The following is a 55,889-nucleotide window of genomic DNA, read 5'->3' on the forward strand; positions in this document are numbered from 1 at the left end:
AAACCTATCCCGAGATCGACATCGCCCTGCAGGTCTCCATCCCGCTGCTGGACGTGGTGGCCGAGGATGCCGACCTGATGGTGCGCTTCGGCCCCGGCCACTACGCCGACGTGGAGCACATCGAACTGGCGCGCGACGTGGTCACTCCGCTGGCCTCGCCGGCCTTCATCCGCGAGCACGGCCCCTTCGAGCAGCCCCAGGACCTGGAAGGCATGCCCCTGCTGCGCAGCCCGCTGGAGCCCTGGCGCACCTGGTTCGGCGCCACCGGCCTGGACTGGCCCGAGCCGCACGAGGGCTCGCAGTTCAACGACATCGGCCTGATGTGCGATGCGGCCTCGGCCGGCATGGGCATTGCCCTGGTGCGCCACAAGCTGGGCGCACCCTGGATGGACAACGGCACCCTGGTGCGCCTGTTCGACATGGACACGGCCAGCCCCCATGCCCACTACCTGTGCTGGCGCACCGGCACCATGGACCGCTGGGAATGCGCGGCCTTTGCTGAATGGTTGAAGAGGGCGATGGCCTGCTGAGGCGCCCACAACGGAATTCACGGATTTCGCGGATTTCACGCGCCGTTGCAATAAACATCAGCGCAGTCCCGCTGCACAAAGACGGCGGCATCGCCTAAAGTCAGGCCCCATGACTTCCGCCAGCTCCCCAGCCAGCCTCGCTCCCGGCGCCATGGCGTCGGCCGCCGCCGATGCCGCCCACCAGCAGCCCACGGCCTCCGAACGCGCACGGCGCCAGGCCGAGGTCGTGGCCGCGCTGGCCCGCCATGTGCCCGCGCATGCCCTGCTGTGGAACGCCGAGGACACCACCCCCTATGAATGCGACGGACTCACGGCCTACCGCCAGCGCCCCCTGGTGGTCTGCCTGCCCGAGACCGAGGCCCAGGTCCAGGCCGTGCTGCGCGCCTGCCACGCCATCCAGGTGCCCGTGATCGCACGCGGCGCAGGCACCGGGCTGTCGGGCGGCGCCCTGCCCCATCCCATGGGCGTGACGCTGTCGCTGGCCAAGTTCAACAAGATCCTCCAGGTCGATGCCGCCAGCCGCACGGCCGTGGTGCAGTGCGGCGTGCGCAACCTGGCCATCAGCGAGGCCGCCGCGCCCCTGGGCCTGTACTACGCGCCCGATCCCAGCAGCCAGATCGCCTGCACCATCGGCGGCAACGTGGCCGAGAACTCGGGCGGCGTGCACTGCCTCAAGTACGGGCTGACCGTGCACAACGTGCTGAAGGTGCGCGGCTTCACGGTGGAGGGCGAGCCGGTGGAGTTCGGCTCCATGGCGCTGGACACGCCGGGCTTCGACCTGCTGGCCATCCTGGTCGGCAGCGAAGGCATGCTGGCCGTGACCACCGAAGTCACCGTGCGCCTGATCCCCAAGCCCCAGCTGGCGCGCTGCATCATGGCCAGCTTCGACGACGTGCGCAAGGCCGGCGACGCCGTGGCCGCCGTGATCGCGGCGGGCATCATCCCGGCCGGGCTGGAGATGATGGACAAGCCCATGACGGCCGCCGTCGAGGACTTCGTCAAGGCCGGCTACGACCTCACGGCCGAGGCCATCCTGCTGTGCGAGAGCGACGGCACGCCCGAGGAAGTCGAGGAAGAGATCGCCCACATGAGCGAAGTGCTGCGCGGCGCCGGCGCCACGGCCATCACGGTGAGCGAAAGCGAGGCCGAGCGCCTGCGCTTCTGGAGCGGGCGCAAGAACGCCTTTCCCGCCAGCGGGCGCATCAGCCCCGACTACATGTGCATGGACTCCACCATCCCGCGCAAGCGCCTGGCCGACATCCTGCTGGCCATCCAGGAGATGGAAAAGAAATACGGCCTGCGCTGCGCCAACGTCTTCCACGCGGGCGACGGCAACCTGCACCCGCTGATCCTGTTCGATGCCAACGACCCCGACGAGCTGCACCGCTGCGAGCTGTTCGGCGCCGACATCCTGGAGACCAGCGTGGCCATGGGCGGAACGGTCACGGGCGAGCATGGCGTGGGCGTGGAAAAGCTCAACTCCATGTGCACCCAGTTCACCACGGCCGAGAACGACCAGATGTTCGCGCTCAAGGCCGCCTTCGACCCGCAGGCCCTGCTCAACCCCGGCAAGGTGATTCCCACGCTCAACCGCTGTGCCGAATACGGAAAGATGCTGGTGCGCGGCGGCCAGATCTCACACCCGGACCTGCCGAGATTCTGAGGCGTGGTGCAACCGGCGTGGTGCAACGGGCGCGGTGCAACCGGCGACGTGCGGCGTGCAACAGGCGCCGTGCAGTCCTTCCCGCCCTCAGGGCTGCTGCAGGCAGCGCGCCCACAGTCCGTCAAGCGCCCGGGCCAATGCGCCTCCCTGGCGGGGCACGGCCTGGCCCTCGCCCAGGTCTTCGACCAGGGTGTCCAGCGGCGTGGCTTCGGTCAGCGTGCGCACGCCGCACTCCATGGCCAGGGCCGTGTCCAGGTAGACCACGCGTGCGCCGGCCACGCTCCAGCGCGTGAGCTCGCGCACGCGGCCCACCTGGCCCAGCCGCAGGCGCATGGCCTCCATGCGCGCGGCCAATGAGCGGCGTATGCGCTCGCCCGCCTCGGGGCGGTCTTCCTCCAGCCGGCGCAGCGCCGCCTCCTGCTGCTCCAGGGTGCGGTCCATCGCCTGCAAGGCCGCCTCGCGGCCCAGCCGGGCCTCGTCGTAGCGCGGCAGAGCCGCGCGCAGCCGCACCAGCGTCCGCTCCCGCTCGCGCGCATAGACATGCCCGGCCGCGCGCCCGGCCTGCGCACAGGCCTGGGCTGCCAGCACCAGGCGCTGCGGCGCGGCCTCGGCACTGAGGCTTTGCGGACGGAAGCTGCCGCACTCCTTCATGTCACCCAGCACACGCAGATCCTCCAGGTGCCGCTGCCTGTGGTCGGCATCCCTTTGCGCCTCCTGCGCGTGGCGCCGCAGCATCTCCTGCCGCTGCCGCTCCAGCACGAGCAGCTCACGCCATTCGCCACGCAACCGCGCCTCGAACCGGGCCTGTTCGCTTTCGGCGGCGCGCTGCAGTGGCCCGACCTCCTGGCGCAGACTGGCCTGCAGGTAGTCACGCACGCCTGCGCGCTCGCAGGCGTACTCGACGATGCGCCCGCCGCTGCCGTCTCCCACGCTGCGCCAGCTGCTGCGCGCGCAGGCCGACCTGTCCTGCAGCACCTGCCCTATCGACACGCCCGAGGCGGCGCCCCAGGGAGCAGCCCGCACGGTCAGCACCTCGCCATCGTCACCGCCGCAACCGCCCAGCAGCAGTGCCAGGCCCGCAGGCAGCAGCCACACTCCTTGCCAGCGCATGGGCCCTCCTGTGCTTGTGATTTCTGGTTGAGTCTTTGATGTTAACTATCAATCACATCGGATATGTGATTTTTCACAATACTCACTGCACAATCAGACTTATCCCATAGCGTGCCCGCATGCAGGATGCGAAGCAGCGGTTTGCGCAGAAATTACGTGATTCCCTGGAGGCCCGTGGCTATGAAGCCAAGCCCTCGGTGCTGGAGCGCGAATTCAACACACGCTTCTGGGGCAAGCCCATGTCGCAGCACGGCGTGCGTCTGTGGCTGCTGGGCAAGACCATGCCCAACACCAAGAAACTTGCTGCGCTGGCCGACTGGTTGCAGGTGCCGCTGGAGGAGTTCCTGCGCGCGCCGCAGCCGGCGCGTGAGGTGCGTGAGCCCAAGGGCAGCTGGTCCGCCGGCCTGGGCTACGAGGACAACGAGCTGTTCAAGATCTACCTGCGCCTTCCCGTACCCAAGCGCCGCCTGGCGCGCGACGTGATCCTGGCCATCGCACGCGCCCATGAGGCCGAGGAAGCGGAACGCGCCGCAGGCTCGTAGCCGCGCGGCGCGTCGGTCATCCCTTGATACGGCTGCTGCGGGGCAGCATTGCATCGCCCCGCACGTGCATCAACCACCCATGGCACGCTGGCGTGCATCGCGCTGGGCAGGCGTTTCGTTGATCAGTTCATTGATCACTTCCTGCCGCGTCTTGCCGCCACCGGTCTGCGGTGCAGGCGCCGGGTAGACGCCGGCATTGAAGCGCGAGGTGCCGCCCTGGCGCACGGCCGCCTCGGCCTCGGCCGTCACCTGGGCGCGCGTCTTGCTGCTCTTGAAATGTTCGGGATGGACGACGGCACCCGCCTCGTTGTTGGCCGGGTGGATGTACCCGGCCGCCGATGCCATGCCCGGCAGCAGCAGCGCTGCCGATGCGACCAGGCCGGCGATCAGGGTAGCGGGGGTGAAACGGCGTTGCGACATGGTGTGTCCCTTTCAAAGAACGTTGGTGATTCGTTCTCCCCACGCCCCGCAAGGCGGAACGCCGGGGAGAGGACTCCAATGTAGAAATCACGTGCCCACACCAGCCCCACAGGATGGTGACATTGCTGTCATACAACCGACACAGATGACCGCGCCACGGTGGCGCCTCGGCGCTCGTCAGCCCCGGTACTGCGCACGCGCGCGGCCGGGCGCCAGAGGGTCCAGGCGCACGTCCAGCAGGCCCTCGGCATCGCCCGCGATGCGCGCCAGTGTCTGGCCGAAGGGATCGGCGAACTGGCTGCCTCCGCTGAAAGCGTAGCTGTCGCCAGGGCCCACGCGGTTGGCCATGGCGATGTAGCACTGGTTGTCCATCGCACGCACGGGCACGGCATGGCGATGGATGTGGCCGTGGGGGTGCATCATCCCGTCCATCAGCACGATCAGGTCCACGCCCTGCGCACCCAGCGCGCGGGCCGGTGCCGCAAACTCGATGTCGAAGCAGATCAGCATTCCCAGCCGCAGGCCGCGCCATTCGCATGTGGGCCAGCGCTCACCTGCCTCGAACACGCCCTGGTCCGAGTCGTAGAGCATGGTCTTGCGGTAGTGCAGCAGCACCTGCCCGTCGGCATCGATCAGCAGGCCGGCATTGAAGCGGCGGCCCTGGTCTGCTTCGGCCAGGCCGATGGCGACAGCCACGCCGGCTTGCCGCGCGGCCTCGCGCAGCGCGGTGGCCGAGGGGCCGTCCAGCGGCTCGGCCAGCTGCGCCACGTTGTCGGGCCGGGGAAATCCGCTGATGCAGGTTTCGGGAAAGACCAGCAGGTCGGCCTGACCCGCGCTGGCCCTGATCGTCTTCAGCGTCATCGCCAAGTTGCCGGCAATGTCGCCGTCACGCAGACGGGGCTGGATGATGCGGATGCGGTGCTCCGTCATGGTGTGCGCTCCTTGGGATGCAAAGGGTGGCTGTCCTGCCGCGGCTGGCAACTGGCGGCCTCCTCGGCCTGCAGATCCAGGTTGCGGGCCAGCCCCCCGTAAAGGCTGCCGGCGACGAGAATGCCCGGCAGCCAGGCGAAGTCCACGCCGCCCAGCCGCTGCGCAGCCCAGCCGATGAAGACCGCATGGCCATCGGTGGCGTCGTGGATGTGCATGAACGGCACCATGGCTGCAAAGCCGCCCAGATAGGCGCAGATGCCGCGCCAGCCCCAGGCGCCGTAGATGCCCTGTGGCGTGAAGAAATCAGCGATGGCGTAGCGGCCCTTGCGCACCAGGAAGTAGTCCACGAGGTTGACCGCCGTCCATGGCACCAGGAAGTACAGCAGCAGCGCCAGGAAGGAGTGCAGCAGTGCCACGCCGCTGCCCTGGATGGACAGCACGCACGCGAGGATGGTGGCGCTGATGGCGGCGATGGCACCGATGCGTGCACTGCGCGTGGGGCGCAGGCCGCCCAGCGAATCCGCCGCCGTGAGCACGGTCAGCGCCGCGCTGTACGTGTTCAACGCGATGATGGGCAGGAAGGCCACGACGGCCAGGGCAGGCAGCAGCCGGTCCGCGCCCGGGAAAAGCGCCGCGCCGATCTGGCCCAGCGCCGCCAGCGCGTCCCCGGCCTGCAGCCGCTGCGCCATCCAGGCGCCCAGCCCGATCATCCAGGCCCCGGACAGCGATGCACCCAGGAAGATGGCTGCGATCAGGCGCCGGGGCGCAGTGTGGCGCGGCAGGTAGCGCGAATAGTCGGACACATAGGGCGCATAGGAGATGTTGTAGCTGGCCGCGATGGTGAACTGCGCGGCAAAGGCGCTCCATGCAAAGCCCGGCGCCGGGCCCGTGCCCTGGCGTGCCAAAGGCTCGCCCACGCCAGCCAGCAACGCCAGCGTGGCCAGCGCATACAGCGGCAGCGCCAGCATCAGCGCGCAGCGGAAGGCCCTGTGCATCACATCGTGGCCGCAGACCGCCAGCAAGGCGCCTGCCGCCACGGCCACGCAGGCCGTGGGCGCTGGCGGCAGGCCGAACACGGCCTGCATGCCCTGCATGATGAGCGAGACGTTGACGACGTTGAACCCCGTGAACACCAGCAGCGTGGCGCACAGCGGCAGGATGACACCGCGAAAGCCGAACTGCGCGCGCGACTGGATCATCTGCGGCAGCCCCAGCTGCGGCCCCTGCGCGCCGTGCAACGCCATGAACAGCGTGCCGAACATGATGCCCAGCGCCCCGGCCAGGGCGCTCCAGGGCGCCGACAGCCCCAGCGACGGGCCGACGAAGCCGATGGAAAGCGTGAAGAAGTGGAAGTTGCCCAGGAACCAGAACGGCCCCTGGTCGGCGAGCCGCGCGTGGCGCTCGCTGTCGGGAATGCAGTCGATGGACCGGCTCTCCACGGCGATGCGGGCACGGCCGTGCCGTCCGCTGGCGGGGCTGTTCATGGCCTTGTCTCCCTCCCGTTGTCCTTGCTGTTGTGGGACGAATTCTAGGCAGGGGTTCGCAGCCGCTCCATGCCAAATGCGCGAGGTTCACATCGATGGGCAAAGATGTGTGGCCCGGGATATCCCGGGCATGAAGAAACCCGCTGCAGCCAGGCTGCAGCGGGTTCCAAAGTGGCTGCCCGGGTGCTGCCCGGGCGCCGCGTCACACGGCAGGTGCCGGCGCGGCGGGCGCGGGGTCTGTGCCGCTGGCCTCCGACGGATCATTGCGATGCACCAGCCGGTACAGCAGCGGCAGCACCAGCAGGGTCAGCAGCGTGGATGACAGGATGCCGCCGATCACCACCGTGGCCAGCGGCCGCTGCACCTCGGCGCCCGTGCCCGTGGCAATGGCCATGGGCACGAAGCCCAGCGAGGCCACCAGGGCCGTCATCAGCACGGGGCGCAGCCGGGTGAGCGCGCCTTCGGTCACGGCATCGGGCACGCTGGCGCCCTGCTCTCGCAGGCTCCTGATCCAGGAGATCATGACCAGGCCGTTGAGCACGGCCACGCCCGACAGCGCGATGAAGCCCACCGCCGCCGAGATGGACAGCGGTATGTCGCGCAGCCACAGCGCCAGGATGCCGCCCGTGAGCGCGAACGGAATGCCCGTGAAGACCACCAGCCCGTCGCGCACATTGCCGAACATGGCGAACAGCAGCACGAAGACCATGAGCAGGGCCACGGGCACGACGATCTGCAGGCGGCGCGTGGCCGACTCCAGGTTCTCGAAGGTGCCGCCCCAGCGCGTCCAGTAGCCGGGCGGCAGCGACAGGCCCTGCAGCTTTTGCTGTGCCTCGCCCACGAAGGAGCCCATGTCGCGCCCGCGCACATTGGCGCTGACCACGATGCGGCGCTTGCCGTCCTCGCGGCTGACCTGATTGGGGCCGGGCGCGGTCTCGAATGTGGCCACGGCCGACAGCGGCACGAAGCCGATGCGCCCGTCCGCCCCGCGCGGCAGGGCGATGGGCAGGCGGCTCAGGGCCTGCAGGTCGTTGCGCACGGCGTCCGGCAGGCGCACCTGGATGTCGAAGCGCTTGTCGCCCTCGAACACCGTGCCGGCCTCGGTGCCGCCCATGGCGGTGCTGATGGCGTCCTGCACATCGCCCATGTTCAGGCCATAGCGCGAGGCCTTTTCGCGGTCGATCTGCACGGTGAGCATGGGCAGGCCCGTGGTCTGCTCGACCTTGACCTCGGAGGCGCCCGCGATCTGCTGCAGCATGCCGGCCACGGTCTGGGCGCTTTTCTCCAGCACGGCCATGTCGTCGCCGAAGATCTTCACGGCCACGTCGCTGCGCACGCCCGAGATCAGCTCGTTGAAGCGCAGCTGGATCGGCTGGGAGAACTCGTAGTTGTTGCCCGGGATGCGGTCCACCGACGCCTGCACGGCGGCCAGCAGCTCATCGCGCGGGCGCGCCGGGTCGGGCCACTCGCTGCGGGCTTTCAGCATGATGTAGCCGTCGGAGATGTTGGGCGGCATGGGGTCGGAGGCGATCTCGGCCGTGCCGGTGCGCGCGAACACGCGGTCGATCTCGGGGAACTCCTTCTTGAGCGCCTTCTCGATCTGCATCTGCATTTGCAGCGACTGCGTAAGGCTGGTGCCCGGGATGCGCAGCGCCTGGATGGCGAAGTCCCCCTCGTTGAGGTTGGGCGCGAACTCGCTGCCCAGGCGCGTGGCCAGCAGCAGGCTCAGCGCCACGGCCACGGCGGCGGCCGTGAGCACCACGGCGGGCGCGGCCATGACGCGCGCCAGCACGGGCGCATAGGCGCGGCGCGCCCAGCCCATGAGGCGGTTTTCCTTCTCGGCCACCTTGTCGCCCATGAACAGCGCAATCGCCGCCGGGATGAAGGTGATGGACAGCAGCATGGCGCCGGCCAGCGCAATGACCACCGTGAGCGCCATGGGGTGGAACATCTTGCCCTCCACACCCGTGAGCGCGAAGATGGGCAGGTAGACCACCATGATGATGAGCTGGCCGAACAGCAGCGGGCGGCGCGCTTCCTTCGCGGCGGCGAAGACTTCATGGAAGCGTTCGCTGCGCGTCAGCGACCGTCCGCGCGCCTCCTGCGCATGGGCCAGGCGGCGCACGCAGTTCTCCACGATGACCACGGCGCCGTCGATGATGATGCCGAAGTCCAGCGCCCCCAGGCTCATGAGGTTGGCGCTGACCTTGTAGTGCACCATGCCCGTGAAGGTGAACAGCATGGACAGCGGGATGATCAGCGCCGTGATCAGCGCCGCGCGCAGGTTGCCCAGGAACAGGAAGAGGATGACCACCACCAGGGCCGCGCCCTCCACCAGGTTCTTCTTGACCGTGGCGATGGCCTTGTCCACCAGGTTGGTGCGGTCGTAGACGGTGATGGCCTTGACGCCAGGGGGCAGGCCCCGGTTGATCTCGGCCATGCGCTGGTCCACGGCGCGCGAGACGGTGCGGCTGTTCTCGCCGATCAGCATGAACACCGTGCCCAGCACCACCTCGCGGCCGTTGTCGGTGGCTGCGCCCGTGCGCAGCTCCTGGCCCAGCCCCACCTCGGCCAGGTCGCGGATGCGGATGGGCTGGCCCTGGGCCGAGCCCACGATGACCTCGCGGATGTCGGCGATGCCGCCGACCTGGCCCGGCGCGCGGATCAGGTACTGCTCGCCCTGGCGCTCGATGTAGCCGGCGCCCACGTTGGCGTTGTTGCGCTGCAGGGCGGTGACGATGTCGGCCAGCGTGAAGCCGTAGGCGGCCAGCTTCTCGGGCGCGGGCGCCACCAGGTACTCCTTGGCGTAGCCGCCGATGGAGTTGATCTCGGTGACGCCGGGCACGTTGCGCAGCTGCGGCTTGATGACCCAGTCCTGGATCTCGCGCAGGTCCATGGGCGTGTAGGGCGTGCCGTCGGGCTTTTTCGCACCGTCCTCGGCCTCCACGGTCCACAGGTAGATCTCGCCCAGGCCCGTGGAAATGGGGCCCAGCGTGGGCGTGATGCCCGCAGGCAGGCTGTCGCGCGCCTGCTGTATGCGCTCGCCCACCAGCTGCCGTGCGAAGTAGATGTCCGTGCCGTCCTTGAACACCACGGTGACCTGGGACAGGCCGTAGCGCGACAGCGAGCGCGTCTGCTCCAGGTGGGGCAGGCCGGCCATCACCGTCTCTATGGGATAGGTGACGCGCTGCTCGGTCTCCAGCGGCGAGTAGCCGCTGGCCTGGGTGTTGATCTGCACCTGGACATTGGTGATGTCGGGCACGGCGTCGATGGGCAGGCGCTGGTAGTTGTAGATGCCCAGCGCGGCCATGGCCAGCACGGCCAGCAGGACCAGCCAGCGCTGCTCTATGGCAAATCGGATGATGCGTTCAAACATGGAGTTCTCCGTTCATGCCCGCATCAATGGGAGTGCTCGGCCGTGGCCTTGCCCAGCTCGGCCTTGAGCATGAAGCTGCCCTCGGCCACGTAGGATTGGCCGGGTTTCAGGCCTTCCAGCACCTCGGTGGTCTTGCCGTCGGCGCGGCCCACGCGTACCGGCTGGGCGCGAAAGCCCCCCTGCACGGGCACGAAGACCACGGTCTGCTGCTCCATCTTCTGCAGTGCCTGCGTGGCCACGGCCAGCGGCGCCTGCCGGGACGATGCCGTCAGCTCCACATTCACGAACAGGCCCGGGCGCCACACGCCGTCGGGGTTGGGCAGGGTGATGCGCGCGGGGGCCGTGCGCGTGTCCTGGCCGATCAGTGCGCCCACATAGGCCACTTCGCCCGTGGCCGAGGAGTCGAAGGCCGTGGCGCGCACCGTGGCCTTCTCGCCCACGCGCACGGCGGGCAGGTCGGGCGCGGCCACGCGCATCTCGGCCCAGACGCTGCGCAGGTCGGAGATGGTGAAGACCTGGGTGGTGTCCTGCACGGCCTCGCCCACGGACAGGTGCTTTTCCACGATCACGCCGTCAAACGGCGCGCGCAGCTCGAAGCGGTTGAGCCCGCCCGCACCACCGCCGGCACCGGCGCCCGTGGCGGCCAGCTTCTGCTGGGCGTTGGAGACGGCGATCTCGGCCTCGCGCAGCGCCTGGCGCGCCTGCAGGTAGTCCTGCTCGGCCGAGACCTTTTCCTCCCACAGCTGCTTTTCACGCGCATAGGTGGTGCGAGCCAGCTCCAGGCGCTTGCTGGCGGCCAGCAGTTCGCTGCGCTGCTCGGAGACGGCGGCGCTGCTGAGCACGGCCAGCAGCTGGCCCTTCTTCACGTTCTGGCCCAGGTTGGCGGGAACGCTCTCGGCAATGCCGGCCACGCGCGGCACGACGTGGGCCGTGCGGTCTTCGTTGAAGCGGATCTCCCCGGGCAGCTGCAGCACGGAGCGCACGGTGGCCGGGCCGGCCTCGGCCAGGCGCACGCCGGCCGCCTGCATGCGCTGGGCGTCCATGGCGATCAGGCCTTCGTCGTCGCCATGGCCGGCTTCGGCGGCGGCTGCGGGGTTGGCTGCGGGCTTGGCCTCGGCTTTTTCCTCCTTGGAATCTTCATGGTGCTCATCGTCGGCATGGCCTTCGTCGTGCTTGTGGCCATCGGCTGCGGCTGCGGCTGCAGCGCCGTGGTGCTCGCCATCGGCATGGCCTGCGGCCTCGCTGTGCCCGTGGCCATGGCTGTCGGCCTTGGCGGCACCCGGCGGGCCGCTGCGCAGGATCAGCGTGGCGGCCAGCGCACCCACGGCCAGGATGACGGCAATGGCCACGAGGGTGCGGCGCGGTGCCAGGGGGGAGGAGGAGGGCTTGGTGTTCATGGTCTGGATGCAATCAGGTTGCTATCGGAATCAGAGGCCGGATTCGGTGCCGAGCAGGCGGTCGATGTCGGCGGCAGCGCGGTGCGTGGCCAGCAGCTGGTCCAGGTACTGGCTGCGCGCTTCGGACCAGGTGCGCTGCGCGTCCAGCACGTCGAGGTAGCCGAACTTGCCCAGCGCAAACCCGCGCGAGGCCAGCTCGTAGGCCGTGCGCGCCGTGGGCAGCACCTCCTCGGCCAGCTGGCGCGCCTGCTCGCGGCTGGACTGCAGCAGCTCGCGCGCCTCGAACAGCTGGGCCTGCAGCTGAACGCGCGTGGCCAGCAACTGCTCCTCGGCCTGGTCGGCCAGGCGCAGGGCCTGCAGCTGGTTGCCCCGGTTGCTGTCGAGCACGGGCAGGGGCACGGAGACGCCGACCACGAGCTGGTTGCGCCCGACCTCGGTGGCGCGCTTGACGCCCAGGCTGACGGTGGGATCGGGCAGGCGGCGCGCACGCTCCAGGTCGGCCGTGGCGCGGCTTTGCTCCAGCGCCTGGCGCGCACGCAGCACGGCGGGAGCCTGTTCGATGCGCTGCTGCAGGGCTGCCAGTTCCGGCAGCTGGGGCAGCGCGTCCACGGCGCCCTCGGCCTGGCCGAAGGGGCGTACGCTCTCGCCCCACAGCGCCTGCAGCTGGCCGCGCGCCACGCGCAGGGCAGAGCGGGCCCGGGCCTGCTCCAGCAGGGCGCCGGACTCGGCCACGCGGGCCCGGGTCTCCTCCAGCGGCGCCACCTTGCCGGCCGCCACGCGCCGGGCCGCCGCTTCGCGCGCGCTGCTGGCGATCTCCAGCGTCTGCCCGGCCAGGACCACGCGCTGCTGCGCGGCCAGCACGCCGAAAAAGGCCGCGCCCACATCGGCGCGCAGCGCGGCCTCGGCCCCTGCCAGTTCGGCGCGGGCCAGGTCGCGGCCGCGCTCGGCCACGCGCATGCGGGCCTCGCGCTTGCCGCCCACTTCCAGGGTCTGGTTCAGCTGCACGGTCAGCGTGCGGGTGCTGCGGCGCGTGTCCTCCTGCGACCAGGCCAGCTCGGGATTGGGCCGGGCCTGGCTTTGCAGCACGGCCCCCTCCGTGGCGGCCAGCGCCTGGCGGGCCGCGCGCAGGCCGGGATTGCCGTCCAGCGCCAGGGCCAGTGCCTGCTGCAGGTCCAGCGGCGGGCCATCAGGAAGGGATGCGCCTGCAAAGGCGGGTGGCGCCACGGAATCGGCCGGTGGCTCGGCGGCCTGCACGACGCCGCAGGCGGCCAGCGCCGCCAGCACCCACGGTGCGAAGGCTGTCCTCGACGGAAAGGACGAAGGAAAAGACATACACGGGCTCCTTGCCCGCAGCGCGGATCAGGCGTGATCGCTTGGTCGATCAGGCCCCACGCCACAGGGCGCGCACGGACGAGGGCCGCTGCGCGCGAAGGGATTTCTGGAAAATGCCGGTCCGGGGCGAAACAGGGCGATGAACGCCGAATGCCCGGCCGGCGGCTGCAGGAGCGTCAGCCCTGCCAGCGGGGCCGGTCGGGGCGCAGCAGCACGGCCGAGGCATGCCGGCGCAGCGGCTCGGCGAATTGCGCGGGCGGCGGGGCCACCGGCGCCGCCTGCCAGTGCTGTGTGGCAGCGGCCACCCAGGCGTGGCACATGGAGCAGTCCACGCTGAGCGAGGACTGCAGGCCCTGGTCGGCCTTTTGCGCAGGCGGGCCGGACTCGGCATCCGTGCCCGTGCCCGCATGGCGCTCGGCGCCCATGCCGTGCAGGCTCACGCCATGGACATGGTGGCCGAAGTGCCGGGTCTCATGCCCGTCGTGGCGGCACAGCGCAGCGGCCGCCATCCAGGTCCACTGGAACAGCAGCGCGATCACGAGGATGGCAAGGGCGGCAAGACGGGGCCGGGTCATGGAAGAGGGCATGGCAGAAGTGCGGGATTGTCGGGCATGGCGTTTGACCCCAATCGCGACTGCCCCATGCCGGCGAGTCTAGGGCGGCGCAACGACCCGGCGCTGTCGGGCACATGACAAATTTGTCATCTCCGAAAACCCTTGCCTGCCCCGACAATGCTCGGCATGAAAGTCCTGGTCATCGAAGACGAAACCAAGCTGGCCGACTACCTCCGCAAGGGCCTGACCGAGGAGGGGTTCGTGGTCGATGTCGCGCACAACGGCATCGACGGCCTGCACCTGGCCACCGAGCTGGCCTACGACCTCATCGTGCTCGACGGCATGCTGCCCGGCATCGACGGCCTGGCCGTGCTGGCGGCGCTGCGCCAGTCGCGCCAGACGCCGGTGCTGATGCTGACGGCGCGCGGCCAGGTGGAAGACCGCGTGCGCGGCCTGCAGGGCGGCGCCGACGACTACCTGGTCAAGCCCTTTGCGTTCTCCGAACTGGTGGCGCGCATGCATGTGCTGCTGCGCCGCGGCGGCGGCACGGCCCAGCCTGCGGCCGAGGCCACCACGCTGCGCATGGCCGACCTGGAGCTGGACCTGATACGCCGCCGCGCCACGCGCGCCGGCCAGCGCCTGGACCTGACGGCCAAGGAATTCAACCTGCTGAGCCTGCTGCTGCGCCGCCAGGGCGAGGTGCTGTCGCGCACCGAGCTGGCCTCCCAGGTCTGGGACATGAATTTCGACAGCGAGACCAATGTGGTCGAGGTGGCCGTGCGCCGCCTGCGCCTGAAGCTGGACCAGCCCTTCGCGCAGCCCCTGCTGCACACGGTGCGCGGCATGGGCTATGTGCTGGAGTCGCGCGCACCGTGAGCGTTGCCCCTGCCGACATTCCCCACCTGGGCCGGCGCCTGTCGCGCTGGCTGGCCCTGCAGACCATGCTGGGCCTGGGCCTGGTGTGCGCGGCCGTCTACGGGGTGGCATCGATGACGCTGGAGCAGCACCAGCACGAGACGCTGGACCTCAAGCAGCAGGCCGTGCTGCACCTGATGACGGAAAGCCGCAGCGCCCACAACGAAGCCGGGCTGGCCCACATGCTGGACGACTTTCTCACGGGCCTGGACGAGATGTCGCTGCGCATCACCGACCTGCAGGGCCGCGTGCTCTACGAGCGCCTGCGCACGCCCAAGAATCCCGGCCGCACGCTGCAGCGCAGCTTCGAGGTCGTGCTGGCCGACTCCGGCCAGCAGGCCCGTGCCCAGCTCACGCTGGACCGGGCCGAAGACGACCGGCAACTGTCCCTGCTGGCCTGGACGCTGGCCCTGGCTGCCGTGGGCGGCGCCCTGCTGGTGTCGCTGACCGGCATCTGGCTGGTGCGCCTGGGCCTGGCGCCGCTGCGACAGCTGACCGAGCAGACGCGCCAGCTGTCGGCCCAGGACCTGCAGCGGCGCCTGGACGACAGCGGGCAGCCGCAGGAGCTGCGGCCGCTGATCGCACAGTTCAACGCCCTGCTGGAGCGGCTGTCCGTGGCCTACCGGCAGATGGAGGCCTTCAACGCCGACGTGGCCCATGAGCTGAACACGCCGCTGACCACGCTGATCAGCAGCTGCGAGCTGGCCCTGCGCAAGCCGCGCAGCGAGGCCGAGCTGCGCGAGGTGCTGGCTTCCAACCTGGAGGACCTGCGGCGCATGGCCGGCATCGTGGCCGACATGCTGTTTCTCTCCCAGGCCGACCGGGGCCAGGGCGCGCGCCTGGCGCCCTGGGCCAGCCTGGCCGCGCTGGCCCACGAGGTCATCGACTTCCACGAGGCCGCGCTGCAGGAGGCCGACCTGCAGGTCGTCGTCCAGGGCGACGCGGCCGCCGAGGTCGATGCGCGGCTGCTGCGCCGGGCGCTGTCCAACCTGCTGGGCAATGCCACACGCTATGCACAGCGCGGCTCCACCATCACCGTGCAGATCGGCGCGCGGCCCTGTACTCACCACGGGGGCGCCGGCGATGTGGCGCTGGCGGTGCTCAACCGGGGCCCGGCCATCGATCCCGTCCACCTGCCGCGCCTGTTCGACCGCTTCTACCGCGCCGACGCCGCGCGCAGCCAGGCCGACCGCAACCATGGCCTGGGCCTGGCCATCGTGGCCGCCATCGCGCGCATGCACGGCGGGCGCTGCTTTGCCGAGTCCGAGGGCGGCTTCACGCGCATCGGCCTGGAACTGCCCGACAGCCCGAGCCCGCCGCGCGATTCCCCGGCCTGAACACAGGCACCGGAGCGGCGGCACAATGGCGCCCCATGACGCAAGACGCCCCCTCCTCCTACGCAACGCTGCTGGCCGAAGGCAATGCCCTGGTGGCCCAGGCGCAGCGGGCCGCCACCCAGGATTTCGCCCAGGCCCGGGCGCTGTGGCAGCAGGCCGGCAAGCATTTCTATCTGGCCCACAAGGCCGACCCCGATCAGGCCGAGGGCGCGTTTCGCCTGGCCCAGGCCTGGATGGCCGAAGCCCATGCGCTGCAAAAGGAAGAATCGCCAGACGCCGTGGTGATGTGGCGCAACGCCGCCGCGCAATGCGAGCTGGCGTTCGACCTGGAACCCGAGAACGGCCGCCTGGCCATGACGGCCGCCAGCTGCCACATGTTCGGCGGCCAGCATGACGCGGCCAAGGCCTGGCAGCAGATCGGTCAGCATCTGCTGCCGCCGGCGCCCGAAGGCGACGGCGCCTGAAGCCAGGCTACAGCGCGATCAGCTTGAACACGGCCCGCGCCGTGCACACGGCCTGGCCCGCGCTGTCCAGCACATTGCCCTCGCAGAACACGGTGCGCGCGCCTGCGCGCAGCACGCGGGCCTCGATCAGCAGGTCGGTGGTGGCCGATGCCAGGAAATGCGTGCTCATCTCGATGGTCACCACGCCCAGCCCCAGCGGGTTGGACGAGCGCGCGGCCGCGCTCAGCGTGAAGTCCAGCGCGCTCATCAGCGCGCCGCCATGGCCATGCCCCCGGCTGTTGGCCAGGTGCGGGCGCATGGGCAGCCGCGTGCGCGCCAGGCCGGGCGCCAGGCTCACGGGCTCCAGGCCGATGTGGGACATGAAGGGCACGTCGATGCCGAAGTAGCCGCGCGCCAGCGCGGCGGCCTCCAGGTCCGGGGTGGTGGAGATTCCAACGGCGTTCATCCGATCTCCGCAATCGCCTGGCCTTCGGCCACCGGCTCGCCCACGGCCACGAGCATGCGGCGCACGACGCCTGCCACCTCGCTTTCCACGGGAATCTCCATCTTCATGGACTCCACGATGATGAGGGTGTCGCCCAGGGCGACGGTGCCGCCTTCGGCGGCTTCCACAGCGGCCACGAGGCCGGCGATGGGGCTTGTGATCATGTTCGGGGTGGTGGTCATGGGTAGGGCTTTCAAAGGGGGGCCAGCACGCGCTGGGCGATGCCGGTGTCGATGCGCAGGTCCAGGAAATCGGCGTGGCCCAGGATGCGTTCGATGAAGGGGATGTTGGTCTTCACGCCCTCGATGCGGGTCTGCGCCAGTGCCTGGCGCAGCCGTGCGATGGCCTGGGCGCGGTCGCTGCCATGGGCCACGAGCTTGGCGACCATGGGGTCGTAGAAGGGCGTGACGCTGCAGCCCTGGGCATAGCCGGTCTCCACGCGCAGGCCTTCGCCCTGGGGCATCTCGAAGCGGTCCAGGCGCCCTGGCGAGGGCAGGAAGCGCACGGGGTCTTCGGCATAGATGCGCGCCTCGATGGCATGGCCGCTGGCCACGGGCTCGGCGGGCAGCACCTCCCGCATGCGCTCGCCGGCGGCCAGGCGGATCTGGGCCTCGACGATGTCGATGCCCGTGATCTCCTCGGTCACCGCATGCTCGACCTGCAGCCGCGTGTTCATCTCCAGGAAGACAAAGCCGTGCTGCGGCGTGTAGAGCATCTCCACGGTGCCGATCACGTCATAGCCCGTGCGCGCCAGCAGGCCGGCCAGCAGTTGCCGCATATCGGCCAGGGCCTGCGCGGGAATGCCTGCGGGGCGGGCCTCTTCCACCACCTTCTGGTGGCGGCGCTGCACCGAGCAGTCGCGCTCGAACAGCACGCGCACCTCGCCATGGCGGTCGGCCAGCACCTGGAACTCGATGTGGCGCGGCGCCTCGATCAGCTTTTCCAGGTACAGCTCGGCCGTGCCGAAGTACTTGGCGGCCATGCCGCTGGCCTTGGACCAGGCGGCCTCCAGCTGCGGTGCATCGTGCGCGGGCAGCATGCCGATGCCGCCGCCCCCGCCTGCGGGCTTGACCAGCACGGGAAAGCCGATGCGCGCCGCCTCCTCCTGCGCCTCCTGCACGCTGTGCAGCACGGCCGAGCTGGCCGCCTGCGGCATGCCCTGGGCGGCCATGAAGGCCCGCGCCTGGGTCTTGTGGCCCAGCGTGCGTATCCAGTGCGGCGAGGGGCCGATGAAGCACAGGCCCTGGCGCTGCACGGCCTCGGCGAAGTCCGCGTTCTCGGAGAGAAAGCCGTAGCCCGGGTGCACGGCATCGGCGCCGGTCTCGCGCGCCACCTGCAGCAGCCGCGCCTGGTCCAGATAGCTTTGCGCGGCGGGCGCAGGGCCTATGCACACGGCCTGGTCGGCCGCGCGCACATAGGGCAGGCTGGCATCGGCCTCGGAGTACACGGCCACGGATTCAAGGCCCATGCGCCGCAGCGTGCGGATCACGCGCGCGGCCACGGCGCCCCGGTTGGCGACCAGCACGCGGCGGATGGGGTGCGGGGCGCCGCTCATGCCGCCTCCGAGGTCGCAGCTGGCGCAGCGGCCACGGCCACCACCGCATCGACGATGACCGGCGCCTGCGCGCCGCGTGCCACGAGCACGGGATTGGCATCGACCGACTGCACGCGCCCGCCCTGGGCCAGCATCCAGTCGCCCAGCCGCACCATCATGGCGGCCACGGCATCCAGCTCCACGGCCGGCATGCCGCGCACGGCCGCAAAGGCCGGGGCGATGGCCAGGCGCGCAAGGGCATCCTGCGCCTGCCGCGCACTGAAGGGGGCGACAAGGAACTGCACGTCCCTGAGCGCCTCCACCAGCACGCCGCCCTGGCCGACCATGACCACCACGCCGAACTCGGCATCGACATGGGCACCCAGCGCCAGCTCGAAGTCGGCCCTGTGCTGGGCTCCCAGCAGCAGGCCGCCATCGGCCGCGCCCAGGCGGGCCAGCGTGGCGGCGAAGTCGCCAAAGGCCTGCAGCGCCTGCTCCGCCTCGCGGATGTTGAGCCGCACCAGGCCATGCTCGGACTTGTGCGAGAGATCGGCGGACACGCCCTTGGCCACCAGGGGCAGCGGCAGGGATTCGAGGGCGGCGCGCACCTCGTCCTCGCTCCTGCAGACCAGATGGCGCATCACCGGCAGGCCGGCGCGGGCGAGTTCGGACAGGCTGGAGGGCTCGTCAAGCGTGAGGGAGCGGGAGGCCGCCACCGGCACCGATGCCTCGGCAGACGGCACCTGTGCCTGCCTGCCACCGGCCTGCTCGGCCAGCAGCGCCAGGCCGCGCATGGCGGCGCGTTCGCTCCAGAAGGTGGGCACGCCCTGGTCCTGGAAGGCCTGGGCCACCCAGTCCTGGTTGACGCTGACCGCAATGGGCACGCCGGTGTCGCGCGCAAAGCGGCTGGCCTGGCCCGCGAAGTCGGCGAAGTCATAGCCCTCGCCGCCGATCGGGAAGCCCACGTGCACCAGATCCGCGGCACCGCTGCCCGACAAGGCCCGCAGCGTGTCGCCAAAGGTCTGCGGCCTGCCCAGCAGGGCCGTGGTCATGTCGATGGGATTGCGCGCCGTGACATAGGACGGCAGGGCCTGGGACAGGCCGTCCAGCGTGGCGGCATCGAACGGCTCCAGGGCCAGGCCGTATTCCTCGGCCGCGTCGGCCGACAGCACGCAGGTGGCGCCCGAATTGCTGATGCTGACCACGCGGCGACCGCGCGGCGCAGGCTGGGACAGGAACAGCGGCGCGTAGTCGATCAGCTCGCGGAAGTCGGCCAGGCGCGGTATGCCGTGCTGGCGCAGGAAGGCATCGGCCAGCGCGTCCTCGGCCGCCAGCGCGCCCGTGTGCGAGCTGGCCGTGGCCTGGCCTGCGCGCGTGCGGCCGGCCTTCACGGCCAGGATGGTGACGCCGCGCGCATGGGCAAGCCGCGCGGCCTCGGCCAGCCAGGCGCTTTGCCTGAGCGTCTCGATGTAGAGCACGACCAGGCGGATGCCTTCGTCCTCGACCACGGCGCGCACGGCCTCGGCTGCGCAGACATCGGCCTCGTTGCCCGTGGACAGCATGTAGCGCACGCCGATGCCCGCGCGGCGCAGGCCGCCGTAGAGAATGGCCGCGCCCGCACCGCTCTGGCTGACGATGGCCACGGGGCCGTCGGCCGGCGCGTTCTCGTTGATCATGGTCGAGAAGTTGAGGATGGCGCCCGTGGCGAAGTTGGCCACGCCCTGGCAATTGGGGCCGAACAGGCGCAGCCCGCCGCCTGGCGCCCGGCGCGCCCGCGCCACCAGGTCGGCCTGCTGCCGGCGGCCTTCCTCGCCCAGCTCCGCAAAGCCCGAGGAATAGATCACGGCCAGGCGCGCGCCCACGGCCACGCAGTCGTCGATGGCGGCGGCCACGTCCTCGCCGGGCAGGCTGATGACCACGGCGTCGGGCGCCTCGGGCAGCGCGCGCAGCGAGGGGTAGGCGGCCAGGCCCTGGACCTCGGCGCGCTTGGGATTGACGGGCAGGATGCGGCCCGCGAAACCGTGGCGCCGCAGGTAGTCGATGGGCCGGCCACCGGCCTTGATGGGGTTGTCGGATGCGCCGAGGATGGCGACGGAGCGGGGGTTCAGTGCTTGCAACAGAGACATGCGTACCTCATCAATCCAAAGACAAGGCTTCGCGCTGGATCACTTGCCCCCAATCCGAGACCTCCTTGGCGATGCGCTGGCCGAACGGCGCGGGCGGCATCATCACGGGCTCGCCCTGGCTGCTGAGCACGGCGCGGATGCGTGCGTCCTGCAGCACGCCCCTGGAGGCCTCGTAGAGCCGGTTGACGATGGCCGGCGGCGTGCCTGCGGGCGCCAGCAGGCCGGCCCAGAAGGTGACGTCGAAATCGGCATAGCCGGCCTCGGCCATGGTGGGCACCTCGGGCAGCTGCTGCATGCGCCGGGGCGCGGTGACGGCCAGCGCCACGAGCTTGCCGCTGGCGATGTGGGGCAGCGCGCTCCAGGTGTCGAACTGCGTGTCCAGCTCGCCGCTGAGCACGGCCATCTGGGCCTGCGATGCGCTCTTGTAGGGCACATGCGTGGTCTTCACGCCCGTGCGGTTGCTCCAGGCCGCATAGGCCAGGTGGGCGATGTTGCCGGGGCCGGCCGAGCCGTAGCTGAGCTTGTCGGGGTGGCCCTTGGCGAAGGCGATCACATCCTTGGCCGAGCGGATCTGGTGCTTCTGCGCCCACTCGGGGTTGACGGTGAGGATGAAGGGCGCATCCAGCACCATGGTGATGGGCGCGAAGTCCTTGGCGCGGTAGGTGATCTTCTTGTAGATCTGGGGGTTGATGGTGATGCTGCTGGAGTTGGTGACCAGCAGGGTGTAGCCGTCGGGCGCGGCGCGCGCCACCTCGCCCACGCCGATGGCGCCGTTGGCGCCGGGCTTGTTCTCCACCACCACGGGCTGGCCCAGCGACTTGCTCAGCGGCTCGGACAGCGCGCGTGCAATGGTGTCGGTGAACGAGCCTGCAGGAAAGCCGACCACGATGCGCACGGGGCGCGTGGGCCACTTGTCCTCCTGGGGGGCCTGGGCCTGGGCCGCCGTCGCGGCGCACAAGGTCAGGCACGGCGCCAGGCACAGGGCCAGGGCGGTGCGGCGCGAGGGCGCGCGCGGTTGTCTGGTTGCCATTGCTTTGTCTCCTTGGGTTTTTATGCGTTCAGGGCCGCAGGCCGAACTGCGGCGCTCCGGCCTCGCGCAGCGGCGCGGCCAGTTCCACGAATTCGCTGAGCAGGGCGCGCGTGTCGCGCGGATCGATCACCTCGTCGATGCCGAAGGCCTCGGCCGTGCGGAAGGGCGAGGTCAGGCTGCGCACGCGCTGCTCGATCTCGGCGCGCTTTTGCACGGGGTCGTCGGCGCCTTCGATCTCGGCCTTGTAGGCCACCTCCAGCCCGCCCTCGATGGGCAGCGAGCCCCAGTTGGCCGAGGGCCAGGCATAGCGGAAGTTGAAGCGGCCCATGTGCTGGTGGCCCGCCGCCGCCACGCCGTAGGCGCGGCGGATGAGGATGCTGCACCAGGGCACGGTGGCCTGGTAGACGGCGGCCAGGGCGCGCACGCCGTAGCGCATGACGCCGGCCTTCTCGGCCTCCACGCCGATCTGGAAGCCCGCGATGTCCACCAGGTTGACCACGGGCAGGTGGAAGGTCTGGGCCATGTCCACGAAGCGCGTGAACTTCTCGGCCGAGGGGCCGTCCCAGCCGCCACCGTAGAAGTACGGGTCGCTGGCCACCACGGCCACGGGCCAGCCGTCGATGCGCGCCAGCCCCGTGACGATGGCCCGACCCCAGTGGCGGCCCGTCTCCAGGAAGGAGCCCTCATCGACCAGGCATTCGACGATGGGCCGGATCTTGTAGACCTTGCGGCCATCACGCGGAATGGCCGACAGCAGCCATTCGTCGCGCCGCCGCGGATCGTCCTGCGGCGCGGTGCGCGCAGGCAGCTCGTACACCGACGATGGCAGGTAGGACAGGAAGCGGCGCACGCGCTCGAAGGCCTCCTGCTCGGTGGCCACTTCGTCATCGACCACGCCGTTGCGCGTGTGCACCTGGCTGCCGCCCAGCTCGTTCTTGGTCACGTTCTGGCCGATGCGCGCCACCACGGGCGGGCCGGCATTGAACAGCTGGGCGGTCTCCTTGACCATCACCGAGTAGTGGCTGGAGGCCACGCGCGCTGCGCCCATGCCGGCCACCGAGCCCAGGGCCAGCGAGACCACGGGCACGGTGGACAGGTTCTGCACCACCTGGCTCCAGACCTTCATGGTGGGCACGCTGGTGTAGCCCTTGGTCTCGATGTTGCGCACCGAGCCGCCGCCGCCCGTGCCGTCCACCAGGCGCACCATGGGCAGGCGCAGGTCGTGCGCCATCTTCTCGGCAAAGATCAGCTTGTCGCCCACGGCGCCGTCGTTGGCGCCGCCGCGCACCGTGAAATCGTCGCCCACCACGACCACGGGCCGCCCGCCCACGCGCGCCCGGCCCATGATGAGGTTGGAGGGCGTGAAGTCCGTCAGCCTGCCCAGGCTGTCGTACTGGCCCGAGCCGGTGAGCGAGCCCAGCTCCACGAAGGACTGCGCGTCCGTGCAGGCATCGATGCGCTCGCGCACCGTGAGCTTGCCCGCGGCCTTGTGCCGCGCCACCTTGTCCTCTCCGCCCAGTTTGGCCGCCAGTGCGCGGCGGTATGCGATCTCGTCCACTTCGGGTTGCCAGCTCATGTCGTCGTGTCTCCTTGTGCCTGTGAAGACGCACAATGCGTGCCAGAACGCAGCGCGTTGAATTCAAAGGATTTTTTCCACAATCGACCTGCGTATGTCCACATCAAGGACAACCTCGAAGACACGGGTCGGGCACTGTCTTCAATGGAGACACCACGGGGACAGACCCGTGGCCTGCGCGCCGCTAGAGTGCGTTCACCCCAGCCACTGCCCGCCATGCCCATGCCCAGCTCCCCCGACCACCGATTCGGCGTTCTCGTCTGGCGGCGCGACTCGCCCGAGCCCGTGGCGCGGCTGGGCCTGGCGCAGGAGCCGCTGCTGCATGCAGCCGTCACCGAGGCCCTAGCCCGCGCGCACGGCGACGGGCACAACCCCATCGGCCATGGCCAGTTGCTGCACGTGGAAACACCGGGCCCGCGCGGCACGGTGGCCCGCCATGTGGCCGTGGTGCTGGCCGATGCCGAGGGCGAGGTCGCCCTGCTGCGCCCGGCCGACGAGGCGGCGGCGCTGTTCGACATGGTGGCCAGCGTGCCCTTCGCCTTCGCCATCCTCAACATGTTCCTGACCAACCCGTACCAGGCGATCACGGTGGCCGACCATGAAGGGCTGATGCGCTACATCAGCCCCGTGCACGAGAAGTTCTTCGGCCTGGCGCCAGGCACGGCCGCAGGCCGGCGCGCGGAGGACGTGATCCCCAACTCGCGCCTGCCCCATGTGGCACGCAGCGGCCGCGCCGAGATCGGCGACCTGCAGCAGCTGGGGCCGGGCGTGAGCCGCATCGTCAACCGCATGCCGGTCTACGAGGGCGGCGCCGTGGTGGGCGCCGTGGGCCAGGTCAGCTTCAGCGGCGTGGAGGCACTCAACCGCATGCAGCAGCGGCTGAACCAGCTGCATGACGAGGTGCAGCACTACAAGCGCGAACTGAGCCAGTTGCGCGGCGGCACGCCCACGGCGCAGATGGTGGGCGCCAGTGCCCCCATGCAAAGGCTGGCCCGCGAGATCGACGCCGTGGCGCGGCTGGACGTGCCCGTGCTCATCCTGGGCGAGAGCGGCAGCGGCAAGGAACTGGTGGCCCAGGCCCTGCATGCGCGCGGGCGCGATGCCGACGCGCCCCTGGTCAGCCTCAACCTCGCGGCGCTGCCGGCCACGCTGATCGAGTCCGAGCTGTTCGGCTACGAGGCCGGCGCCTTCACGGGCGGGCGCAGGCAGGGCCAGCCCGGCAAGCTGGAGCAGGCCGAGGGCGGCACCCTCTTCCTCGACGAAGTGGCCGACATTCCCATGGAGATCCAGGTCAAGCTGCTGCGCGTGCTGGAGGACCGCCAGGTGCAGCGCCTGGGCGCGCACAGCGGCCGGCAGGTGAACTTCCGCATCGTGGCCGCCACGCACCGCGACCTGCGCGGCCTCATCGACAGCGGGCGCTTCCGGCTGGACCTGTTCTACCGCCTCAGCGGCGTGGTGCTGCATGTGCCGGCCCTGCGCCAGCGCCTGGAGGACATCCCGGCCCTGGTGCAGCGCTTTGCCCAGTCGTTCTGCGAGCGCAACGGCATTGCGCTGCCCCGCATCGCGCCCGGCGTCATGCCCTACCTGGCCCGCCAGGCCTGGCCCGGCAATGTGCGCCAGCTGCGACAGCGCGTGGAAGAGGCCCTGGTGTTCTGCGACGGCCAGCTGCTGGGCGTGGACAACTTCGCGCGCCACGAGGACCCGCTGGCCGGCGCACGGCCTTCGCCCGTTGCCGAGCCCGGCCTGCCCGCCACCGGCGCCGTGGCCCCGCTCAAGGACCAGGAGCGCAACGCCATCCTCGACGCCATTGCACGCTGCGGCGGCAACAAGAAGCTGGCCGCGCAGGAGCTGGGCATCTCGCGCTCCTATCTGTACAAGGTGCTGGGCGCGGCAAACCAGGGCTGATCCCTGCGGGCCCAGGGCCTGCAGGGGAATGAAGCAGCGGGCCGGCTGTGCCGTTGCCATACTAGGCGCCCCACATCCGCCCCACATCCGCGTACCCGCCCCGTACCCGCCGCCATCGGCCTCCTGAATGCAAGACACCCGAGACGCGCTCGAACAGCGCCAGATCCCCATCTACTTCGCCGCCGTGGCCCTGGCCGCAGTTGCCGCCTGGGCGCTGCCCGGCACGGGCGTGCTGGAGCGCGCCATCAACCCCACGCTGGCACTGATGCTCTATGTGACCTTCTTGCAGGTGCCCTTGGCCGAGCTGCGGCGCGCCTTTGGCCAGGTGCGCTTCCTGGCCGCGCTGATGGTGGCCAACTTCATCGTGGTGCCGGTGCTGGTCTGGGCCCTGCTGCAGCTCCTGCCCGCCGACCCCCTGCTGCGCCTGGGCGCGCTGCTGGTGCTGCTGGCGCCCTGCATCGACTACGTGGTCACCTTCTCCCACCTGGGACGCGCCGATGCGCGCCTGCTGCTGGCAGCCACGCCGGCCCTGCTGATCGCGCAGATGCTGGCCCTGCCCGGCTACCTGGGCCTGTTCCTGGGCGACGATGCGGCGCGGCTCGTGCAGGCGGGGCCTTTCCTGCATGCGTTCGTGTGGCTGATCGCCGTGCCGCTGGCCCTGGCCGCTGCCACGCAGCTGTGGGCGGCCCGCAGCCGGCGCGGCGCCAGCGCCTCGGCATGGCTGGGCCTGCTGCCCGTGCCGGCCACCGCGCTGGTGCTGTTCGTGGTGATCGCCTCCGTGCTGCCCCAATTGGGCCCGGCCACGCAGGCCGCCTGGAGCATGGTGCCCGTCTATGCGGCCTTTGCGGTGGCGGCACCCGCGCTGGGCTGGCTGGTGGCGCGCGCCTTCCGGCTGCCTGCGCCCGCAGGCCGCGCGGTCGCGTTCAGCGCGGGCACGCGCAATTCGCTGGTCGTGCTGCCGCTGGCCCTGGCCGTGCCTGGCGCCATTCCCGTGCTGCCGGCCGTCATCGTCACGCAGACGCTGGTGGAGCTGCTGGCCGAGCTGGCCTATGTGCGCGTGATTGCGCTGTGGGGCCAGGACCGGGAGCCGGCCCTGGCCCGCGGTCAACGCGATGACGCCGCGCCATAGGCCTGGCGCAGCTGCGCCATGTTGTCCAGCAGCGCCGTCGGCCCGGCGCTGCCCATCAGGTACCAGCCCTTGGGATCGAGGAAGACGACCTGCCCCTTGCGGCCGGCCGCCGTGGCGTGGATCCGCGTGTTGTCGAACACCTTGCGCGAAGCCATGATCTCGCCGCCGCCTGCCGCCTGGCCCGTGGCCGTGTTGCGGTCGATGACGTAGATCCACGCGGGGTCCAGCCGCGCCACATCATCGAAGCCGTAGGCGGTGCCGCGGGCTGGCAGTTGCGCGGCCGATAGCGCCGAGCGCGCGCCGAACACATCGAACAGAAAGCCGAAGCGCGATCCCGGCGCCTGCGGCAGGAGCTTGTCGTTCACGGCCATCAGCAGCAGGCCCGGCGCGGCCTGCGAGGCCTGGGCACGCAGGCCCTGCAGCTCGGCGTGGATGCGCTGCACCAGCGCACGGCCCTGCGCCTGGCGGCCGAACAGCAGCGCCAGCGTGGCGATGTTGCGTTCGATATCGGCCAGCATGTGCTTGCCGCTGACGCTCAGGTCCAGCGTGGGCGCGATGCGTCCCAGCACCTCGGCCTTGCCGGCCGAGCGCCCGCCCACGATGATCAGGTCGGGCGCCAGCCGGCTCAGCGCCTCGTAGTCGGGCTCGAACAGCCCGCCCGCCGCAGGCCGCTGCGCGAAGCTGTCCAGGTACCGGGGCAGCTGCGCCCGGGGCACGCCTGCGACCGCCGACGCGGGCACGCCCAGCGCATGCAGTGCATCCAGCGCCCCCAGGTCATAAACCACCGCGCGCCGGGGTGCGCCGGGCAGGCTGGCCACTCCCCCGGCATGCCGCACGGACAGCGGGGCCGCCACCGCAGTCCCCAGGAACAAGGCCGGCAGGGCCAGCGCCGCCGCGCGGCGCGTGATATCGAAGGTCATGGCAAAGAATCCCAGGAAAAAATGAAAGGAGTTCCGGCCTCCGGAGGCGGGTGCCGCGCCGGGAAGCGGCGCGGCCCGATCCGCAGGCCACGGGCAGCGGCCGCCCTTGCGGCCGGGATACCTAGAACTTCACGTTCATGCCGATCCAGTAGCGCCGGCCGTCCTGCACCGTGGCGTAGTCCTCGTAGTACACGTCCTTGTCGAACAGGTTGTAGATGCCTGCGTAGAAGGTCACGTCCTTGCTGTAGTTGTAGGAGCCGCCCATGTCGAACATGGCATAGCTGCCGGCCACCCAGGTGCGCGCCGAACGGCCGCCCGTGGGCTGGCTTTCCTTGCCCCGGTAGGACAGCTTGGCCCAGCCCGCCCATTGCTGCGAAGGCTTCCAGTTCAGCGCCAGGTTGAGCATGTGGCGCGGCAGCTGGCTCAGCGGCTGCCCCGCGAACTCGCCGCTCTTTTGCTCGGACTTGGTGAAGGTGTAGCTGCTGCTCAGGTCCAGCGTGCGCGCCAGCGGGGCCTTGAACGTGGCTTCGATGCCGCGCGTGATGGCCTTGTCGATATTGACGTTGGTGGTGGGCGTGTTGCCCGAGGAATTGGCCGGTCCGCACTCGGGGCAGGCGATGCGCGTGATCTTGTCGTTGAACTCGTTGTCGAACACCGTCAGGCCTGCCGACAGGCCGGCGCCGTTGTTGTAGAGCACGCCCAGTTCCTTGCTCAGCGAGGTTTCGGGCTTCAGGTCGGGGTTGCCGTAGATGTTGCCGCCGCGGCTGGACTGGCCCCAGTCGCCCAGGGTCTGGCGCAGCGAGGGCGCGCGAAAGCCGGTGGACACGCCGCCCTTGACGGTCCATTGCGCGTCGAGGTTCCACACGCCGTACAGGCGCGGGCTCCATTGCGATCCGCCCTTGCTGTCGTGGTCGTAGCGCAGGCCGCCGGTCAGGGCGAAGTTCTCGCGCAGGCGCCACTCGTCCTCGGCGAACCAGGCGTACTGCGTGCGATCGGCCGTGGTGCGCGCCGAGCCCGGCAGCGTATTGGTCGTCGTGTCGCGCAGGTCCTGCTGGTTGTAGTACACGCCCGTGGTCAGCAGGTGCTGGCGGCCCAGCGGCGCCACCCAGCTGCTGTTGAACACCGTGTTCCTGATGGTCATGTCGCGCGACAGGTTGCGCGTTTCCTCGCGCTGCAGATAGGTGTCGGAGGAAGCCCAGCCCCAGCGGCCCTTGTGCTGCAGCGAGTAGTTCTCGCGCTCGAACTTGCGGTCGCTGGGCGCATCGGTGGGCAGCAGGGTCATGCCAGGCGACGAAACGAAGTGCTGGCGCGAAGTGCCGATCTCGGCGATCAGGTCGTGGTCCTTGCTGGGGGTCAGCGCCAGGCGCAGGTTCAGCGAACGGTTGTCGCTCTTGTTGTAGCCCTGGTAGATGCGGTCCTGGTCGCGCTTGCCGTAGTTGCCGTACAGGCTCAGGCCCAGCAGGTCGGTCTTGATCGGGCCTGACAGGTAGAAGTTGGTCTGGTAGGCATCGCCCGAGGTGGAGCGCTCCTGCAGCGTGGCGTCGGCGCGCACCGAGCCATGCCAGTTCTTCGCCACCTTGCGCGTGATGACGTTGATCACGCCGCCCATGGCGTCCGAGCCGTACAGCGAGGACATGGGGCCGCGCACCACCTCGATGCGCTCGATGGCCTCCAGCGGCGGAATCCAGCTCTGGTCCGTGCCCGTGCTGCCGTTGGTCTGGGTCTCGCGCGTGCTCATGCGCTTGCCGTCCACCAGGATCAGGGTGTAGTTGGCGCCCATGCCGCGCAACGAGATGTCGTTGGAGTTGTTGTCCGAGGGCGTGAGGATCACGCCGGGCACATCGCGCAGGGCATCGTGCAGGTTGCGGTAGGCGCCCTGCTCCAGTTCCTGGCGCGTGATCACCGAGATCGAGGCCGGCGCCTGGCTGATCTCCTGCTCGAAGCCGCTGGCCGTCACGACCAGGGTTTCCAGCGTCGCCCCGCCTGCTGCCTGGGCCAGCGCGCTGCCCGAGGCCAGCAGGCCCAGGCAGGCGCCCAGCGCGGTGCGGCGCAGGGGAACGACGGTGGAGGGAAACGAAGCACGCAGGGAGGTGCAAAGGGCGGACAGGGCAAAGCCACGGCCCGCCGCGGGGGCTGTGCAGTTGTGCATGGGAAAGCTCGCAAGAAGAATCACGGACGGTCGAACGACCGGGGTGCGCATCCGCTCTGTTGTTTTTGATGAGTGCGAATCGTTCTTATTTTATTTTCCCGCCGACAACGGCCTGGCCGACGGCAGCGCAGCTGCTGTTTTTCTTTACAAGCGGGCCGATCTGTGAGCAATTCATTCAGGATGCTGAATGTTGCCTTGTTCATCAATGACATGCAGGGCCGCCAGTGCCCGGGCGCGTGCAGCGCCCGGCACGATTCACGGCGTTCCGGCGAACACGGCGGCTTTGTAAAGTTGGCCCGATGTGGCCGGCATGCAACATCCTGATACGAAGATCAGGACCACAGCCGCCCCGCATTGGAGACCAGGAACAGCAGCAGCCCCACGGCACCGCCGACCACGGTGCCATTGATGCGGATGTACTGCAGGTCCTTGCCGATGTGCAGCTCGATCAGCTCGGACAGCTCGCGCGCATCCCAGCGCCGCACGGTGTCGGCGATGTGCTGGGCCAGGAACTGCGAGACATCGGGCGCCAGCGCCTGGGCCCAGCGCTTGAGGCGTTCGTTCATGGAGTGGCGCAGCGCCTCGTCATGCGCCAGCGACTGGCCCAGCCAGCGGCCCATGGCGGCGGTCTTGCGCGCCACCTGCGAATGCTCGTTGGCCAGGTCGGCCTGCAGCCTGGCGCGCAGGCCCAGCCACAGCGCCCGCAGGTAGCCGGCCAGCTTCTCGTCGTGCAGCAGGTAGTCGCGCAGGCGCTCGGCGCGATCGGCCATGGCCGGGTCGGACTGCAGCCGGTCAATCAGCCGCTGCACGGAGGCATCGAACGCCTTGCGCATGTGGTGCCCGGGATCGCTGGCGATGTCCTGCAGCAGGCTGTCCAGCGCCCCGGCGATGGCCGTGGCACCCTTGTCGCCGAGCCAGTCCGTGGGCAGCATCTTCTCCTTGAGCGGATGCTCGCGCTTGAGCCACAGCACGATGGTCCGGGCGATCAGCACATGGGTCTCGGATTCGCGCAGCACGCCGCTGACGCGCGCCAGCACATCGTCGAGCACGGCCTGGTGGCGCCCGTCCTGGGTCAGGCCCGACAGCAGGTCCGCCGCCGCGCGGGGCAGGTCCAGATGCTCCAGCAAGGCCTTGAACGAGTGCGAGAGAAAGCGCTCCACCTGCCGGTCCTGCACCATCTCCAGCGCCGCCAGCGCCAGCCGCGCCACCTGCCGCCCCAGCAGCGTGCTGTTGGCCGGTGAGGTCAGCCAGCCCGCCAGCACGCGCGCGGGATCGTGGCGCTCGATCAGCGCCACCAGCGAAGGCCCGTCCAGGAACTTGTCGCGCACGAAATTCGCCAGGTTCAGCCCGATGCGGTCCTTGTTGCGCGGAATGATGGCCGTGTGGCGCCCGACCACGGGCAGCGGAATGTGCCGGAACAGGGCAGACACTGCAAACCAGTCGGCCAGCGCGCCGACCAGCGAGGCCTCGGTCACGGCCTTGATGCAGGCCAGCCACAGCGGCACCTGCTGCCAGTGCGCTGCCGCCACCGACGAGGCCACGAAGCCCAGCGCCATGAGCAGCAGCAACGCCAGCGGCAGGCGCTTGGCCGACTTCAGTGTTTGACGTTGCTCTGGCGACAGCATGGAGCGCAGCATACGACGCCCGCCGGGCCCCGCGTGGCGATGCCTGCCGCCAATGCCTGTCAGCCAGCGCCTGACCCCGGATTGCGCGGACAATACCGGCTTTCTTCAGAACCCTCTTGCGAGAACAAGACCATGACCGACGCCAACGCATCCGCCGAGCGCCCCGCCCTGCCCGACCACCTGTCCATCGACCCGCGCAGCCCGCACCACGTGGCGGCCGTGTTCGAGCACGACATCGGCATCCGCTTCAACGGCAAGGAGCGGTTCGACGTGGAGGAGTATTGCGTGAGCGAGGGATGGATCAAGGTGCCCGCGGGCAAGACGGTGGATCGCAAGGGCAGGCCCTTGCTGATCAAGCTCAAGGGCACCGTGCAAGCCTTCTACCGCTGAGCCTTCGGACCTTGTCGCGCCTCTTGCCACAGAGGTGCTACAAGGGGCGCGACAAGGGCGCGACAAAGGCATGCCAGGGGTGCGGCAGAGCCAGGAACCACCCAGGGCAGGCTCCGGCAAAGCCTACTGGAGCGCCTCGGCCGGCCCAAAAAACTCATACCGCACCTGCTCCTGCGGCACCCCCAGGGCCTTCAACGATTCCTTCACCGACCGCATGAACGGCCGAGGCCCCAGGAAGTAGACATCGGCATCCACGGCGGGCAGCCATTCACCCAGCTGGCGGGCGGTCAGCAGGCCCTGCGCATCGACCCCATCGCCCTCCTCCGCCCGGTCATAGCAGTAGTAACGGGTGAGCTGCGGATGCACGGCAGCCAGCGCATCCACATGCTCGCGGAAGGCATGCACCCCGCGCTCGCGTGCGCAGTGGATGAAGACCACGGGCCGCCGGGTCGGCAAGGCCGCGTCCAGCATGGGCAGGGTCGGCGTGATGCCCACGCCGCCGCTGATCAGCACCAGCGGGCGCTCGCCGGGCTGCAGCGTGAAGTGGCCTGCGGGCGGGAACAGCTGCAGCGTGTCGCCGACCCGGACCCGGTCGTGCAGGAAGTTGGAGACCTTGCCACCCGCCTCGCGCTTGACGCTGATGCGCAGGCTGCGCCCGTCTGCGGGTGCGGACAGGGAGTAGTTGCGCCGCTGCTCCTGGCCGTCCACCACCAGGCGCAGGCCGATGTACTGGCCGGGCTGGTGGGCGATCACGGGGCCGCCGTCGGCGGGCACCAGGTAGAAGGACGTGATCTCGGCGCTTTCCTGCACCTTGTCCTCGACCACGAAGGCGCGCTCGCCGCGCCAGCCGCCTTCGGCCGCCGCCGTGCGGTCATAGGCCTGGCGCTCGGCGCCGATCAGGATGTCGGCCAGCTGCTGGTAGGCGGCGCCCCAGGCGGCTATGACCTCGTCGGTGGCGATCTCGGCGCCCAGCACTTCGCGGATGGCGCGCAGCAGGCAGGTGCCGACGATGGGGTAGTGCTCGGGCTGCACCTGCAGCGCAACGTGCTTGTTGATGATCTGCGCGGGCAGGTCGCCCAGGGCGTCCAGCCGGTCGATGTGCCTGGCGTACATGAGCACGCTGTAGGCCAGGGCACGCGGCTGGGCGCCGCTTTGCTGGTGGGCCATGTTGAACAGGGCGCGCACCTCGGGGTACTCGCCCAGCATGGTTTGGTAGAAATGCGTGATCAGCGCTTCGCCGCCGGTTTCAAGCAGCGGAACGGTGGATTGGACGATGGCACGTTGGCGGTCGGTCAGCACGGAAAACTCCTTGGGTACGGGAACGGACATGCCCGGTGCGATGTCGGACATACCTTGACAAAGGCAAGGGCCGTGCCAGTCCCGCGACCCTTGAAGAACAAGGGCTTGGCGTTTCATGCGTCAATATGACTCCCGTCAAATCGAGTCCTTTTGACAGCTATCGCAGTCTTTATGACCACATCCACCGCCCTGCACGCCCTCACCCCCCTGGTGGCCGACCTGGCCCAGGACCTGCCTGAGCGCGAGCGCTTTCGCCGCCTGCTGGCAGCCCTGCGCGCCGTGCTGCCGGCCGATGCCGCCGCCCTGCTGCGCCTGGAAGGCGAGTGGCTGCGGCCCGTGGCCATCGACGGCCTGGTGCCCGATGCGCTGGGCCGGCGCTTTCGCATTGCCGAGCACCCGCGCTTCGCCCAGCTGCTGGCCGCGGGCCAGGCCATGCGCTTTGCGCCAGACAGCCCGCTGCCCGATCCCTATGACGGCCTGGTGGCCCAGGGCCACGGGCCGCTGGAGGTGCACGACTGCATGGGCTGCGTGCTGCAGACCGGCGGCCTGCCCTGGGGCCTTCTCACGCTGGACGCGCTGGACCCGGGGCGCTTTGCCGACCCGGCCGCGCTGGCGGCGCTGCAGGCCTTCAGCAACCTGGCGGCGGCCACCGTGACCACGGCCGAGCGGCTGCGCCGGTTGGCGCGCAGTGCGCGCGCCCTGCCCGCACCCGGCGCCGCCCCGGGGGGCGATTCATCGCGTCCGCTGATCGGCCAGAGCCCGGCCATGCGCGCGCTGCAAAAGGACATCGCCCTGGTCGCGGCCAGCGACCTCAATGTGCTGATCACGGGCGAGACCGGCACGGGCAAGGAACTGGTGGCCCAGGCCGTGCATGCGCAGTCGGCGCGCGCGGGCCGGGCGCTAGTCAGCATCAACTGCGCAGCCCTGCCCGACAACCTGGTCGAAAGCGAGCTGTTCGGCCATGTGCGCGGCGCCTTCACGGGCGCGCTGTCCGAGCGCAGCGGCAAGTTCGAGCAGGCCGACCAGGGCACGCTGTTCCTGGACGAAGTGGGCGAGCTGTCCCTGCCCGTGCAGGCCAAGCTGCTGCGCGTGCTGCAAAGCGGCCAGCTGCAGCGCCTGGGCTCGGACCGAGAACACCATGTGGACGTGCGCGTGATCGCCGCCACCAACCGCGACCCGGCCGCCGAGGTGGCGGCCGGCCGCATGCGCGCCGATTTCTTCCACCGCCTGAGCGTCTACCCGCTGCGCGTGCCCGCGCTGCGCGAGCGCGACAGCGACGTGCTGATGCTGGCCGGCTTCTTCCTCGAGGAAAACCGCTCGCGCCTGGGCCTGGGCGGACTGCGCCTGCACCCCGCTGCGCAATCGGCCTTGCTGGCCCAGGACTGGCCCGGCAATGTCCGGGAGCTGGAGCACCTCATCAGCCGCGGCGTGCTGCGGGCGCTCAGCCGTGCGCCCTCCGGCAATCCGGCCGGTAGCCGGGCACGCATGGTCACGCTGGGGCAGGCCGATCTCTGGGATGACGCGCAGCCCCCGGCGACGGCCACCCCGACCCTGCCCGTCCCACAGGCCGCATCGCCCGGCGCCAGCCCCCAAGGCCTGCGCAATGCCGTGGAGAGCTACGAGCGCCAGCTGATTGAGGCCAGCCTGCAGCGCCACCACGGTAGCTGGGCCGCCGCCGCACGCGAGCTGCAGATGGACCGCGCCAACCTGCAGCGGCTGGCGCGGCGGCTGGGACTGGTCAGGCAGGACGCCTGAGCGACTTCAGCCACCCATACCCGCTCACCAGCAGCACCCCCGCCAGCACCATCAGTGCCCCGGCCAGGAAGTTGGGCTCGATGGGCTCGCTGAGCAGCCAGGCACCGAAGACCACGCCGAAGATGGGCGTCATGAACGAGAACACGCCCAGGCGCGAGGCCAGGTATTGCGTGAGCAGCCAGAACCAGACCAGGAAGCTCACGAAGCAGACCAGCACGGACTGGAAGGCCAGGCCGGCCCAGGCCAGCGGCGTGGGCTCGAAGCGGGTCTGGCCCAGCAGGAAGGCGGCGGGCAGCAGCAGCGCAAAGCCGGTGGCCAGCTGGTAGAGCAGGGTCTGCGCGGCGGGCAGCGATGCCAGCCGCGTGGTGCGGATGGCCACCGTGGTGGCGCCCCAGGCCACGCCGGCGGCCAGCGCCAGCAGGTCGCCCAGCAGCATGGCGGCGCCGGCTGCCTTCGAAGGCTTGCCGCCGCCCAGGAAGGCCAGCGCTATGCCGGCAAAGGCCAGTGCGATGCCCAGCCATTGCAGCGGCGCCAGGCGCTCCGAGGGCAGCTTCCAATGCAGGCCCAGCGCCGCGAACACGGGGGCGGAATACAGGAAGACCACCACATGGGCGGCCGAGGTGTGGTTGATGCTCTCGCCCACCAGCAGGAATTCCAGCGCAAACAGCGTGCCCACGGCCAGGCCCGGGCGCCAGCTGCCGTCGCCCCACTGCACGCGCATGCCGCGCCAGCGCATGAACAGCCACACCAGCACGGCGCCCACGCCCGAGCGCAGCGCGATCTGCAGCGTGGGCGCGATGGCATCGGCCGTGGCCTTGAGCAGGATCTGCTGCAGGCTCCAGATCAGGCACAGCATGAGCATCAGCGCGGCGGCGCGCGCGTCCAGCGGTTTGCGTGGGTCCACGACGTCTTCCTTTCAGCGACCGTGAAAAAGCCGGCCCGCAGGCCGGCTTCGCATCAGGCGGGGGATGGCCCGGCCAGCGGGCCGGCCATCACTTGATGCCCAGCAGTTCCACCTCGAAGTTCAGCGTGGCGTTGGGCGGGATCACGCTGCCCGCGCCACGGCTGCCGTAGGCGATGGAGGGCGGGCAGGTCAGCTTGGCCTTGCCGCCGACCTTCATCTTCTGCACGCCTTCGGTCCAGCAGGGAATCACGCCGGTCAAAGGGAACTCGATGGGCTGGCCACGTGTGATGGAGCTGTCGAAGTCCTTGCCCGTGTCGGGGAAGTAGCCGCGGTAGTGCACGCGCACCGTGTCGCTGGCCTTGGGGCTGGCGCCCGTGCCTTCCTTGAGGCTTTCATAGACCAGGCCGCTGGCCGTGGTGACGGGTTCAGCCGCATGGGCCGCCACGCCGGTCATTGCGGCGAGCATCAGGCCGCAGGAGGCGGCCAGGGTGGTGAGGGTCTTGTTCATGAGGGCTCTTTCAATGCAATGTTTGCAGCGGGTTCGGTTCACGCCTTGGCGGGGACACCGATGTCGTCCAGCGCTTTGGCGATGTGGCCGACGGTGCGGTCCACGTTATGCCATTTTTCCAGGCCGAACAGGCCGATGCGGAAGGTCTTGAAGTCCGGGCCTTCGTCGCACTGCAGGGGCACGCCCGAGGCGGTCTGCAGGCCGGCTTCCATGAACTTCTTGCCGCTCTGGATGCCGGGGTCGGTGGTGTAGCTGACGACCACGCCGGGGGCCTTCCAGCCTTCGGCCGCCACGCTGGGAAAGCCGCGCGACTCCAGCAGGGCGCGCACCTTGGCGCCCAGGGCGATCTGCTCGTCGCGCACCTTGGCGAAGCCGTAGGCGCGCGTCTCCAGCATCACGTCGCGCAGGCGGACCAGGGCGTCGGTGGGCATGGTGGTGTGGTAGGCGTGCTGGCCTTTTTCGTAGCCCTCGGCAATCTGCATCCACTTCTTGAGGTCGCAGGAGAAGCTGGAGCTTTGCGTGTGCTCGATGGCTTCGCGCGCGCGCTGCGAGAGCATGACCATGGCGCAGCACGGCGAGCTGCTCCAGCCCTTTTGCGGCGCGCTGATCAGCACGTCCACGCCGGTCTTTTCCATGTCCACCCACATGGCGCCCGAGGCCACGCAGTCCAGCACGAAGAGCGCACCCACCTCGTGCGCGGCATCGGCCACGGCGCGCAGGTAGCTGTCGCTGAGGATGATGCCGCTGGCCGTCTCCACATGGGGCGCGAACACGACCTTGGGCTTCTCGGTGCGGATGGCGGCGGCCACGTCCTCGGCCGCGCAAGGCGCCCAGGGGTCCTGGCTGCCCGGGCCCTGGCGGCGGGCCTTGCAGACCACGGCGCCACCGCCCAGGCCGCCTTCCTCGAAGATCTGGGTCCAGCGGTAGCTGAACCAGCCGTTGCGCACGATGAGCACCTTTTCGCGGTTGGCGAACTGGCGCGCCACGGCCTCCATGCCGAAGGTGCCGCTGCCCGGCACCAGCACGGCCGTGTGGGCGTGGTAGACCTCCTGCAGCGTGGTGAGGATGTCCTGCATCACGCCCGCGAAGCGCTTGGACATGTGGTTGAGCGCGCGGTCGGTGTAGACCACCGAGAATTCGAGCAGGCCGTCGGGATCGATATCGGGCAGAAGTCCGGGCATGGGAAGGTCTCCAAAGGCAGCGGGGCCCGCTTGAGCGGGCCCGCCATCGTGTTCGTCGAAAAGAGGATCAGCTTAGCACGCCGCCTGCAGCGTTTTCAGGGCCTACCAGGTGTCCACGAAGCCCGCCTGGGCGGGTGCCACGCGCGCCCCCGCCAGGCCGCGCGACAGCCAGACGCGCGTGTCGGCGGGGTCGATGACGGCGTCGATCTCCAGCGTGCCGGCCATGTGCATGGCCTCGCCGTGGGCGTACTGCTGGGCCAGCAGCCGGTCGAACAGGGCGTTGCGTTCGGCGCCCTCGGGCAGGGCCTGCAGTTCCTTGCGAAAGCCCAGGCGCACGGCGCCTTCCAGACCCATGGCGCCGAACTCGCCCGTGGGCCAGGCCACGTTGAACACCGGCGCATGGAAGCTGCCCGCCGTCATGCCCATGGCCCCCAGGCCGTAGCCCTTGCGCAGCACCACGCTGAAATACGGCACGCGCAGCTTGGCCGCCGTGACGAACAGGCGGCTGACATGGCGCACCTGGGCGGTCTTCTCGATCTCGGGGCCGACCATGAAGCCCGGCGTGTCCACCAGGCTCACGATGGGCAGGCCATGGGCGTTGCACAGCTGCATGAAGCGCGCGGCCTTGTCGGCCGCATCGGCGTCGATGGCACCGCCCAGGTGGGAGGGGTTGTTGGCCATCAGCCCCACGGGCCGGCCTTCGATGCGCGCCAGCGCCGTGTGGATGCCTGCGCCAAAGCCCGTGCGCAGCAGCAGCAGGCTGCCTTCGTCCACCAGATGCGCCATGGCCGCACGCGTGTCGTAGGCACGCAGCCGGTTCTCGGGCACCACATGGCGCAGGGCGCGCGTGTCGGGCGCGGTCCACTCCGTGGTGCGGCCCTGGAAGAAGGACAGGTAGTGGCGCGCGGCGGCCACGGCCTGGGCCTCGTCCTCGACCAGCACGTCGATCACGCCATTGGCATGCTGGATGCCGCTGGGTCCTATCTCTTCAGGGCGGAACACGCCCAGGCCGCCACCCTCGATCATGGCTGGCCCGCCCATGCCGATGGTGCTGGCGCGCGTGGCGATGATGACGTCGCTGCAGCCCAGCAGGGCTGCATTGCCCGCAAAGCAGCGGCCGTGTGCAATGCCGATCACCGGCACCTGGCCCGACAGTGCCGCATAGGCCGCGAAGGTGTGCACATGCAGGCCGGCGACCACGGGCGTGTCGGTATCGCCGGGCCGCCCGCCGCCGCCTTCGGCGAACAGCACCACGGGCAGCTTCTGGGCCAGCGCAATGCCCAGCATGCGGTCGGTCTTGGCATGGTTGCGCGCGCCCTGGGTGCCGGCCAGCACGGTGGCGTCATAGGACATGACGACGGCGCGCGAGCGCTCCTGGCCGAACTGCGCGCCGTTGATGGAGCCCATGCCCGTGACCATGCCGTCGGCCGGCGTGTTGGCGATCAGGTCGTCCATGCTGCGTCGGCGCGTCTGCGCGGCAATGGCCAGCGCACCGTATTCGATGAAGCTGCCTGCGTCGCAAAGATCGGCGATGTTCTCGCGCGCGCTGCGGCCGCCCTGGGCATGGCGTTTGGCCATGGCCTCGGGCCGGGCGGTGTCCAGCGTGAAGGCATGGCGGTCGATGACGCGGCGCAGGTCGGCGCGGATGTGGTCCGGGTCCTGGGCGATCTGCTGCGCGCGTGCGTCGGCCTGCACGCCTTCGGCGGCGGCCAGCACCAGCAGGGGCTGGTCCTGGGCCACATAGGCACCGGCCTCGGCCAGCAGTTGCGTGATGGCGCCGGCCTGCGGCGCCAGCAGCACATGCTCCATCTTCATGGCTTCGAGCACGCCCAGCTCGGCACCTGCGGACACTGCATCGCCCACGGCCACGCTCCACTGCACGATGCGTGCGGGCATGGGGGCCGTGATGGCGCCTTCGGGGACGGGCGCGCCAGCAGCCTCGGCAGTCATCGCAACATCGGCGGCCACGGCCGTGCGGCGCGCGCCTTCGGCCAGCGCCTGGGCGTCCGCCACCAATTCTGGAAGGGTCTCTTCAAGCCAGCGTGTGTGCACGGCCTGCGACGCCATCTCGGGCCGGCCGGCCAGCGCCTGCAGCAGCGGCAGGTTGGTGGCCAGCCCGTCGATGCGGCATTCGTCCAGCGCGCGGCGTGCGCGGCGCAGCACGTCTTCGAAGCGCGGCCCGCTGCTGTGCACGATGAGCTTGGCCAGCAGCGTGTCGTAGTGCGGCGAGGGGCTGGCGCCCGCCGCCGCATGCGTGTCGATGCGGATGCCGGGGCCGGCCGGCCACTGCAGTGCGCCTATGCGTCCGCTGCCGGGGCGCGAATGGCCTGCGGCATCCAGCGTCTCGGCATTGATGCGCCACTGCATGGCATAGCCGCGCGGCGCGGGGGGTGTCCTGGCATCCAGGCCCAGCTCGCCCAGGTGATCGCCCGCCGCAATGCGGATCTGGGCCTGCACCAGGTCGATGCCGAAGACTTCCTCGGTGATGGTGTGCTCCACCTGCAGGCGCGGGTTGGCCTCGATGAACACATAGGGCAGGGAGTCGGAGGCGGCATCGACCAGGAATTCGAAGGTGCCCAGGCTCTCGTAGCCGATCTCGGCGGCCATGCGCAGCGCGTCGCGCGTGATGCGCTCGCGCAGCGGCTGCGCCAGGCTGGGGCTGGGCGCGATCTCCACCAGCTTCTGGAAGCGCCGCTGCAGCGTGCATTCGCGCTCGCCCAGCGCGATGGGGCCTGCGCCGCCGTCGCCCAGGATCTGCACCTCGATATGGCGCGCGCCCGTCATCAGACGCTCCACATAGACACCGTCCACGCCGAAGGCGGCGCGCGCCTCGCTGCGGCAGCGCTCGTAGGCAGCGGGCAGGTCCTCGGCACGCGCCACGGCGCGCATGCCGCGCCCGCCGCCGCCGCCGATGGCCTTGACCATGATGCCGCTGGCGCCCCCGGCCTGCTGCGCCTCGAAGAAGGCCTGGGCCTGTTCCAGCGTGACGGCCTCGCTGCTGCCCGGCATCAGCGGCACGCCGCAGCGGCGCGCCAGATCGCGTGCGCGGGCCTTGTCGCCCAGCAGCGCCAGGTGCTCCGGCGCGGGGCCGATGAAGCGCAGGCCCGCGTCGGCGCAGGCCTGGGCAAAGCCGGCGTTCTCGCTGAGAAAGCCGTAGCCCGGATGGATGCCGTCGCAGCCGTGCTCGCGCGCAATGCGCAGCAGGTGGGCGCCGTCCAGGTAGGCCGAGGGGCCGCTGGCGTCCAGGGGCACGGCTGCATCGGCAGCGGATACATGGGGCGCCTGCGCATCGTCTGCGGCAAAGACGGCCAGGCTGGGCACACCCAGCTCGCGCAGCGCGCGCACGATGCGCAGCGCGATCTCGCCGCGGTTGGCAATCAGGATCTTCTGGAACATGGGACTTCGGTCTTTCTCATTGATCGCGCAGCAAGCGACGCAGCACCTTGCCTGCGCCGGTGGCGGGCAGCGCCTCGATGAAACGCACCTCGCGCGGCGCCTTGTAGCTGGCCATGTTCTCGCGCGACCACTGCACCAGGTCCTCGGCCGCGATCTGCTGGCCCGGCCGCGTGACGATGAAGGCGCGCACGACCTCGCCCTTTTGCGGGTCGGGCACACCGATCACGGCGGCCTGGGCCACGGCCGGATGCTTGATGAGGATGGCCTCCACCTCCTCGGGGAAGACGCTGTAGCCCGAGACCTTGATCATTTCCTTGAAGCGGCCGATGAAGGTCAGGTAGCCCTCGGCGTCCAAGTGGCCCATGTCGCCCGTGTGGACCCAGCCGTTCTTCAGGGTCCTGGCCGTGGCCTCGGGCTTGTTCCAGTAGCCCTTGAAGTTGCCGGGGCCGCGGATGGTGATCTCGCCCACTTCGCCGGCCGGCAGCGGCTCGCCGGTCTCGGGGTCGATGATGCGCACCTCGTTGCCGGGCAGCGGCTTGCCGTGCGTGCCCCAGCGGATGGCATCGCCGGGCATGGTGGTGTCCATGGTGTGGGTCTCGCTGAGGCCGTAGGCCGCCTCGCTGGAGATGCAGTTCGGGGTGAAGCGCCTCCACTGCCGCGCCAGCTCCTCGGTGTAGGCAATGCCGAAGCTGGTCACCGTGTTGCGGCGCAGCGCGGAAAAGTCCATGGCCTCCACGCCCGGCAGCTGCATCACGGCCACGTTCATGGGCGCGATGCTGTACCACCAGGTCACGCGGTAGCGCTCCAGGGCCTGGGCCACGGCCAGCGGGTCGAAGCGGTGCAGCAGCACGCAGGTGGCGCCGCTGTGCACGGGCATGTTCACGCCCATGGACATGCCGGCAATGTGATAGAGCGGCGCCACGGCCAGCAGCATGTCGCCGGCGTTCACGCCCGTGGCGCTGGAGGCGCCGGCCGTCTTGCTGGCCGCGTTGCCGTAGCTGAGCATGGCGCCCTTGGGCAGGCCCGTGGTGCCCGAGGTATAGGTCATCAGCGAGACATCGTCCATGGCGACATCGACGGGCACGGGCTTGGCGCCGCTGTGCATGACATCCCAGAACGATTCCACGCCCTCGGGCAGCGGCTGCACGGGGACCTGCAGTTCGGGCGGCAGCGCCAGCGTGGCCGATTCAGGAAGCCAGTCGCCATAACGCACGGCCAGCACATGCCTGAGCGCCGTACTGGCGCGCACCTTGTCCACCACGGGCAGCAGCACATCGGCCGCGACGATGACGCGGGCCTGGAGGTCATCGAGCTGGTATTGCAGCTCATGCTCCTTGTTCAGCGGCCCGCAGGGGCAGACGATGGCGCCGACCTTCTGGATGCCGTAGTGCGCCACGATGTACTGCGGGCAGTTGTTCATGAACAGCGCCACGGGCTCTCCCCGGCCCACGCCCAGCGCCTGCAGCCGCGCGGCAAAGGCGTCGCTGGCCGCATCCATCTCGGCCCAGCTGATGTGGCGGCCATACCAGATGTAGGCGTCGCGGCCGGGGTGGTTGCGCGCATTGCGGCGCAGGGCCTCATGCAGGGGAATGAGGGTCTCGGAATCCGCCATGCTTGTCTCCTGGGTGTCTGGCCATCCCGGAACCAGTCCTAAGGGATAGCCTTGATTTGTTTTGGGGTCCAGCGGCTTGCCAATATATACCCGCTGGTAGAACATTGCTACCCATCGGTATAACCATCGCAGCCACCGACGCGACACGAGATTTCCCGCATGCCCAAGCCCCCTGTCACCCCGCGCGGCCGCCAGCGCCTTCCCACGGCCGGCTCCGATGAAAAGCGCGAACGCATCCTCAAGGCGGCCGAAGCCCTGTTCGACCGCAACGGCTACGCCAACACCACGATGGAGCAGATCGTCCAGGCCCTGGGCGTGACCAAGCCCTTCGTCTACTACTACTTCCGCAACAAGCAGGAGATCTTCGAGACCCTGTGCTGGGCGCCCACCGAGGCCTGCTTCACGGTGCTGGACTTCGCAGCCGACGATCCGCGCGCCGCGCACGAGAAGGCCGTGGACGGCCTGCAGCGCCTGATCGCGGCCACCATTGCCCACTACCCTGCGGCCTTTTTTCCCTACCGCGAGCCCCAGGCGTTCAGCCCGGCGTACATGAAGGCCTCGCGCACGCTGGCGCGCCAGTTCTACCGTCAGTTCTGCGCGCTGCTCGAAGAAGGCCGCGCCAGCGGCCACCTGGACTTTCGCGAGACACGCATCACCGCCCAGGCCGCCTGCAGCCTGCCGGGCTTTCTCTACAACTGGTACCGCCCCGGCGGCCGCCTGGGCACGGCCGAGATGGTGGCCGAGCTGACCGAGCTGGCCAGCCGCGTGCTGGGCCTGCGCACGGCGCCAGCCACCGCGCCCGAAGCCATTGCCGCATCCCCCGCGAAAAAGACGCCTGCACGGCGCAGCCGGCCCCGGGCCGAGCCGCCCGGCAAGGACTGACGACCATTCCTTCGAGGAGACAAGACATGCCGATCCGCCGCCATTGCATCCGACGATATTCCCAGCCATCCATGGCACTCGCCGCCGCCCTGCTGTGCGCCACGGCCGCCCACGCCCAGGGCGGCGAGACCTTCAAGATCGCCTTCATCGACCCGCTGTCCGGCCCCTTCGTCAGCACGGGCGAGCTGATGCGCGACCACGTGCAATACGCGGTCGAGGACGTGAACGCCAAGGGCGGGCTGTTCAACGGCGCGAAGCTGCAGCTGCTGCAGTTCGACAGCAAGCTCTCGGCCCAGGAAAGCCAGGCCGCGCTGCAGGCGGCCCTAGACCAGGGCGCGCGCGTGGTGGTGACCGGGGGATCGGGCTCGTCGGTGGTGGCAGCCCTGGTGCAGGCGGCCTCGCGCCACAACCAGCGCAATCCGGGCAAGGAGGTGCTGGTGCTCAACCACTCCTCCATCGACCCCGAGCTGACGGGCAAGGCCTGCAGCTTCTGGCATTTCATGTTCGATGCCAACACCGCCATGCGCATGCAGGCGATTGCCAGCTACATCAAGACCCAGCCGGGCATCCGCAAGGTCTACCTGCTCAACCAGGACTACGCCCACGGCAAGCAGTGGGCGGCCTACGGGCGCCAGATGGTGAGCGCGGCCCGGCCCGACATCCAGTTCACGGGCGAGATGCTGCACCCCATAGGCCGCGTCAAGGACTTCGCGCCCTACGTGGCCAAGATCAAGGAAACGGGTGCGGACTCGGTGATCACGGGCAACTGGGGGCAGGACCTGACCCTGCTGCTCAAGTCGGCGGCCGACTCGGGCTATGACCTGCGCTACTTCAACCACAGCGCAGGCGGCATGCCGGGCACGGTGACATCCTTCGCCCAGACCCGCATCGGCCAGCTGACCTGGGTGGCCGAATGGCACCCGGGCCAGGCCGGCCGCCCGCTGGCCGACGCCCGCGCCCAGGAATACAAGGCCCGCATGGGCAAGGACTTCCTGGCCCCGCGCATGGACCTGGTGCCGCGCATGCTGGCCGCCGCCATGGCCAAGGCACAGTCCACCGAACCTGTGAAGATCGCGCTGGCCCTGGAGGACCTGCAGATGGACACCGTGGTAGGCCCCGTGCGCATGCGCGGCAAGGACCACCAGCTGCTGCTGCCCCAGGTGGTCAACACCATCGCGCCCGTGGATGGCAAGCTGGTCAAGACCGGCTGGGAAGGCACGAACTACGGCTTTCGCACCGACGCCGTCTACACGCCCGAGCAGGTGGAGCTGCCCACGGACTGCCAGATGAAGCGGCCCGGCAGCCGCTGAGGCTGAGGCTGAGGCTGAGGCTGAGGCTGAGTATCCCGCCAGCTACGCCCCGCTCAGCGCGGGGCGTAGTTTCTCTGGCCGAAGATGCCGCTGCCCACGCGCACCATGGTCGATCCGGCGGCCACGGCCGCTTCCAGGTCGCCCGTCATCCCCATGGATACCGTGTCGAAGCGTTCCAGCCCCGGCAGGCCGCTGGCGCGGATCTGCGCGAACACGGCCGTGGCGCGGGCATGCACCTCGCGCTGGGCCTCGAAGCCCGGCACATCGTCGGGAATGCTCATCACGCCGCGCAGCACCAGGCGCGGCAGCTGCACGATGGCGGCGGCCAGCTCCAGCGCCTGCTGAGGCGCCACGCCGGCCTTGGTCTCACCGCCATCCACGTTCAGCTGGATGCAGACCTGCAGCGGCGCCAGGCCTTCGGGGCGCTGGGCCGACAGGCGTTCGGCGATCTTCAGGCGGTCCACGGTCTGGGCCCAATCGAAATGCTCGGCCACCAGGCGCGTCTTGTTGCTCTGGATGGGGCCTATGCAATGCCATTGCAGGGCCTCGCCGCCCGGCAGGCCCATGGCGCGCACGGCGGCGATCTTGTCCACGCCTTCCTGAATGTAGTTCTCGCCAAAGCTGCGCTCGCCGGCCAGCACGGCCTCGCGCACGGCGTCGGCGCCGAAGGTCTTGGAGACGGACAGCAACTGCACCGAGCCGGCCGCCCGGCCCGCCTGCGCGCAGGCCGAGGCAATCCGTTCGTGAATCTGTTGAAGCTTGTTTTCAATCGTCGTCATAATTGCCCCCAGCGTACCAAACGAGGGAGCGAACTCCGTGGACATCACCCAATTGCTGGCTTTCAGCGTCAAGAACAAGGCCTCCGACCTGCACCTGTCCGCGGGGCTTCCGCCGATGATCCGCGTGCACGGCGATGTGCGCCGCATCAATGTCGATCCGCTGGACCACAAGACTGTCCACGCCATGGTCTACGACATCATGAGCGACTCCCAGCGCAAGGCCTACGAGGAGTTCCTGGAGGTGGACTTCTCGTTCGAGATCGAGGGCCTGGCGCGCTTTCGTGTCAACGCCTTCAACCAGTACCGGGGCGCGGCCGCCGTCTTCCGTACCATTCCCAGCAAGATCCTGACGCTGGAGCAGCTCAACGCGCCGCGCATCTTCGCCGACCTGGCCCTGAAGCCGCGCGGCCTGGTGCTGGTGACCGGCCCCACGGGCTCGGGCAAGTCCACCACGCTGGCCGGCATGGTCAACCACCTCAACGAGACCGAGTACGGCCACATCCTGACGGTGGAGGACCCCATCGAATTCGTGCACGACTCCAAGAAGTGCCTGATCAACCAGCGCGAGGTCGGGCCGATGACGCAGTCGTTCTCGGCCGCCCTGCGCTCGGCGCTGCGCGAGGACCCGGACGCCATCCTGGTGGGCGAAATGCGTGACCTCGAAACCATTCGCCTGGCCATGACCGCGGCCGAGACGGGCCACCTGGTCTTCGGCACCCTGCACACCTCCAGCGCCGCCAAGACCATCGACCGCATCATCGACGTCTTCCCGGCCGAGGAAAAGGAGATGGTGCGCGCCATGCTTTCCGAATCGCTGCAGGCCGTGATCTCGCAGACGCTGTGCAAGACCAAGGACGGCCAGGGCCGCATCGCGGCCCACGAGATCATGCTGGGCACCAGCGCCATCCGCAACCTGATCCGCGAGGCCAAGGTGGCCCAGATGTACTCCACCATCCAGACGAGTCAGAATGTGGGCATGCAGACGCTGGACCAGAACCTGACCGATCTGGTGCGGCGCAACCTGATCAGCCCGGCCGAAGCGCGCGCCAAGGCCAAGATACCGGACAACTTCCCGGGCTGACCGCCACCGGCCCAGCCTCTCGCCACGCGCCATGAAAAGCATTTTCCGCAAGCTGCGAAGCGGCCAGGACCCTTCGGCCCCGGCCTCCGAGTCGGCCTTCTTCACGACCACGCTGGCGGCGCATGGCTTCATGGACCCGCACACGCCTCCCGTTCCCTGGGAGGCGCGCGCCATCGAGGTGGGCGCCACGCGGCTGCCGCGCGGCAGCGTCACCCAGCTGGAGCAGCTGTGGTCGCGCGACCGCTACCTGGGCCAGCTTGACGCCGCCAGCCTGCACCGGCTGAGCGAATACTTCATCTACGCGGCCGTGGCGCCGCAGCGCGACGTGATCCGCCAGGAGGAGAACGGCAGCTTCATGGCGGTGGTGCTGTCCGGCCAGATCGCCGTGGAGCGCCAGCAGCCCTGGGGCGAGCGCATGCGCCTGGCGCAGACACGGCCCGGCGACATCCTCGGCGAGATGTCGCTGCTCGACGGCGGGCCGCGCTTTTCCAGCTGCACCACGCTGACCGACTGCGAGATCGGCGTGCTCAGCGCCGAGGCGCTGGACGAAATGATGGTCAAGGATGCCGCGCTGGCCGCCAAGCTGATGGCGCTGCTGGCGCGCAAGCTCTCGTTCCGGCTGCGTGCCATCAGCGTGCGCCTGGGCGAGGAGCAGCACACTTAGATGGCGAATGAGTCGAATATGAGGACGCCTGGCCCATCCGGGCCGGACCGGACCACCTGCACATAACAAAACAACCTGCGCGCCACGACGGCGCGCAATGCCCGGGGGAATACGGCAATGGAAAGAGATCAGGCCACCAAGTTCATCAACGACCTGCTCAAGCTCATGGTCAGCCGCAACGGCAGCGACTTGTTCATCACGGCGGAATTCCCGCCGGCGATCAAGATCGACGGGCGCATCACCAAGGTGTCGCCGCAGCCGCTGTCGCCGGTGCACACGCTGACGCTGGCGCGCTCCGTCATGAGCGACAAGCAGATCGCCGATTTCGAGCGCACCAAGGAGTGCAACTTCGCCATCTCGCCGCCGGGCATAGGGCGCTTTCGCGTCAACGCCTTCATCCAGCAGGGCCGCGTGGGCATGGTGATGCGGACGATTCCGCTGGCCCTGCCCACCATCGACAGCCTGGGCGTACCCCAGGTGCTCAAGGAAGTGACCATGACCAAGCGCGGCCTGTGCATCCTGGTCGGCGCCACGGGCTCGGGCAAGTCCACCACGCTGGCCGCCATGGTGGACTGGCGCAACGAGAATTCCTACGGCCACATCGTGACCATCGAGGACCCCATCGAATTCGTGCACCCGCACAAGAACTGCGTGGTCACGCAGCGCGAGGTGGGCCTGGACACGGACAGCTGGGAAGCAGCGCTCAAGAACTCCCTGCGCCAGGCACCGGACGTGATCCTCATGGGCGAAATCCGGGACCGCGAGACCATGGAGCACGCCATCGCCTTCTCGGAAACCGGCCACCTGTGCCTGGCCACGCTGCACGCCAACAGCGCCAACCAGGCGCTGGACCGCATCGTCAACTTCTTCCCCGAAGAGCGCCGCCCGCAACTGCTGATGGACCTGTCGCTGAACCTGCGCGCCATGGTCTCCCAGCGCCTGCTGCCCAAGCAGGACAGCAAGGGACGCGTGGCCGCCATCGAGGTGATGCTCAACTCGCCGCTGATCTCCGACCTGATCTTCAAGGGCGAAGTCACCGAGATCAAGGAGATCATGAAGAAAAGCCGCAACCTGGGCATGCAGACCTTCGACCAGGCGCTGTTCGACCTGTTCGAGTCCAACCTCATCACCTACGAGGATGCCCTGCGCAATGCGGACTCGGTCAACGACCTGCGGCTGCAGATCAAGCTGGGCAGCCAGCGCGCCAAGTCGCTGGACCTGGCGGCGGGCACCGAGCATTTCGCCATCGTCTGAACGCGCCTTCAGCGCGCCGAGCCGGGATACCGGCTCCTTCCAGGGCCGCACACCGCGCGCCCCTGCGCCACCCGCTCCCACCACCTCTCAGGAATCCCCCATGTCCGACTCCTCCATCGCCGCCCGCAGCTATGCGGCCATCGCTCCCCTCTCCGTAGCCTTCCTGGGGCTGGGCGTCATGGGCTATCCCATGGCCGGCCACCTGGCCACGGCAGGCCACCGCGTCACGGTCTACAACCGCACGCAGGCCAAGGCCCGCGCCTGGTGCGAGGAGTTCAACGGCGGCCATGCGGCCACGCCGCGCGAGGCCGTGGCCGGCGCCGACATCGTGTTCAGCTGCGTGGGCAATGACGATGACCTGCGCTCGGTCGTACTGGGGCCGGACGGGGCCTTCGCGGGCATGCGCCGCGGCGCCATCTTTGCCGACCACACGACGGCATCGGCCGAAGTGGCGCGCGAGCTGCATGCGGCCGGGCTGGAGCTGGGCCTGCAGTTCATCGACGCGCCCGTCTCGGGCGGCCAAGCAGGCGCCCAGAACGGCCAGCTCACCGTGATGTGCGGCGGTGACGAGGCCGCCTTCGCCACCATGCAGCCCGTGGCCATGGCCTTCTCGCGCGCCTGCACGCTGATGGGCGACAGCGGCGCCGGCCAGCTCACCAAGATGGTCAACCAGATCTGCATCGCCGGCCTGGTCCAGGGCCTGTCCGAGGCCATCGCCTTCGGCCAGCACGCGGGCCTGGACATTCCCGCCGTGCTCGACGTCATCGGCAAGGGCGCAGCCCAGAGCTGGCAGATGGACAATCGCGGCCGCACCATGGCCGAAGGCAAGTTCGACTTCGGCTTTGCCGTGGACTGGATGCGCAAGGACCTGGGCCTGGTGCTGGCCGAGGCCCAGCGCAACGGCGCCCGCCTGCCCGTCACGGCCCTGGTGGACCAGTTCTATGCCGATGTGCAGCAGATGGGGGGCAGGCGCTGGGATACCTCCAGCCTCATCAAGAGGCTCACCCCCTGAGCGGCTTACGCCGCTTCCCCCTCTCTACTTGCTTCGCAAGGGAGGGGGACGACACCATCGCTGCGGGGCGGCCCTTGCTTGGTGTCCCTGGCTTTAGGCCCTGCCAGATTCAAGTGCTATGCCCTGAGGAACGAGATCTTCCTATGTCCAAAACAAAAAGCCGGAACATGTTCCGGCTTTTGCTTTCAGGCGGCGGTGATCACTTCACCGGGGTGACGGTGGCGCCCACGGGAGTGGACAGGCTGCTTTCCGTGGGGCTGGAGGGGGCGCTGGCTGCGGCGGCCTTGCCGGAGTCGTCGGTGACCACGGGGGCGGACTGCGGCTGCATGCGGGCCAGTTCGTCCTCGGAGATGACTTCCACCACGCGCACGACCTTGGTCACGTCGTTGATGCCGCGGGCGATCTCGGCGCCGCGCTTGGCTTCGCGCGGGGTGACGATGCCCATCAGGAAGACGACCTTGTTCTCGGTCACGACCTTGAAGGCCGAGGCCTGGATGTCCTTGGCGTCCAGCAGGCTGGCCTTGACCTGGGTGGTGATCAGGGTGTCCTTGGAGCGCTGGCTCAGCGTGGAGGTGAAGGGCGCCACCACCACTTCGTTGAAGACATTGCGCACCGTGGGCTGCTCGCGCACGAGCTTCTCGATGGTCTGGCGGTCGGCCTCGTTGCCGGCCTCGCCGGTCAGCAGCACCTGGCGGTTGTAGCTGGTGACGTTGACATGGGCCTTGTCGCCCAGCACTTCGGAGATGCGGTTGTTGGCGCGCAGCTCGATGCCCTGGTCTTCCACCTGGGTGCCGGTGGTGCGGCGGTCCGCCACCGACATGCCGGCCATCACGGCGCTGCCGCCCACCAGGGCGACGCAGCCCGACAGGGCGGCGCCCAGGGACGCAACGGCGAGCACACCGCAGGCGGCGCGGGACCAACGGAACTTCATAGAGGCATCTCCTGTTCACCAAGTAACTGGGCATCCACGCCGTCGCACAGGCAGTGCAGCACCAGCGTATGGGTTTCGCGCACGCGCGCCGCACGGTCGTGCGGCACGCAGATCAGAACATCGGTCTCGCGCACGCGGCCGGCCAGGGAGCCGCCCGTGCGGCCGGTCAGCACCACGGCCATCATGTCGCGCTCATGGGCGGCATCCAGGGCCTCCAGCACGGCCACGTCGTTGCCCGTGGCGGACAGCACCAGCAGCAGGTCGCCGGGCTGGCCCAGGGCGCGTATCTGGCGCGCCAGGTACTGGGTGGCGTTGCCGCCCGAGCCCGTGGCGCCCACGGTGCCCAGCAGGCCACCGTCGGACACCAGGGCCACGGCGGCCAGCTCGGGCCGGTCGCGCTCGAAACCGGCCACGCACAGGGCGGCGAAGAGCTGGGCGTCGCTGGCCGAGGCGCCAGCGCCGCAGGCCAGGACCTTGCCGCCGCTGGTCACGCAGGCCAGCATGGCCTGTACCGCTGACGCAATGGGCTGGCTCAGCGCCTGGGCGGCCTGGTATTTCAGGTCGGCGCTGTCGATGAAATGCTGTTGGATACGTTGCTCAAGCATGGAGGCCCGATGATAACTGCCGCCCCTGAAGTCTTTCGTAGCCAGGCGTTATTTGTGCTGCAGCGGTAACGGATCAGGCGCCTTCGGCGTCAAAGGCGGCCTGCAGCCACTGCACGGCAGGCCCGGCTCCGGGCTCGACCAGCACCACGTCGAAGCGGCACGGCGGCGGCGCGGTCCATCGCATCAGGTAGTGGCGCGCGGCAAACACGATGCGCCGCTGCTTGGTGGCGCCTATGCTGGCGCCGGCACCGCCGAAGGCGCGCGTGCCGCGGCTGCGCACCTCGACGAAGACCACGGTGCCGTCGCGCGCCTGCACGATGAGGTCGATCTCGCCGCCGCCGCGGCCCGGCGTCCGATAATTGCGCTCGACCAGACGCAGGCCGGCAGCCTGCAGATGGGCCAGCGCCGCGTCCTCGGCCTGCTGGCCCCGATGCCGGGTCGTGAGGGCAGACGGCCCCGCGCCTGCCGGCTTTTTCGCAAGGAAACCCATTGACTACCTCTTTCGCCACCGCGCTGGGCGCAGCCAAGGATGCTGCGGCATCCCAGCATTATCCGCAGGGAGCCCTCTACGTGGTGGCCACTCCCATCGGCAACCTGGCCGACATCAGCCTGCGCGCCCTGCATGTGCTGCAGCTGGTGGACTGCGTAGCCTGCGAGGACACGCGGCACACGCAGGGCCTGCTGCGTTCCTATGGACTGGACCGGCCCGGCAGCCAGCTGCTGGCCGTGCACCAGCACAACGAGGCCGAGGCGGCCCAGCAGATCGTGGCGCGGCTGCAGCAGGGCCAGCGCATCGCCTATGTCAGCGATGCGGGCACGCCCGGCGTCAGCGACCCCGGCGCACGCCTGTGCGCCGCCGTGCAGGCCGCAGGCCTGCGCTGCATTCCGCTGCCCGGCGCCAGCAGCATCACGGCCGCCATCAGCGTGGCCGGTGCGGTCACGCCTTCGCAGGGCGAGGGAGGGTTCGTCTTCGCAGGCTTTCTGCCCACCAAGTCGGCCGAGCGTCTGGCCGCCGTGCAGCAACTGGCCCTGCAGCCGCGCTGCACCGTGCTGCTGGAGGCGCCCCACCGCATTGCCGACCTGGCCACCGCCCTGGCCACGCTGGGCGAGCGCCCGGTGACGCTGGCACGAGAGATCACCAAGCAGTTCGAGGACATTGCCACCATGCCCGCCAGCGCGCTGCCGGCCTGGCTGCAGGCCGTGCCCCAGCGCAGCAAGGGCGAGTTCGCCGTGGTGCTGCACCCGGTGGCCCTGGGTGGCGATGAGGCCGACGCCGACGCCCTGCGCGTGCTGCGCCTGCTGCTGGCCGAGCTGCCCACCAAGACCGCCGTGCGCCTGGCCGCCGAGATCACGGGCGCACCGCGCAACCGCCTCTATGACGCCGCGCTGGCGATCAAGCAGGCCGCCGAGGAGGACGGCGACGCGGATTGATCAGGCATACGCCAGGCCGGTGGCCACGCCACCGAACAGGTCGCCTTCGACCTGCGGCACGCCGGGGAAGGCCTCTCGCAGCGCATCGCGCAGCGTGCGCAGGGCCGACGAGCCGCCCGTGAGGTAGATGGCGTCCAGCGCCTGGGGCGCCACGCCGGCCAGGCGCAGGCAATCCTGGGCACAGGCCACGACCTGTTGCAGGGGGCCTTGCAGCTGCTCGTGCAGCACCTCGGGCGAGATGGCGGCGGACAGGCCCGATTCCAGCCAGCCCAGCTCGATGGGCGACTCGGCATGGCGCGTGGAAGCCTCGATCTTGGCCTGCTCCACGACGGCGGCCAGGCGGTGGCCTTCGCGCAGTTCCAGCACGTCCATCAGGCGCTTGTGCAGGCGCTGGTCGCTGTAGTCGGTGCGCAGGTTGCGCGCCTCGGCCAGGGCCTTGGGCGAGTACAGCCACTGGATCAGGTGCCAGGTCGAGAGGTCGAAGAACACGCGGCTGGGCACTTCGCGGCCGCTGGGGCCGGTGTGGCGGTAGCCCAGCAGCGGCATGAGCTGGGCCAGGTTGAGCCGGTGGTCGAAGTCCGTGCCGCCGATGTGCACGCCGCTGGTGGCCAGGATGTCGTCGCGGCGGTCGCGGCGGCCGGCCTGCTCGGGCCCCAGGCGCACGACGGTGAAGTCGGAGGTACCGCCGCCGATGTCCACCACCAGCACCACGGATTCCTGCGTGAGGCGCTGCTCGTAGTCCAGCGCGGCGGCGATGGGCTCCATCTGGAAATCCACTTCGCCCAGGCCTGCGGCGCGCGCGGCGTCGGCCAGGGCCTGCTGGGCCTGGCGGTCGCGCTCGGGATGGTCATCCACGAAGTGCACGGGCCGGCCCAGCACCACGCGCTCGGGCAGGCGTCCGTCCAGCGAGGCACGCGCCCGGTCGGCCACGCGGCGAAGGAACAGTCCGATCACATCCTGGTAGCTGACCAGCTGGTCGTGCACGGCCGTCTTTTCCTGCAGCAGCGCGCTGCCCAGCAGGCTCTTGAGCGAGCGCATGAGCCGGCCCGGCTCGCCATCCAGGTACTGGGCCATGGCGTCGCGCCCGAAATGCGTGCTGTGCTCATCCGTATGGAAGAACAGCGCCGTGGGCATGCCGCAGGCATCGCCTTCCAGCGGCAGCAGGCGTGCGGGCTGGCCGGGCACGCGCCAGGCCATGGCGGAGTTGGAGGTACCGAAATCTATGCCCAGCGTGGCAGGAGAGGAAGCAGTCGTCATGGCAAGCGGCGCCGCGCCACGGCAGCCTGCGAAGGCTGCAGCGGCTGCAACGAAAACGCCCACCGGAGTGGGCATGGGTGTCAGCGGGGCGCCATTCTATCGCCCGCGCATTGCGCCTAGGCGGCAGCGGTTTCCCGGGGCAGGGAATCCTGGGCGAGCACGATGCGCACGCCATGCGTGGCGGCCTCGTCCAGTGCCCGTGCAGGCGCAGGCCGCCGCAGGTCCAGCCCGATCGCATAAGGGCCTTCGCCGCGCGTGGCCAGCCGGTGGCCCAGGGCGCCCGTGGCCACGCCCTGGGCTGGGGCAGACAGCACCAGCTCGGTGGCGCCCGGCCCCGTGCCCCCCAGCTTCAGCGAGGCGCGGTAGGCGCCGCCATCGGCCGACAGGCGGGCCTCGCCGATGTCGGCGCCCTCGCCCAGCAGCGCGCGCCAGCGCGCCAGGCTGGCCCGCAGGTCATGCACGGCCACGTGCAGCCGGGCCACGCCGGTGGCGCCGTTGGCATGCACGCGCGCATCGCCCTCAGGCACGCGCAGGGCGCGCGGCGTGAGGTCGCCGCAGAGAAAGGGCAGGTCCTGGCTGCGGGCGCGTGCGTTGCGCCAGCGCAGCTGCGCGCCGTCGGGGCGCAGCCGGCCGCCTTCGTAGGGCGCCTCGTAGTCCAGCCCGCGCGCCTGGGCTGCGGCGACCACGGCGCCGGTCTCGGTGGGCAGCAGCGCGAAATCGACAATGCCCTCGCCATGGCGCTGCAGCTGCTGCCACCAGCGTTCCTCGGGCGCGGGCGCGCGCCAGGCGATGAGTTCGAAGTAGGCGCCGTCGGCAAACACCACCAGGGCGTTGTGCGTGGAGCGGCCCGGATGCTCGCCGCCGCGCAGCACGTTGAAGCCCAGCGCGGTGTAGTCGGCAATGGAGCGTTCCAGGTCCTGGACCGCGATGACGATGTGGTCGAGTGGCAGGGTCATGGCAGGGGTGCTTTCCGCACGGTGTTCAGGCCGCCAGGCGCGCGGCGGCGCTGGAGTCGGTGTGGCGCACTTCGGCGCGGATGTTCTGCGGATTGCGCAGCAGGTTGAGGATGGGGCAGGTGCGCTCCACGGCCTCGAACAGCGCATCGATCTCGGCGCGGCTGGCCGGCGAGTCGATGTGCACGGTGTAGCCGATCTCGTGCGGCCAGATGGGCGTGGCCTCGTGGCCGGGCCTGCCGCCGCGCGGGTCGATGATGCCCGTGACCTCGACCTCCAGGCTCTCCACCGGCACCTGTCGCTCGGCCGCCTGGATCAGAAAGATGTGGGTGACGCAGGTGCCCAGCACACCCAGCTGCAGCTCGGGCGAGCTGGGGCCGAGGTTGTAGCCCGCGAATTCGGGTGGGCTGTCGCTGATGACCTGGTGCTCGCGTATGCGCAGGCGGCGCACGCCGCTGCGGCCCTCGGCACGCACATGGGCCTTGAGGTGGGCGGGCTGGGCCGTGCCGGCCGCGACGGCGGCGCTGCGGGCGAGCACGGCGGCGCGTTTTTCGGCGAGGTATTCGTTGAGATGGCTCATGGACTGGCTTTCGGTGAAGAAGTACCAGCCCATTGTTGGGACCGCCGCATGCGCGGCAAACAAACGAATCCGTCTGCGCTTATGCACTGGGCAGATATGCGGTGCCCCCATCTCTTAGTCGTTTTCCAAATAACGATGCAACTCGATATATGAGCGCAAATATTTGCCATCGATAGCATGAAAAACATGGAGCCGGTCCTGTGGCCGGCAGTCTTGTTTTTCAGCGCCCCAGCGGCGGCGAGGTACGAACGTGTTTTCCCAATCGAAGGCGGGTCAGGCGGCATGGAAGGCCGCGATAGCGGTATTGGCGGGCAGCAGCCTGCTGCTGGCGGCGTGCTCCAAGCAGGCCGATACGGCCCAGGCGGGCGCGGCTGCTGGCCCCGTGGAAGGCGGCACCCTGGTCTACCTGGAGCAGCAGGCCCATACCAACCTCTATCCGCCGGCCGGGGGCTTCTATCCCAACGGCGGCGTGCTCAACCAGATCACCGACAAGCTGACCTACCAGGACCCGAAGACGCTGGAGATCCAGCCCTGGATCGCCGAGTCCTGGACCGTGAATGCCGACGCCACCGAGTACCGCTTCAAGCTGCGGCCCGGCGTCACCTTCTCCGACGGCACGCCGCTGGACGCGGCGGCCGTGGCGCGCAACTTCGACACCTACGGCCTGGGCAACAAGGCGCTCAAGCAGCCCGTGTCCGAGGTGATCAACAACTACGAGCGCAGCGAGGTGGTCGATCCGCTGACGGTGAAGTTCTTCTTCAGAAAGCCTTCGCCGGGCTTTCTGCAGGGCACTTCGGTTATCGGCTCGGGCCTGGTTTCGCCGGCCACGCTGGACCGCCCCTTCGAGGAGCTGGGCGACGCCACGCGCATCATCGGCTCCGGCCCCTTCGTGGTGGCCAGCGAGACGCTGGGCAAGGAGCTGGTGCTCAAGGTGCGCAAGGACTACGCCTGGGGTCCCGCCAAGCTGGCCCACCAGGGCCGCGCGCGGCTGGACGAGGTGAAGTTCATCGTCACGCCCGAGGACAGCGTGCGCATCGGCGCGCTGCTGGCTGGCCAGGCCGGGCTGATCCGCCAGATCCAGGCCTATGACGAAAAGCGCGTCGAGGATCAGAAGTTCAGCATCTACGCCCCGCCCACGCGCGGCGTGAACAACAGCGTGGCCATCCGCCCCGACAACGCCCTGGTGGCCGACCTCAGGGTGCGCCAGGCCCTGCTGCATGGCACCAACGCCAAGGAGATCGTGGAGACGCTGTTCTCGCCGCGCTATCCGCAGGCGCGCTCGGTGATTGCCTCCACGGCGGCCGGCTTCGTGGACCTGTCGGCCAAGCTGGCCTATGACGAGGCCAAGGCGAAACAGCTGCTGGACGAGGCCGGCTGGACGCTGGGCGCCAACGGCCTGCGCCAGAAGGACGGCCGCGATTTCGTGCTCTCCACCTACGAGTCCCTGCCCCAGCCGCAGAACAAGGAGACGCTGCAGCTCGTGGCCCAGCAGTGGGCCCGCCTGGGCATCAAGCTCAACGTGCTGTCGGGCGACGCGGGCAGCCGCGCGGTGGACACGCTGGACCCCGACAAG

The 55,889-nt window shown here is 69.7% G+C and carries 49 protein-coding genes (2 of these 49 only partly in view); 19 read left to right on the forward strand and 30 right to left on the reverse strand.

Features of this window, described 5'->3' with window-relative positions; translation table 11 throughout:
- Positions 1-530: the 3' portion of a LysR substrate-binding domain-containing protein gene (locus ACF8O7_RS02300; protein WP_017405258.1), read on the forward strand. 394 nt of this gene lie to the left of the window's left edge; only the last 530 of its 924 coding nucleotides appear in the window; the start codon falls outside the window, past its left edge; its stop codon occupies positions 528-530.
- A 151-nt stretch (positions 531-681) separates the two neighbouring features.
- Positions 682-2,193: an FAD-linked oxidase C-terminal domain-containing protein gene (locus ACF8O7_RS02305; RefSeq protein ID WP_074920736.1), complete on the forward strand. Its 1,512-nt coding sequence runs from the start codon at positions 682-684 to the stop codon at positions 2,191-2,193.
- 87 nt (positions 2,194-2,280) lie between these two features.
- Here ACF8O7_RS02305 and ACF8O7_RS02310 read toward each other — a convergent pair whose 3' ends face one another.
- Positions 2,281-3,303: a hypothetical protein gene (locus tag ACF8O7_RS02310; RefSeq protein ID WP_043789237.1), complete on the reverse strand. Its 1,023-nt coding sequence runs from the start codon at positions 3,301-3,303 to the stop codon at positions 2,281-2,283.
- Between the two features lie 119 nt (positions 3,304-3,422).
- On the opposite strand from ACF8O7_RS02310, the gene ACF8O7_RS02315 reads away from it, so the two are divergent.
- Positions 3,423-3,845, forward strand: a complete 423-nt coding sequence (locus ACF8O7_RS02315) for a hypothetical protein (RefSeq protein WP_016446649.1) — start codon at positions 3,423-3,425, stop codon at positions 3,843-3,845.
- Between the two features lie 69 nt (positions 3,846-3,914).
- Here ACF8O7_RS02315 and ACF8O7_RS02320 read toward each other — a convergent pair whose 3' ends face one another.
- From ACF8O7_RS02320 to ACF8O7_RS02350, 7 genes are all read right to left on the reverse strand, one after another.
- Complete coding sequence (locus ACF8O7_RS02320; RefSeq protein ID WP_016446650.1) at positions 3,915-4,265, reverse strand: DUF4148 domain-containing protein; 351 nt, start codon at positions 4,263-4,265, stop codon at positions 3,915-3,917.
- A 177-nt stretch (positions 4,266-4,442) separates the two neighbouring features.
- On the reverse strand, positions 4,443-5,195 hold the full coding sequence (locus ACF8O7_RS02325; RefSeq protein WP_016451966.1) for a carbon-nitrogen hydrolase family protein: 753 nt from the start codon (positions 5,193-5,195) through the stop codon (positions 4,443-4,445).
- Positions 5,192-6,679, reverse strand: coding sequence for a cytosine permease (locus ACF8O7_RS02330; protein WP_017405263.1), 1,488 nt, complete (start codon positions 6,677-6,679; stop codon positions 5,192-5,194). Before ACF8O7_RS02330 ends, ACF8O7_RS02325 begins: the two co-directional genes overlap by 4 nt.
- A gap of 202 nt (positions 6,680-6,881) precedes the next feature.
- The gene (locus tag ACF8O7_RS02335) at positions 6,882-10,055 is read right to left on the reverse strand and encodes a CusA/CzcA family heavy metal efflux RND transporter (RefSeq protein WP_126311216.1); all 3,174 of its coding nucleotides are present in this window, start codon (positions 10,053-10,055) and stop codon (positions 6,882-6,884) included.
- Positions 10,056-10,078: 23 nt separating this feature from the next.
- Positions 10,079-11,452, reverse strand: coding sequence for an efflux RND transporter periplasmic adaptor subunit (locus tag ACF8O7_RS02340; protein WP_126311214.1), 1,374 nt, complete (start codon positions 11,450-11,452; stop codon positions 10,079-10,081).
- Positions 11,453-11,482: 30 nt separating this feature from the next.
- The gene (locus ACF8O7_RS02345; RefSeq protein ID WP_126311212.1) at positions 11,483-12,784 is read right to left on the reverse strand and encodes a TolC family protein; all 1,302 of its coding nucleotides are present in this window, start codon (positions 12,782-12,784) and stop codon (positions 11,483-11,485) included.
- 176 nt (positions 12,785-12,960) lie between these two features.
- Positions 12,961-13,371 carry a hypothetical protein gene (locus tag ACF8O7_RS02350; protein ID WP_223275155.1) on the reverse strand — a complete coding sequence of 137 codons (411 nt, stop codon included), beginning with the start codon at positions 13,369-13,371 and terminating at the stop codon, positions 12,961-12,963.
- Positions 13,372-13,524: 153 nt separating this feature from the next.
- Between ACF8O7_RS02350 and ACF8O7_RS02355 the strand changes: the two genes are divergently transcribed.
- Genes ACF8O7_RS02355 through ACF8O7_RS02365 form a run of 3 tightly spaced genes read left to right on the forward strand, consistent with a single transcriptional unit; the run spans position 13,525 to position 16,054 of the window.
- Entirely contained in the window at positions 13,525-14,214 is a 690-nt protein-coding gene (locus ACF8O7_RS02355; protein WP_026062596.1) for a heavy metal response regulator transcription factor, read from the forward strand.
- A complete protein-coding gene (locus ACF8O7_RS02360) occupies positions 14,211-15,590 on the forward strand; it encodes a heavy metal sensor histidine kinase (protein ID WP_043789226.1) in 1,380 nt (459 codons plus the stop codon). Before ACF8O7_RS02355 ends, ACF8O7_RS02360 begins: the two co-directional genes overlap by 4 nt.
- A gap of 35 nt (positions 15,591-15,625) precedes the next feature.
- Positions 15,626-16,054, forward strand: coding sequence for a hypothetical protein (locus tag ACF8O7_RS02365; RefSeq protein WP_016446659.1), 429 nt, complete (start codon positions 15,626-15,628; stop codon positions 16,052-16,054).
- A 7-nt stretch (positions 16,055-16,061) separates the two neighbouring features.
- Here ACF8O7_RS02365 and ACF8O7_RS02370 read toward each other — a convergent pair whose 3' ends face one another.
- Genes ACF8O7_RS02370 through ACF8O7_RS02395 form a run of 6 tightly spaced genes read right to left on the reverse strand, consistent with a single transcriptional unit; the run spans position 16,062 to position 22,804 of the window.
- Positions 16,062-16,499 carry a PaaI family thioesterase gene (locus tag ACF8O7_RS02370; RefSeq protein ID WP_016451973.1) on the reverse strand — a complete coding sequence of 146 codons (438 nt, stop codon included), beginning with the start codon at positions 16,497-16,499 and terminating at the stop codon, positions 16,062-16,064.
- On the reverse strand, positions 16,496-16,720 hold the full coding sequence (locus ACF8O7_RS02375) for an acetyl-CoA carboxylase biotin carboxyl carrier protein subunit (protein WP_012203026.1): 225 nt from the start codon (positions 16,718-16,720) through the stop codon (positions 16,496-16,498). Before ACF8O7_RS02375 ends, ACF8O7_RS02370 begins: the two co-directional genes overlap by 4 nt.
- 11 nt (positions 16,721-16,731) lie before the next feature.
- A complete protein-coding gene (locus ACF8O7_RS02380; protein WP_046241695.1) occupies positions 16,732-18,093 on the reverse strand; it encodes an acetyl/propionyl/methylcrotonyl-CoA carboxylase subunit alpha in 1,362 nt (453 codons plus the stop codon).
- Positions 18,090-20,198: an acetate--CoA ligase family protein gene (locus tag ACF8O7_RS02385; protein WP_070080706.1), complete on the reverse strand. Its 2,109-nt coding sequence runs from the start codon at positions 20,196-20,198 to the stop codon at positions 18,090-18,092. Before ACF8O7_RS02385 ends, ACF8O7_RS02380 begins: the two co-directional genes overlap by 4 nt.
- A gap of 10 nt (positions 20,199-20,208) precedes the next feature.
- On the reverse strand, positions 20,209-21,228 hold the full coding sequence (locus ACF8O7_RS02390; RefSeq protein WP_012203029.1) for a tripartite tricarboxylate transporter substrate binding protein: 1,020 nt from the start codon (positions 21,226-21,228) through the stop codon (positions 20,209-20,211).
- 28 nt (positions 21,229-21,256) lie between these two features.
- Entirely contained in the window at positions 21,257-22,804 is a 1,548-nt protein-coding gene (locus ACF8O7_RS02395; protein ID WP_126311210.1) for an acyl-CoA carboxylase subunit beta, read from the reverse strand.
- Positions 22,805-23,026: 222 nt separating this feature from the next.
- Here ACF8O7_RS02395 and ACF8O7_RS02400 point away from each other — a divergent pair, with 222 nt between their 5' ends.
- A complete protein-coding gene (locus ACF8O7_RS02400) occupies positions 23,027-24,709 on the forward strand; it encodes a sigma-54-dependent Fis family transcriptional regulator (protein WP_070081019.1) in 1,683 nt (560 codons plus the stop codon).
- A gap of 127 nt (positions 24,710-24,836) precedes the next feature.
- Positions 24,837-25,838, forward strand: coding sequence for an arsenic resistance protein (locus ACF8O7_RS02405; protein WP_275824891.1), 1,002 nt, complete (start codon positions 24,837-24,839; stop codon positions 25,836-25,838).
- Here the strand turns inward: ACF8O7_RS02405 and ACF8O7_RS02410 are convergent.
- Positions 25,814-26,758, reverse strand: coding sequence for a siderophore ABC transporter substrate-binding protein (locus ACF8O7_RS02410; RefSeq protein ID WP_126311206.1), 945 nt, complete (start codon positions 26,756-26,758; stop codon positions 25,814-25,816). The two genes, ACF8O7_RS02405 and ACF8O7_RS02410, sit on opposite strands and share 25 nt — an antisense overlap.
- A gap of 121 nt (positions 26,759-26,879) precedes the next feature.
- Positions 26,880-28,907, reverse strand: a complete 2,028-nt coding sequence (locus ACF8O7_RS02415; protein ID WP_013804398.1) for a ligand-gated channel protein — start codon at positions 28,905-28,907, stop codon at positions 26,880-26,882.
- Here ACF8O7_RS02415 and ACF8O7_RS02420 point away from each other — a divergent pair.
- Positions 28,906-29,073 carry a hypothetical protein gene (locus tag ACF8O7_RS02420; protein WP_156815065.1) on the forward strand — a complete coding sequence of 56 codons (168 nt, stop codon included), beginning with the start codon at positions 28,906-28,908 and terminating at the stop codon, positions 29,071-29,073. The genes ACF8O7_RS02415 and ACF8O7_RS02420 overlap by 2 nt on opposite strands.
- A gap of 166 nt (positions 29,074-29,239) precedes the next feature.
- Here ACF8O7_RS02420 and ACF8O7_RS02425 read toward each other — a convergent pair whose 3' ends face one another.
- Positions 29,240-30,544: a DUF445 domain-containing protein gene (locus tag ACF8O7_RS02425; protein ID WP_074920757.1), complete on the reverse strand. Its 1,305-nt coding sequence runs from the start codon at positions 30,542-30,544 to the stop codon at positions 29,240-29,242.
- A 120-nt stretch (positions 30,545-30,664) separates the two neighbouring features.
- On the opposite strand from ACF8O7_RS02425, the gene ACF8O7_RS02430 reads away from it, so the two are divergent.
- Positions 30,665-30,922, forward strand: coding sequence for a DUF3297 family protein (locus tag ACF8O7_RS02430; RefSeq protein WP_016446670.1), 258 nt, complete (start codon positions 30,665-30,667; stop codon positions 30,920-30,922).
- Between the two features lie 123 nt (positions 30,923-31,045).
- Here ACF8O7_RS02430 and hmpA read toward each other — a convergent pair whose 3' ends face one another.
- Complete coding sequence (gene hmpA, locus ACF8O7_RS02435) at positions 31,046-32,272, reverse strand: NO-inducible flavohemoprotein (protein WP_126311204.1); 1,227 nt, start codon at positions 32,270-32,272, stop codon at positions 31,046-31,048.
- A 120-nt stretch (positions 32,273-32,392) separates the two neighbouring features.
- Between hmpA and norR the strand changes: the two genes are divergently transcribed.
- A complete protein-coding gene (norR, locus tag ACF8O7_RS02440) occupies positions 32,393-33,976 on the forward strand; it encodes a nitric oxide reductase transcriptional regulator NorR (protein ID WP_126311202.1) in 1,584 nt (527 codons plus the stop codon).
- Here norR and ACF8O7_RS02445 read toward each other — a convergent pair.
- From ACF8O7_RS02445 to ACF8O7_RS02465, 5 genes are all read right to left on the reverse strand, one after another.
- The gene (locus ACF8O7_RS02445) at positions 33,960-34,880 is read right to left on the reverse strand and encodes a DMT family transporter (protein ID WP_126311200.1); all 921 of its coding nucleotides are present in this window, start codon (positions 34,878-34,880) and stop codon (positions 33,960-33,962) included. The two genes, norR and ACF8O7_RS02445, sit on opposite strands and share 17 nt — an antisense overlap.
- An 88-nt stretch (positions 34,881-34,968) precedes the next feature.
- A complete protein-coding gene (locus ACF8O7_RS02450; RefSeq protein ID WP_012203006.1) occupies positions 34,969-35,388 on the reverse strand; it encodes an FKBP-type peptidyl-prolyl cis-trans isomerase in 420 nt (139 codons plus the stop codon).
- A 38-nt stretch (positions 35,389-35,426) separates the two neighbouring features.
- A complete protein-coding gene (locus ACF8O7_RS02455; RefSeq protein WP_012203005.1) occupies positions 35,427-36,569 on the reverse strand; it encodes an alanine--glyoxylate aminotransferase family protein in 1,143 nt (380 codons plus the stop codon).
- 102 nt (positions 36,570-36,671) lie between these two features.
- Positions 36,672-39,965, reverse strand: coding sequence for a carboxyl transferase domain-containing protein (locus ACF8O7_RS02460; RefSeq protein ID WP_280047563.1), 3,294 nt, complete (start codon positions 39,963-39,965; stop codon positions 36,672-36,674).
- Positions 39,966-39,981: 16 nt separating this feature from the next.
- Positions 39,982-41,577, reverse strand: a complete 1,596-nt coding sequence (locus ACF8O7_RS02465; protein ID WP_126311197.1) for an AMP-binding protein — start codon at positions 41,575-41,577, stop codon at positions 39,982-39,984.
- A 159-nt stretch (positions 41,578-41,736) separates the two neighbouring features.
- On the opposite strand from ACF8O7_RS02465, the gene ACF8O7_RS02470 reads away from it, so the two are divergent.
- Complete coding sequence (locus ACF8O7_RS02470; RefSeq protein ID WP_016446678.1) at positions 41,737-42,459, forward strand: TetR/AcrR family transcriptional regulator; 723 nt, start codon at positions 41,737-41,739, stop codon at positions 42,457-42,459.
- A gap of 26 nt (positions 42,460-42,485) precedes the next feature.
- Positions 42,486-43,769 carry a branched-chain amino acid ABC transporter substrate-binding protein gene (locus ACF8O7_RS02475; RefSeq protein ID WP_016446679.1) on the forward strand — a complete coding sequence of 428 codons (1,284 nt, stop codon included), beginning with the start codon at positions 42,486-42,488 and terminating at the stop codon, positions 43,767-43,769.
- Between the two features lie 53 nt (positions 43,770-43,822).
- Here the strand turns inward: ACF8O7_RS02475 and ACF8O7_RS02480 are convergent, their stop codons facing one another.
- Positions 43,823-44,548, reverse strand: coding sequence for a YggS family pyridoxal phosphate-dependent enzyme (locus ACF8O7_RS02480; RefSeq protein WP_016450722.1), 726 nt, complete (start codon positions 44,546-44,548; stop codon positions 43,823-43,825).
- 37 nt (positions 44,549-44,585) lie between these two features.
- Here ACF8O7_RS02480 and ACF8O7_RS02485 point away from each other — a divergent pair, with 37 nt between their 5' ends.
- From ACF8O7_RS02485 to ACF8O7_RS02500, 4 genes are all read left to right on the forward strand, one after another.
- Positions 44,586-45,629, forward strand: coding sequence for a type IV pilus twitching motility protein PilT (locus tag ACF8O7_RS02485; protein ID WP_016450723.1), 1,044 nt, complete (start codon positions 44,586-44,588; stop codon positions 45,627-45,629).
- Between the two features lie 31 nt (positions 45,630-45,660).
- Entirely contained in the window at positions 45,661-46,293 is a 633-nt protein-coding gene (locus tag ACF8O7_RS02490; protein WP_016450724.1) for a cyclic nucleotide-binding domain-containing protein, read from the forward strand.
- A 117-nt stretch (positions 46,294-46,410) separates the two neighbouring features.
- The gene (locus ACF8O7_RS02495; protein ID WP_016450725.1) at positions 46,411-47,547 is read left to right on the forward strand and encodes a PilT/PilU family type 4a pilus ATPase; all 1,137 of its coding nucleotides are present in this window, start codon (positions 46,411-46,413) and stop codon (positions 47,545-47,547) included.
- Between the two features lie 100 nt (positions 47,548-47,647).
- Positions 47,648-48,559, forward strand: coding sequence for an NAD(P)-dependent oxidoreductase (locus tag ACF8O7_RS02500; RefSeq protein WP_016450726.1), 912 nt, complete (start codon positions 47,648-47,650; stop codon positions 48,557-48,559).
- Positions 48,560-48,758: 199 nt separating this feature from the next.
- Here ACF8O7_RS02500 and ACF8O7_RS02505 read toward each other — a convergent pair whose 3' ends face one another.
- The 3 genes from ACF8O7_RS02505 to ACF8O7_RS02515 all read right to left on the reverse strand — a co-directional run bounded on the left by ACF8O7_RS02505 (position 48,759) and on the right by ACF8O7_RS02515 (position 50,585).
- A complete protein-coding gene (locus tag ACF8O7_RS02505; protein WP_017406038.1) occupies positions 48,759-49,490 on the reverse strand; it encodes a BON domain-containing protein in 732 nt (243 codons plus the stop codon).
- Complete coding sequence (locus ACF8O7_RS02510; protein ID WP_016451992.1) at positions 49,487-50,095, reverse strand: SIS domain-containing protein; 609 nt, start codon at positions 50,093-50,095, stop codon at positions 49,487-49,489. Before ACF8O7_RS02510 ends, ACF8O7_RS02505 begins: the two co-directional genes overlap by 4 nt.
- A gap of 73 nt (positions 50,096-50,168) precedes the next feature.
- Positions 50,169-50,585 carry a YraN family protein gene (locus ACF8O7_RS02515; protein WP_017406037.1) on the reverse strand — a complete coding sequence of 139 codons (417 nt, stop codon included), beginning with the start codon at positions 50,583-50,585 and terminating at the stop codon, positions 50,169-50,171.
- On the opposite strand from ACF8O7_RS02515, the gene rsmI reads away from it, so the two are divergent.
- Positions 50,585-51,526 (forward strand): 16S rRNA (cytidine(1402)-2'-O)-methyltransferase, encoded by a 942-nt coding sequence (gene rsmI / locus ACF8O7_RS02520; RefSeq protein ID WP_280047564.1) that lies wholly within the window; start codon positions 50,585-50,587, stop codon positions 51,524-51,526. The two genes, ACF8O7_RS02515 and rsmI, sit on opposite strands and share 1 nt — an antisense overlap.
- Here the strand turns inward: rsmI and ACF8O7_RS02525 are convergent, their stop codons facing one another.
- The 3 genes from ACF8O7_RS02525 to ACF8O7_RS02535 all read right to left on the reverse strand — a co-directional run bounded on the left by ACF8O7_RS02525 (position 51,527) and on the right by ACF8O7_RS02535 (position 54,349).
- Positions 51,527-52,783 (reverse strand): Hsp70 family protein, encoded by a 1,257-nt coding sequence (locus ACF8O7_RS02525; RefSeq protein ID WP_280047565.1) that lies wholly within the window; start codon positions 52,781-52,783, stop codon positions 51,527-51,529.
- Between the two features lie 116 nt (positions 52,784-52,899).
- Complete coding sequence (locus ACF8O7_RS02530) at positions 52,900-53,739, reverse strand: VOC family protein (RefSeq protein WP_280047566.1); 840 nt, start codon at positions 53,737-53,739, stop codon at positions 52,900-52,902.
- A 25-nt stretch (positions 53,740-53,764) separates the two neighbouring features.
- The gene (locus ACF8O7_RS02535) at positions 53,765-54,349 is read right to left on the reverse strand and encodes an OsmC family protein (RefSeq protein WP_280047567.1); all 585 of its coding nucleotides are present in this window, start codon (positions 54,347-54,349) and stop codon (positions 53,765-53,767) included.
- A gap of 217 nt (positions 54,350-54,566) precedes the next feature.
- On the opposite strand from ACF8O7_RS02535, the gene ACF8O7_RS02540 reads away from it, so the two are divergent.
- Positions 54,567-55,889: the 5' portion of a TIGR04028 family ABC transporter substrate-binding protein gene (locus ACF8O7_RS02540; RefSeq protein ID WP_280047568.1), read on the forward strand. Its footprint extends 351 nt past the window's final position; only the first 1,323 of its 1,674 coding nucleotides appear in the window; the start codon lies at positions 54,567-54,569; its stop codon lies beyond the right edge, outside the window.

The sequence above is a fragment of the Delftia sp. WSY_16 genome (assembly GCF_043104415.1).
Taxonomy (GTDB): Bacteria; Pseudomonadota; Gammaproteobacteria; order Burkholderiales; family Burkholderiaceae_C; genus Comamonas; species Comamonas tsuruhatensis.

Bases quoted from the DNA above. Each gene is read 5' to 3' on its own strand.
- ACF8O7_RS02305 (WP_074920736.1), top strand. From the start codon at position 682: ATGGCGTCGGCCGCCGCCGATGCCGCCCACCAGCAGCCCACGGCCTCC.
- ACF8O7_RS02310 (WP_043789237.1), bottom strand. From the start codon at position 3,303: ATGCGCTGGCAAGGAGTGTGGCTGCTGCCTGCGGGCCTGGCACTGCTG.
- ACF8O7_RS02315 (WP_016446649.1), top strand. From the start codon at position 3,423: ATGCAGGATGCGAAGCAGCGGTTTGCGCAGAAATTACGTGATTCCCTG.
- ACF8O7_RS02320 (WP_016446650.1), bottom strand. From the start codon at position 4,265: ATGTCGCAACGCCGTTTCACCCCCGCTACCCTGATCGCCGGCCTGGTC.
- ACF8O7_RS02325 (WP_016451966.1), bottom strand. From the start codon at position 5,195: ATGACGGAGCACCGCATCCGCATCATCCAGCCCCGTCTGCGTGACGGC.
- ACF8O7_RS02330 (WP_017405263.1), bottom strand. From the start codon at position 6,679: ATGAACAGCCCCGCCAGCGGACGGCACGGCCGTGCCCGCATCGCCGTG.
- ACF8O7_RS02335 (WP_126311216.1), bottom strand. From the start codon at position 10,055: ATGTTTGAACGCATCATCCGATTTGCCATAGAGCAGCGCTGGCTGGTC.
- ACF8O7_RS02340 (WP_126311214.1), bottom strand. From the start codon at position 11,452: ATGAACACCAAGCCCTCCTCCTCCCCCCTGGCACCGCGCCGCACCCTC.
- ACF8O7_RS02345 (WP_126311212.1), bottom strand. From the start codon at position 12,784: ATGTCTTTTCCTTCGTCCTTTCCGTCGAGGACAGCCTTCGCACCGTGG.
- ACF8O7_RS02350 (WP_223275155.1), bottom strand. From the start codon at position 13,371: ATGCCCTCTTCCATGACCCGGCCCCGTCTTGCCGCCCTTGCCATCCTC.
- ACF8O7_RS02355 (WP_026062596.1), top strand. From the start codon at position 13,525: ATGAAAGTCCTGGTCATCGAAGACGAAACCAAGCTGGCCGACTACCTC.
- ACF8O7_RS02365 (WP_016446659.1), top strand. From the start codon at position 15,626: ATGACGCAAGACGCCCCCTCCTCCTACGCAACGCTGCTGGCCGAAGGC.
- ACF8O7_RS02370 (WP_016451973.1), bottom strand. From the start codon at position 16,499: ATGAACGCCGTTGGAATCTCCACCACCCCGGACCTGGAGGCCGCCGCG.
- ACF8O7_RS02375 (WP_012203026.1), bottom strand. From the start codon at position 16,720: ATGACCACCACCCCGAACATGATCACAAGCCCCATCGCCGGCCTCGTG.
- ACF8O7_RS02380 (WP_046241695.1), bottom strand. From the start codon at position 18,093: ATGAGCGGCGCCCCGCACCCCATCCGCCGCGTGCTGGTCGCCAACCGG.
- ACF8O7_RS02385 (WP_070080706.1), bottom strand. From the start codon at position 20,198: ATGTCTCTGTTGCAAGCACTGAACCCCCGCTCCGTCGCCATCCTCGGC.
- ACF8O7_RS02390 (WP_012203029.1), bottom strand. From the start codon at position 21,228: ATGGCAACCAGACAACCGCGCGCGCCCTCGCGCCGCACCGCCCTGGCC.
- ACF8O7_RS02395 (WP_126311210.1), bottom strand. From the start codon at position 22,804: ATGAGCTGGCAACCCGAAGTGGACGAGATCGCATACCGCCGCGCACTG.
- ACF8O7_RS02400 (WP_070081019.1), top strand. From the start codon at position 23,027: ATGCCCAGCTCCCCCGACCACCGATTCGGCGTTCTCGTCTGGCGGCGC.
- ACF8O7_RS02405 (WP_275824891.1), top strand. From the start codon at position 24,837: ATGCAAGACACCCGAGACGCGCTCGAACAGCGCCAGATCCCCATCTAC.
- ACF8O7_RS02410 (WP_126311206.1), bottom strand. From the start codon at position 26,758: ATGACCTTCGATATCACGCGCCGCGCGGCGGCGCTGGCCCTGCCGGCC.
- ACF8O7_RS02420 (WP_156815065.1), top strand. From the start codon at position 28,906: ATGGGAAAGCTCGCAAGAAGAATCACGGACGGTCGAACGACCGGGGTG.
- ACF8O7_RS02415 (WP_013804398.1), bottom strand. From the start codon at position 28,907: ATGCACAACTGCACAGCCCCCGCGGCGGGCCGTGGCTTTGCCCTGTCC.
- ACF8O7_RS02425 (WP_074920757.1), bottom strand. From the start codon at position 30,544: ATGCTGCGCTCCATGCTGTCGCCAGAGCAACGTCAAACACTGAAGTCG.
- ACF8O7_RS02430 (WP_016446670.1), top strand. From the start codon at position 30,665: ATGACCGACGCCAACGCATCCGCCGAGCGCCCCGCCCTGCCCGACCAC.
- hmpA (WP_126311204.1), bottom strand. From the start codon at position 32,272: ATGTCCGACATCGCACCGGGCATGTCCGTTCCCGTACCCAAGGAGTTT.
- norR (WP_126311202.1), top strand. From the start codon at position 32,393: ATGACCACATCCACCGCCCTGCACGCCCTCACCCCCCTGGTGGCCGAC.
- ACF8O7_RS02450 (WP_012203006.1), bottom strand. From the start codon at position 35,388: ATGAACAAGACCCTCACCACCCTGGCCGCCTCCTGCGGCCTGATGCTC.
- ACF8O7_RS02455 (WP_012203005.1), bottom strand. From the start codon at position 36,569: ATGCCCGGACTTCTGCCCGATATCGATCCCGACGGCCTGCTCGAATTC.
- ACF8O7_RS02460 (WP_280047563.1), bottom strand. From the start codon at position 39,965: ATGTTCCAGAAGATCCTGATTGCCAACCGCGGCGAGATCGCGCTGCGC.
- ACF8O7_RS02465 (WP_126311197.1), bottom strand. From the start codon at position 41,577: ATGGCGGATTCCGAGACCCTCATTCCCCTGCATGAGGCCCTGCGCCGC.
- ACF8O7_RS02470 (WP_016446678.1), top strand. From the start codon at position 41,737: ATGCCCAAGCCCCCTGTCACCCCGCGCGGCCGCCAGCGCCTTCCCACG.
- ACF8O7_RS02475 (WP_016446679.1), top strand. From the start codon at position 42,486: ATGCCGATCCGCCGCCATTGCATCCGACGATATTCCCAGCCATCCATG.
- ACF8O7_RS02480 (WP_016450722.1), bottom strand. From the start codon at position 44,548: ATGACGACGATTGAAAACAAGCTTCAACAGATTCACGAACGGATTGCC.
- ACF8O7_RS02490 (WP_016450724.1), top strand. From the start codon at position 45,661: ATGAAAAGCATTTTCCGCAAGCTGCGAAGCGGCCAGGACCCTTCGGCC.
- ACF8O7_RS02495 (WP_016450725.1), top strand. From the start codon at position 46,411: ATGGAAAGAGATCAGGCCACCAAGTTCATCAACGACCTGCTCAAGCTC.
- ACF8O7_RS02500 (WP_016450726.1), top strand. From the start codon at position 47,648: ATGTCCGACTCCTCCATCGCCGCCCGCAGCTATGCGGCCATCGCTCCC.
- ACF8O7_RS02505 (WP_017406038.1), bottom strand. From the start codon at position 49,490: ATGAAGTTCCGTTGGTCCCGCGCCGCCTGCGGTGTGCTCGCCGTTGCG.
- ACF8O7_RS02510 (WP_016451992.1), bottom strand. From the start codon at position 50,095: ATGCTTGAGCAACGTATCCAACAGCATTTCATCGACAGCGCCGACCTG.
- ACF8O7_RS02515 (WP_017406037.1), bottom strand. From the start codon at position 50,585: ATGGGTTTCCTTGCGAAAAAGCCGGCAGGCGCGGGGCCGTCTGCCCTC.
- ACF8O7_RS02525 (WP_280047565.1), bottom strand. From the start codon at position 52,783: ATGACGACTGCTTCCTCTCCTGCCACGCTGGGCATAGATTTCGGTACC.
- ACF8O7_RS02530 (WP_280047566.1), bottom strand. From the start codon at position 53,739: ATGACCCTGCCACTCGACCACATCGTCATCGCGGTCCAGGACCTGGAA.
- ACF8O7_RS02535 (WP_280047567.1), bottom strand. From the start codon at position 54,349: ATGGGCTGGTACTTCTTCACCGAAAGCCAGTCCATGAGCCATCTCAAC.